Origin of the sequence: Pedobacter cryoconitis, from assembly GCF_003259615.1 — a bacterium.
GTDB classification, from domain to species: domain Bacteria; phylum Bacteroidota; class Bacteroidia; order Sphingobacteriales; family Sphingobacteriaceae; genus Pedobacter; species Pedobacter cryoconitis.
The window spans coordinates 1-57,671 of record NZ_QLLR01000006.1 but is presented as its reverse complement, the minus strand read 5'-3'; the positions used below and the strand labels follow the sequence as shown (position 1 = coordinate 57,671).

46 protein-coding genes (1 of these 46 running past the window's edge) are annotated in these 57,671 nt (G+C 38.8%); 28 read left to right on the top strand and 18 right to left on the bottom strand.

Annotation, left to right across the window (positions count from 1 at the left end; translation table 11 throughout):
• The 7 genes from LY11_RS09010 to LY11_RS08980 all read left to right on the top strand — a co-directional run.
• Positions 1-1,034, top strand: the 3' portion of a protein-coding gene (locus LY11_RS09010; RefSeq protein WP_111633390.1) for a hypothetical protein. The gene continues 52 nt to the left of window position 1, outside the view; only the last 1,034 of its 1,086 coding nucleotides appear in the window; its start codon lies off the left edge, out of view; it ends in the stop codon at positions 1,032-1,034.
• Positions 1,035-1,040: 6 nt separating this feature from the next.
• Positions 1,041-1,841 carry a hypothetical protein gene (locus LY11_RS09005; protein WP_111633389.1) on the top strand — a complete coding sequence of 267 codons (801 nt, stop codon included), beginning with the start codon at positions 1,041-1,043 and terminating at the stop codon, positions 1,839-1,841.
• Entirely contained in the window at positions 1,838-2,152 is a 315-nt protein-coding gene (locus LY11_RS09000; RefSeq protein WP_146610823.1) for a hypothetical protein, read from the top strand. The genes LY11_RS09005 and LY11_RS09000 overlap by 4 nt, the downstream gene beginning before the upstream one ends.
• Before the next feature lie 7 nt (positions 2,153-2,159).
• Positions 2,160-2,789 (top strand): hypothetical protein, encoded by a 630-nt coding sequence (locus tag LY11_RS08995; protein ID WP_111633387.1) that lies wholly within the window; start codon positions 2,160-2,162, stop codon positions 2,787-2,789.
• 57 nt (positions 2,790-2,846) lie between these two features.
• A complete protein-coding gene (locus tag LY11_RS08990; RefSeq protein ID WP_111633386.1) occupies positions 2,847-4,097 on the top strand; it encodes a cation:proton antiporter in 1,251 nt (416 codons plus the stop codon).
• 130 nt (positions 4,098-4,227) lie between these two features.
• Positions 4,228-5,154 (top strand): NAD(P)H-binding protein, encoded by a 927-nt coding sequence (locus tag LY11_RS08985; RefSeq protein ID WP_111633385.1) that lies wholly within the window; start codon positions 4,228-4,230, stop codon positions 5,152-5,154.
• Positions 5,155-5,170: 16 nt separating this feature from the next.
• Complete coding sequence (locus LY11_RS08980) at positions 5,171-6,094, top strand: helix-turn-helix domain-containing protein (RefSeq protein WP_111633384.1); 924 nt, start codon at positions 5,171-5,173, stop codon at positions 6,092-6,094.
• Positions 6,095-6,110: 16 nt separating this feature from the next.
• Here LY11_RS08980 and LY11_RS08975 read toward each other — a convergent pair whose 3' ends face one another.
• Complete coding sequence (locus tag LY11_RS08975) at positions 6,111-6,821, bottom strand: M15 family metallopeptidase (RefSeq protein WP_245952675.1); 711 nt, start codon at positions 6,819-6,821, stop codon at positions 6,111-6,113.
• A gap of 126 nt (positions 6,822-6,947) precedes the next feature.
• Between LY11_RS08975 and LY11_RS08970 the strand changes: the two genes are divergently transcribed.
• Complete coding sequence (locus tag LY11_RS08970; RefSeq protein ID WP_146610822.1) at positions 6,948-8,657, top strand: DUF6377 domain-containing protein; 1,710 nt, start codon at positions 6,948-6,950, stop codon at positions 8,655-8,657.
• Positions 8,658-8,663: 6 nt separating this feature from the next.
• On the opposite strand, the gene LY11_RS08965 is transcribed toward LY11_RS08970, so the two are convergent.
• Positions 8,664-10,010: an alpha-amylase family glycosyl hydrolase gene (locus LY11_RS08965; RefSeq protein ID WP_111633382.1), complete on the bottom strand. Its 1,347-nt coding sequence runs from the start codon at positions 10,008-10,010 to the stop codon at positions 8,664-8,666.
• A gap of 428 nt (positions 10,011-10,438) precedes the next feature.
• On the opposite strand from LY11_RS08965, the gene LY11_RS08960 reads away from it, so the two are divergent.
• The 4 genes from LY11_RS08960 to LY11_RS08945 are packed head-to-tail and all read left to right on the top strand — an operon-like array spanning position 10,439 to position 17,408.
• A complete protein-coding gene (locus LY11_RS08960; RefSeq protein ID WP_111633381.1) occupies positions 10,439-13,393 on the top strand; it encodes a SusC/RagA family TonB-linked outer membrane protein in 2,955 nt (984 codons plus the stop codon).
• A gap of 12 nt (positions 13,394-13,405) precedes the next feature.
• A complete protein-coding gene (locus LY11_RS08955) occupies positions 13,406-14,890 on the top strand; it encodes a RagB/SusD family nutrient uptake outer membrane protein (protein ID WP_211321515.1) in 1,485 nt (494 codons plus the stop codon).
• A gap of 8 nt (positions 14,891-14,898) precedes the next feature.
• Positions 14,899-15,978, top strand: coding sequence for a SusE domain-containing protein (locus tag LY11_RS08950; RefSeq protein WP_111633379.1), 1,080 nt, complete (start codon positions 14,899-14,901; stop codon positions 15,976-15,978).
• Between the two features lie 44 nt (positions 15,979-16,022).
• The gene (locus LY11_RS08945; protein ID WP_111633378.1) at positions 16,023-17,408 is read left to right on the top strand and encodes an alpha-amylase family glycosyl hydrolase; all 1,386 of its coding nucleotides are present in this window, start codon (positions 16,023-16,025) and stop codon (positions 17,406-17,408) included.
• 156 nt (positions 17,409-17,564) lie between these two features.
• Here the strand turns inward: LY11_RS08945 and LY11_RS08940 are convergent, their stop codons facing one another.
• The 3 genes from LY11_RS08940 to LY11_RS08930 all read right to left on the bottom strand — a co-directional run bounded on the left by LY11_RS08940 (position 17,565) and on the right by LY11_RS08930 (position 20,454).
• Complete coding sequence (locus LY11_RS08940; RefSeq protein WP_111633377.1) at positions 17,565-18,311, bottom strand: glucose 1-dehydrogenase; 747 nt, start codon at positions 18,309-18,311, stop codon at positions 17,565-17,567.
• Between the two features lie 79 nt (positions 18,312-18,390).
• Positions 18,391-19,293, bottom strand: a complete 903-nt coding sequence (locus LY11_RS08935; protein WP_111633376.1) for a helix-turn-helix domain-containing protein — start codon at positions 19,291-19,293, stop codon at positions 18,391-18,393.
• Between the two features lie 156 nt (positions 19,294-19,449).
• Positions 19,450-20,454 carry a hypothetical protein gene (locus LY11_RS08930; protein WP_111633375.1) on the bottom strand — a complete coding sequence of 335 codons (1,005 nt, stop codon included), beginning with the start codon at positions 20,452-20,454 and terminating at the stop codon, positions 19,450-19,452.
• Between the two features lie 108 nt (positions 20,455-20,562).
• Here LY11_RS08930 and LY11_RS08925 point away from each other — a divergent pair, with 108 nt between their 5' ends.
• Positions 20,563-21,123 carry a TetR/AcrR family transcriptional regulator gene (locus tag LY11_RS08925; protein WP_111633374.1) on the top strand — a complete coding sequence of 187 codons (561 nt, stop codon included), beginning with the start codon at positions 20,563-20,565 and terminating at the stop codon, positions 21,121-21,123.
• A gap of 167 nt (positions 21,124-21,290) precedes the next feature.
• Here LY11_RS08925 and LY11_RS08920 read toward each other — a convergent pair whose 3' ends face one another.
• Positions 21,291-21,554 (bottom strand): hypothetical protein, encoded by a 264-nt coding sequence (locus LY11_RS08920; RefSeq protein WP_111633373.1) that lies wholly within the window; start codon positions 21,552-21,554, stop codon positions 21,291-21,293.
• An 82-nt stretch (positions 21,555-21,636) separates the two neighbouring features.
• Complete coding sequence (locus LY11_RS08915) at positions 21,637-22,068, bottom strand: hypothetical protein (RefSeq protein WP_111633372.1); 432 nt, start codon at positions 22,066-22,068, stop codon at positions 21,637-21,639.
• A gap of 171 nt (positions 22,069-22,239) precedes the next feature.
• Between LY11_RS08915 and LY11_RS08910 the strand changes: the two genes are divergently transcribed.
• Positions 22,240-22,629, top strand: coding sequence for a tautomerase family protein (locus LY11_RS08910; protein WP_111633371.1), 390 nt, complete (start codon positions 22,240-22,242; stop codon positions 22,627-22,629).
• A 22-nt stretch (positions 22,630-22,651) separates the two neighbouring features.
• On the opposite strand, the gene LY11_RS08905 is transcribed toward LY11_RS08910, so the two are convergent.
• Positions 22,652-23,104 carry a VOC family protein gene (locus LY11_RS08905; RefSeq protein WP_111633370.1) on the bottom strand — a complete coding sequence of 151 codons (453 nt, stop codon included), beginning with the start codon at positions 23,102-23,104 and terminating at the stop codon, positions 22,652-22,654.
• A gap of 379 nt (positions 23,105-23,483) precedes the next feature.
• Between LY11_RS08905 and LY11_RS08900 the strand changes: the two genes are divergently transcribed.
• Positions 23,484-25,928: an outer membrane beta-barrel family protein gene (locus tag LY11_RS08900; protein ID WP_111633369.1), complete on the top strand. Its 2,445-nt coding sequence runs from the start codon at positions 23,484-23,486 to the stop codon at positions 25,926-25,928.
• Between the two features lie 75 nt (positions 25,929-26,003).
• On the opposite strand, the gene LY11_RS08895 is transcribed toward LY11_RS08900, so the two are convergent.
• Positions 26,004-27,347, bottom strand: a complete 1,344-nt coding sequence (locus tag LY11_RS08895) for a hypothetical protein (protein WP_111633368.1) — start codon at positions 27,345-27,347, stop codon at positions 26,004-26,006.
• Between the two features lie 219 nt (positions 27,348-27,566).
• Here LY11_RS08895 and LY11_RS08890 point away from each other — a divergent pair, with 219 nt between their 5' ends.
• Together LY11_RS08890 and LY11_RS08885 are read left to right on the top strand one after the other, a co-directional pair.
• Positions 27,567-28,178 (top strand): TetR/AcrR family transcriptional regulator, encoded by a 612-nt coding sequence (locus tag LY11_RS08890; RefSeq protein WP_111633367.1) that lies wholly within the window; start codon positions 27,567-27,569, stop codon positions 28,176-28,178.
• Positions 28,179-28,213: 35 nt separating this feature from the next.
• Positions 28,214-29,059, top strand: coding sequence for a sialate O-acetylesterase (locus tag LY11_RS08885; protein ID WP_111633366.1), 846 nt, complete (start codon positions 28,214-28,216; stop codon positions 29,057-29,059).
• A 57-nt stretch (positions 29,060-29,116) separates the two neighbouring features.
• Here LY11_RS08885 and LY11_RS08880 read toward each other — a convergent pair whose 3' ends face one another.
• On the bottom strand, positions 29,117-29,911 hold the full coding sequence (locus LY11_RS08880; protein WP_111633365.1) for an SDR family oxidoreductase: 795 nt from the start codon (positions 29,909-29,911) through the stop codon (positions 29,117-29,119).
• Positions 29,912-30,053: 142 nt separating this feature from the next.
• Between LY11_RS08880 and LY11_RS08875 the strand changes: the two genes are divergently transcribed.
• The 7 genes from LY11_RS08875 (at position 30,054) to porV (ending at position 34,618) form a co-directional block, all read left to right on the top strand.
• Positions 30,054-30,416 (top strand): winged helix-turn-helix transcriptional regulator, encoded by a 363-nt coding sequence (locus LY11_RS08875; protein ID WP_111633364.1) that lies wholly within the window; start codon positions 30,054-30,056, stop codon positions 30,414-30,416.
• A 114-nt stretch (positions 30,417-30,530) separates the two neighbouring features.
• On the top strand, positions 30,531-31,160 hold the full coding sequence (locus LY11_RS08870; protein ID WP_146610821.1) for a hypothetical protein: 630 nt from the start codon (positions 30,531-30,533) through the stop codon (positions 31,158-31,160).
• A 54-nt stretch (positions 31,161-31,214) separates the two neighbouring features.
• Positions 31,215-32,003 (top strand): carbon-nitrogen hydrolase family protein, encoded by a 789-nt coding sequence (locus tag LY11_RS08865; RefSeq protein WP_111633362.1) that lies wholly within the window; start codon positions 31,215-31,217, stop codon positions 32,001-32,003.
• Positions 32,004-32,179: 176 nt separating this feature from the next.
• Positions 32,180-32,704 (top strand): hypothetical protein, encoded by a 525-nt coding sequence (locus LY11_RS08860; RefSeq protein WP_146610820.1) that lies wholly within the window; start codon positions 32,180-32,182, stop codon positions 32,702-32,704.
• A 28-nt stretch (positions 32,705-32,732) separates the two neighbouring features.
• The gene (locus LY11_RS08855) at positions 32,733-32,921 is read left to right on the top strand and encodes a hypothetical protein (RefSeq protein ID WP_111633360.1); all 189 of its coding nucleotides are present in this window, start codon (positions 32,733-32,735) and stop codon (positions 32,919-32,921) included.
• Positions 32,922-32,978: 57 nt separating this feature from the next.
• Complete coding sequence (locus LY11_RS27275) at positions 32,979-33,194, top strand: histidine kinase dimerization/phospho-acceptor domain-containing protein (protein ID WP_394340910.1); 216 nt, start codon at positions 32,979-32,981, stop codon at positions 33,192-33,194.
• Between the two features lie 254 nt (positions 33,195-33,448).
• Positions 33,449-34,618, top strand: coding sequence for a type IX secretion system outer membrane channel protein PorV (porV, locus tag LY11_RS08850; protein WP_111633359.1), 1,170 nt, complete (start codon positions 33,449-33,451; stop codon positions 34,616-34,618).
• On the opposite strand, the gene LY11_RS08845 is transcribed toward porV, so the two are convergent.
• The 5 genes from LY11_RS08845 to LY11_RS08825 form a co-directional block, all read right to left on the bottom strand.
• Positions 34,605-37,193, bottom strand: a complete 2,589-nt coding sequence (locus LY11_RS08845; protein WP_111633358.1) for a hypothetical protein — start codon at positions 37,191-37,193, stop codon at positions 34,605-34,607. The two genes, porV and LY11_RS08845, sit on opposite strands and share 14 nt — an antisense overlap.
• A 13-nt stretch (positions 37,194-37,206) precedes the next feature.
• Positions 37,207-37,755 (bottom strand): DUF4402 domain-containing protein, encoded by a 549-nt coding sequence (locus tag LY11_RS08840; RefSeq protein WP_111633357.1) that lies wholly within the window; start codon positions 37,753-37,755, stop codon positions 37,207-37,209.
• Complete coding sequence (locus LY11_RS08835; RefSeq protein WP_111633356.1) at positions 37,752-48,299, bottom strand: hypothetical protein; 10,548 nt, start codon at positions 48,297-48,299, stop codon at positions 37,752-37,754. Before LY11_RS08835 ends, LY11_RS08840 begins: the two co-directional genes overlap by 4 nt.
• 52 nt (positions 48,300-48,351) lie before the next feature.
• A complete protein-coding gene (locus LY11_RS08830) occupies positions 48,352-49,215 on the bottom strand; it encodes a fimbrial biogenesis chaperone (protein ID WP_111633355.1) in 864 nt (287 codons plus the stop codon).
• 81 nt (positions 49,216-49,296) lie between these two features.
• Positions 49,297-49,803: a DUF4402 domain-containing protein gene (locus LY11_RS08825; RefSeq protein WP_111633354.1), complete on the bottom strand. Its 507-nt coding sequence runs from the start codon at positions 49,801-49,803 to the stop codon at positions 49,297-49,299.
• 1,361 nt (positions 49,804-51,164) lie between these two features.
• On the opposite strand from LY11_RS08825, the gene LY11_RS27270 reads away from it, so the two are divergent.
• Positions 51,165-51,740, top strand: a complete 576-nt coding sequence (locus LY11_RS27270; RefSeq protein ID WP_111633353.1) for an RNA polymerase sigma factor — start codon at positions 51,165-51,167, stop codon at positions 51,738-51,740.
• 344 nt (positions 51,741-52,084) lie between these two features.
• Here the strand turns inward: LY11_RS27270 and LY11_RS08815 are convergent, their stop codons facing one another.
• Positions 52,085-53,467, bottom strand: coding sequence for a PAS domain-containing protein (locus tag LY11_RS08815; protein ID WP_111633352.1), 1,383 nt, complete (start codon positions 53,465-53,467; stop codon positions 52,085-52,087).
• 649 nt (positions 53,468-54,116) lie between these two features.
• Between LY11_RS08815 and LY11_RS08810 the strand changes: the two genes are divergently transcribed.
• Both LY11_RS08810 and LY11_RS08805 read left to right on the top strand, forming a co-directional pair.
• The gene (locus LY11_RS08810) at positions 54,117-56,324 is read left to right on the top strand and encodes a PAS domain-containing sensor histidine kinase (protein ID WP_111633351.1); all 2,208 of its coding nucleotides are present in this window, start codon (positions 54,117-54,119) and stop codon (positions 56,322-56,324) included.
• Between the two features lie 113 nt (positions 56,325-56,437).
• Positions 56,438-56,812, top strand: a complete 375-nt coding sequence (locus LY11_RS08805; protein ID WP_146610819.1) for a hypothetical protein — start codon at positions 56,438-56,440, stop codon at positions 56,810-56,812.
• A 71-nt stretch (positions 56,813-56,883) separates the two neighbouring features.
• Here the strand turns inward: LY11_RS08805 and LY11_RS26510 are convergent, their stop codons facing one another.
• Positions 56,884-57,153, bottom strand: a complete 270-nt coding sequence (locus LY11_RS26510; RefSeq protein ID WP_146610818.1) for a hypothetical protein — start codon at positions 57,151-57,153, stop codon at positions 56,884-56,886.
• Complete coding sequence (locus tag LY11_RS27265; RefSeq protein WP_211321519.1) at positions 57,090-57,386, bottom strand: helicase-related protein; 297 nt, start codon at positions 57,384-57,386, stop codon at positions 57,090-57,092. The genes LY11_RS26510 and LY11_RS27265 overlap by 64 nt, the downstream gene beginning before the upstream one ends.
• A gap of 5 nt (positions 57,387-57,391) precedes the next feature.
• On the opposite strand from LY11_RS27265, the gene LY11_RS08795 reads away from it, so the two are divergent.
• Positions 57,392-57,671, top strand: a 280-nt coding sequence (locus LY11_RS08795; RefSeq protein WP_146610817.1) for a transposase, incomplete at its 3' end; no start/stop codon positions are given.

Sequence of the window (57,671 nt, the reverse complement as noted above, 5' to 3'; positions counted from 1 at the left end):
ATGCTTCTTTAAGTGATAAGACGGATACTTTGCATATAGACCTTGATAAAGATTCCATCAAAGACATCGTGATTTTTGATAGAAAGTATGCAACGTTGATTTGTAAGCTTTCTACACAGAAGTTTAAAACTATAACCAGTGAAGACTTTGAGTTTGAGCGGGTATCATCTGGTATTAATGCTACAAAAAGAGGGTTTGAGTTCGTGAATAATAATATGCGGGCGGGTTACCGCAGTGAATTTGCCTATGATAAAACCACCAAAAAAATACAGCTGATCAGCATGAAAAGATATGAATTAGGGCCTGCAAACAACGATGGTAGTGGAGAATCCTCTATTGATATGTTAATCAATACTTACCAGGGCAGCTGGAATTATTATGATGATCAAAAAGATAAGCTGATTAAAATGCCCTTAATCCGTCAAAAGATGGTTTTACCGATAACTTATTTATCAGCTTATAATGATGCTGTTTTCTTTAAATTTCAAGATTTATGTGTAAAGATTTTCGGGCAGCATAAGGCTGAATTGCTGAGGAAAAATAAAACGCAGACCTTTAAGAAAACATTTATTAATCCTGTAGGTAAAAACACATTAGAAGTTGAAGTCTTTAACCCTTGTCGCTTAAATGATCCGCCATTCGATGCAGAGTTATGTACCATAGCGGCCAGATTAATAAATGACAAAGGGGATGTTAAGTTTTTTTATGATTATCCTGACGCAAAAATGAGCTTAATTTATCTCGATCCAAAAGAAATTACAATGCAAAAAGTTAATGAATCTGGTACGGTTCTTATACCGTTTTATTATTGTGGCAATAGTGAAGACTATGAGAGAAAAGTATCCTATATTATTTTTTACAAAAACTTACCTTATCTATGTCATTTAGGTTATGATTGTCAGTATAGTGGTGATTGTAAACTTCAACCCGAACAAGTTTCAGGAGTAAATATTTTGCCTCTTGTTTTACAAAAATATTTTCTTCAATATGCAAACGCTAAGCACCGGCAAAAAGAGAGCTTTCATCAAGACTAAAATGACATGAACAAATCAATCTTATTTTTCCTATTGATCACTATAAGTTTTAACAATTTTGAAAAAGCCTTAGCTGGTGTTAAACATCCCGCTTTGGTTGATTTTAACAAAACTTTTATCGGCACTTTAAATAATAAAATTGATGTTGTTTTTAGTCTGAAAAATACGAATGGCAAAATAACAGGCTTTTATTATTATGGTAAAATTGGCGTAGAGATTAAGCTGACCGGGAGTATTATCGATGGAAATGTCTTACTATATGAATTAGATTACCAAAATATTAAAAAAGCAAAAATTACAGGGCAGGTGCTTAAAAGTACTTTTTCTGGTCAGTGGGAGGATTTATCGACCAGAAAACATTTTCCAATACAATTAAAAGAAACCAGTAATAGTATTCCGCCTTTACCAAGGGCAATCGCTGGAACCTATAAACTTAATAAAGAGACAGGTTGCAATTTAACGATAGAAATTTCAAAAAGTAAAGGAGCCTATTCTTATCATTTTAAAAGTAGTACCAGGACCTTGAAAGGTAAAGTTACGTTTATCAGAAGTTTAGAGGAGAAGGTCGTATATATCAATTTTAACGGAATTGAATGGGAAGATAACAGGGGTGATATAAGCAGGGACGGTCCTGACGATGAACCTAAAGAAACAGAATACTTGCCAACATCAGTTGAGGGGTTATTAAGTGATGATGAGATTATTATACAGAATTATGGTAATGCTATGAATTCTTATACCAAACTTGGTGAATGCAGTGATGAAAAATATATCCACCTCAAAAAGTATTCAGGATCGAAAAAATGAATAACAAATCAATCTCACGGCACCTTTACATCAGGCTTGGAATATTGTTTTTTCTGATTCTTACAGAAGTAACAGGTTTCGTGCTCATGGAAATGCCCGATATTAAAAATAAAGAAATTTATGTAGACCTCTATCTGTATGTCTCAGTTGCTTTTCCTGTATTTTTAGGATTTTGGTTTTTAGGCCTGTTAATAGATACGGTTGTGCTGAGCTTTCAGAAGAAATCTTATTTAAGAAACATCAATTTAATCATCATTTTATTTTTTATAGTTTTAGCGCTAATGGTCGTAGCTTTCTTTAGTAAGAAATAAAATTAATATGAAATATTATAGGTTATCAGTTTTTTTATGGGTGATAACTTCTCCGTTGTTTGCACAAAGCAATGTTGCTATCGTTCCAAAATCAAATACAAAATCATTTATTCAAAAAGGGAGGAAGATAGTCTCACAAAGTAAAGGTGATTTAAATAAAGATGGTTTGCCTGATTGGATTATCGTAACCCAAGATACAGTAGCTGATACAGCTCCTTACAGGTTACAAGTGTTTTTTACGCAGCCAGATGGTCAGCAAAAATTAATTGTATCCTCAGATAAGATCATTGCACCTCAGTTTCCCAATGGTAAAAACGGATTACGTTCTGATGCTGGTTTTGAGAGTGTGACGATCAATAACCAGGTAATTACCATTAAAAATCAATTAACCAGGGGGATGTTTTCACATAAATTCAGGTATCAACATGGAAATTTTGAGCTGATTGGCTTTAAACACTCAGGTTCTGATGGCTTAGGTAGTATGTATAACGATGATTTTAACCTGTCCTCAGGCATCCGTTTTTATAAAGAACAACGTTACGATACGGGTAAGATTATCACCAATAAAAAAGAGAAAAAGCTGATCAGGCCATTGCCCAAACTGCAGGATTATGTTCCTTTCGAAAAGGATTTATAACGTGTAAACCAACAATCCTTAAAATCCATTGTTGTAACTTCTAAATTATAAAGAAGAATGGATCAATACCTGATTATATTGACGATTATAGGAGTAGGAATTCTTGGGATGGCGTGGATGCCGTCCTTAACTGCCAAAACCAGGGTTTCATATTCCGTAGTTTACCTGCTGGTGGGCATGCTGCTTTACAGTGTTTTTGATTTTTTGCCTGCCCCGAACCCAAGGGTACATGGTGAATTTACGCTGCATCTGACAGAGCTGGTACTGATTGTCTCGCTCATGTGTACGGGCCTGAAAATCGATCAGAAATTTTCATTGAAGACATGGATAATTCCTTTCAGGCTGATCACGATTACCATGATTCTTTGCATAGCAGCAGTTACAGTAATAGGGGTTTATTATTTTAAAATGTCTATTCCCACTTCACTTTTACTTGCTGCTGCCCTGGCACCTACAGATCCGGTACTGGCCACTGATGTGCAGGTAGGCGACCCCAATGAGCCGGACCGTGACAATGCCAAGTTTTCCCTTACTGCCGAAGCTGGTTTTAATGATGGTATGGCTTTTCCTTTTGTATGGCTTGCAATAGCGCTGGCCATGACCTCGGGAGGTGATACTTCCTTTTTATTTACATGGGCACTGAAACATGTATTTTACCAGATTGCTGTCGGCTTACTTCTCGGGTTTTTACTGGGTAAATTATTAGGGTATGTACTTTTTACATTGGCTAAGAAATACGAAGCACTCGTTACTCAGGATGGCTTTGTGTCTGTTGCTGCAACGCTGATTGTATACGGTGCTACTGAAATTGTTCATGGATATGGGTTTATCGCTGTATTTATTGCAGCAATCACACTCAGGTCCTACGAGCGGGACCACAAATATTATAACCGCCTGCACGCATTTTCAGATCAGATTGAAAGGATCCTCGTGGCCATCATGCTTATTCTTTTCGGTGGAAGTCTTGTCCGTGGGGTCATGAACAGCTTAACCTGGCCAATGGCGGCATTCGGGATTGTCTTTATCTTTGTCATCAGACCAGTGTCCGGACTGATCGGACTAATCGGCACCAGGCTTAAAATACAGGAAAAACTCGTGATCAGCTTTTTTGGTATCCGCGGAATTGGCTCTATATATTACCTGGCCTTTGCATTTGGAACTACGTTTTTTAAAAATCAGGACGCACTTTGGTCGATAATAGCTTTTATTGTGCTCATTTCTATTGGTATACATGGTATTACCGCCGGGTTTACGTTTAAAAAATTAGAGCAGGTGTTGCCTGAGGATAACGAGATCATTGCGAAGTAATTCGTGGATGAGTAAAGGATAGCACAATTGTATGGCTTTTGTGGTTTTGGCTAAACCAAACACAGATTTGGATAAATCCAGGTGACCAAAGCAGCCCATCTTTGTGTAAACATCTATAGCCATTAAAGCGATGAAAATTATTGTAACCGGTTCCTTAGGGAATATCAGCCAGCCGCTGACGCAAATATTAGTTATACAAGGACATGCCGTGACCGTGGTTAGCAGTAACCCTGAAAAAAAGGCAGTTATTGAAAACTTAGGTGCAATACCGGCCATTGGTTCAATTTCTGATGTCAACTTTTTGACTCAGACTTTCAAAGGTGCAGACGCAGTTTATACGATGATCCCGCTGAGTTTTACTGAGCCCGATCTGGGTGATTATTTACGACGGATGGCGCAAAATTATGCACAGGCGCTCAAAGAAGCAGGTACCAAGCGGATTGTGGTCCTGAGTGGCTGGGCGGCAGACCTGGTTAAATCTGAAAATGTAGAACACCTGTTTGATGGTTTGGACGCTTCTGTTACAATCATGCGGCCTGGTTCATTTTACACCAATTTCTACCAATCCATAGACCTGATTAAAGGCAAGGGGGTTATTGGCAAATTCCTCACGTTGCGTTACTCCGGTCTGTGGTCTTTGCTAACTGGCAAAACAGGCCTTTTAATGGGGAACTATGGCGGTGATGACCGGATCGTTTTTGTTTCGCCAATAGATATTGCGGATGCGGTTGCTGAAGAACTGATATTGCTGCCTTCAGGGAAAAACATCCGTTATGTGGGCAGTGAGGAATTAACCTGTAACCAGGCGGCAAAGATCATTGGCACAGCCATAAGCAAACCCTGGCTGAAATGGGTGCTGCTTTCGGATAAGGAAATGCTGCAAGGATTGAAGATGGCTAAATTGCCTGAAAAACTCGCAGAAACACTGGTGGAAATGCAGGCGGCCATGCACAGCGGAAAAACACTGGAGAACTTTCACAAAAACCAGCCAAAAATGGGTAAGGTCAAACTTGCTGATTTTGCAGAAGAGTTCGCCGCAGTTTATCATAAAAAATAACGAAATTAGTAGAGCTATGAATCACAACCAGCTTTTTCGTTTCCACACGATCACCGAATATCATCGGGCTGCGGGTCTGCCTAATCCTGCGCATCCGCTGATTAGCCTGGTACATATGGAGGACATCAACAGGCCGTTGGCTGAAGGTTCTTTCAGCTTGATCTATGATTTTTATTCGATCTCCATGAAAAGAGTGAAGGATACTAAGTTTAAATACGGCCAGCAGACCAGTGATTTTGATGAGGGTGTCTTGTTCTTTATGTCGCCCGGTCAGGTATTTGGTATGGAGATTGAAAAGGGGAGTGTGATGCACCGTCCCCAGGGCTGGATGATTTTAATTCACCCTGATTTTCTGTGGAACACGCCGCTGGCCAAGTCCATTAAACACTACGAATTCTTTAATTACTCGGTCCATGAGGCACTTTACTTATCGGATAAGGAAGAAATGATGCTCACCACTATCGCGCAAAATATCGAGCAAGAGTACAATGCGAATATCGACCGTTTCAGTCAAAGCGTGATCATTGCACAATTAGAGCTTTTGCTAACCTATTCCGAAAGATTCTATCAGCGCCAGTTTATTACCAGAAAGATCACCAGTCATGAAATATTGACCAAACTGGAAGATTTACTGACCAATTATTTTAGCAGCGGCGAAATGGCTCAAAAAGGATTGCCCAGTGTGACTTATATTGCTGAAAACTTAAATATCTCACCAGGTTATCTAAGCAGCCTGCTTAAATCCCTTACCGGACAGAATACTCAGCAACATTTACATCATAAGTTAATTGAACTGGCTAAGGAAAAGCTCTCCACTACAAGTCTATCGGTCAGCGAGATCGCTTATGAGCTGGGTTTTGAACATTTGCAATCCTTCAGCAAGCTTTTCAAAACCAAGACCAGCCTCTCGCCGATGGAGTTCAGAAATTCCTTTAACTAAATGCAGGCTTGTCTGCTTAAAGACTTTTGAACGGAATGTCCATCAGTGCATAATTCTGCCACCCTATAAAATCATAGTGCCACCATTCGTTTTTAATAACCCTGAAACCATATGTCCGCATTGTTCGGATCAGAAAATCCCGGTTGCGGATAACGGCAGCTGGTAATTTTTGGTAAGCTGCGGCAGCCTCCGGAGCAAAACTGTCATAGGGGGTAGGCATCGGGATTTCTTTTTTCGTCTTGAAATCGATCAGGGTTAGATCTACCGCACAGCCCCGGTTGTGTTTGGAACCTTTTGCCGGGTTGGCTACAAAACTTTTATCAGCAGCCCTTTTATAAAAGGAAACCGTGATGGCATATGGACGGTAAGCATCATAAATTTTTAATCCATATCCTCTTTTGCGGAGTTCTGCCTGGACTTTTTTTAGCTGTTCTGCAACTGGTTTTCTGGCAAAAGCCCGTGCCTGGGGATACATAACCTGTTTCATAAAATTATTTGCCGTGGCGTACCGAATGTCCAAAACCAGGTCAGGTATCATTTTCCTGAGCTCTATCAACTCCTGGCTTGGGTCCCGCGCAAAGGAATTTTGATAGACTTTCAAGGAATTAATCACCTTTAGGGTATTCTTTTGCTGAGCAGACAGGGGATGTATAAATAAAGAAAACAGCAAAAATGCAGATATTTTCATCAGGCTATTGATTGGGGATGACAGGCTGTTCAATTTCATTTATAGTAAATTTAGTAATCATTTTTTAGTCATTTCATTATCACGGATATTATCTGGATATTGCATCTGCTGAATAATCCGGATTATCAAAATATTATTATTGGTTGTTTAGCAACAAACGTGAAAATGTATACCAAATATAAATTTCCTTTATTGATCTCTGTCCTTATTTGCTGGTGTCAGCTAGTGTTGGCACAACAAGCAAAGAGCTCAGCTAATATTGATAGCCTGCAATTGGTGCTGGTTAAAACGCTGGCTTATAAAGCACATTATGATCAAAATAAAGACATTTATATAAAAACGCTTAAAAAAGATCTTCACACAGATTACTCCTCCCTTAGCAAACGGTACACTAATTATCATAAACTATTTAATGCTTATAAATCCTATATTCATGATTCCGCTTACGTTTATTGTAAAAAGTTAAACGACTGTGCGCATTTACTCAAGGACCAGAACAAAATAAGTTATTCAAAAGTCAACATGGCTTTTGTACTGGTTTCTGCCGGCATGTTTAAAGAGGGCCTGGATACTTTGAAAAAAGTAAATACTTCCCATTTAGCTGAACATCAGCGGTACGAATATCTTTTTTTACAAGCAAGGAGCCATTTCGATCTTGCTGATTACGATAAACTTGATGATTATTATGCAAAATATAGTCAGATTGGCCTGAATTACTGTGATTCAATTATTAATAGCACTCCAGTTAATTCCTATGCGAACTTATCTGCTGTGGGTTTGCGGGCGATAAGAAAAGGAGATTATCAAACTTCTTTAAAAACATATGACAGAATTTTACAATTCAAGCAGACCTATCAGGATAGTGCAATTAACCTAAGTTGCTTAAGTTATACTTTTTTTGAGTTAAAGCAAACGCAGAAAGGCCTTTCAAACCTAATTAAGGCAGCAATAATTGATAATAAACATTCTACAAAGGAAGGAGTGGCGCTGACTAATCTGGCAAGTTATCTCTTTAAACAAGGCGATGTTAAAATGGCCTATGATTTTATTAATCAGGCAATAAATGATGCTAATTTCTACGGTGCTAAACACCGGGAAGCGACCATTAGTAATATAATGCCAATTATACAAACTGAACAGGTCAACAGAATTGAAAAACAGAAACATCTGCTCACTATGTACGCCTATGCTATTACTACTTTAATAGTTATGGTTTTCTTCTTCACTTATATTACCGTCAGACAACTAAAAAAACTGCGGATAGCAGATCAGGTTATTTTGAGTAAAAATGCCGATTTGAATAACGCAAACAATTCTTTGCTTTTGGTAAATAAAGCATTAGATAAAAGTAACCGGTCACTTTCCCATATCAATGCCAAGCTGGATGAAGCGAATATGATCAAAGACGAATACATTGGAAACTTCTTTAATATTCACTCAGATTACATTGAGAAAATTGACCGGCTTAAACGCGCCATTGAAACCAGGGTGAAAGAGAAAAGATTTGAAGAAATTACGCTGGTCTTAAGCCGGTTAAACACCGGTTTTGAAAGAGAAAATCTCTCTCATAGCTTTGATAAAGTGTTTTTAAGCCTGTTCCCAAATTTTGTTGCTGATTTTAATATGTTATTCACCACAGCCGATCAAATACAGCCTCGTGAAGAAAACCTGCTGAATACAGAACTCAGGATTTTTGCATTGATCAGACTGGGAATTGATGAAAATGAAACGATAGCTAAGATCCTGAATTACTCTGTTAACACAATTTACACCTACAAGACCAAAGCTAAAAACCGTTCATTCATTCCAAACGATGAATTTGAAGATCGGATCATGCAGATCAAAGCAGTCAAAGAGATTGTGGACCTTAGCTGATTACGTTTAGTTTTTCAACACCAGATAAGTATAAGGCGCTAAAGCTAATGTCGTATTCAATTTGTAAACGTTCCCGGTAAAAGCATCTTTCCAAACCATATTTAAAAGTTTTTTGGGTACGCTATAACTGATTTTTTTATTTCTCATGTTCGACAAAACCAAAACTTTTTCTGCATCTTTTTCCCTGGTAAAAGCGCAGATGTCATCTGTACTGTATGAAATTAATGAACCTCTTCTAATAGCTTTACTTCCATTCCTGAAGGCGATGACTTTTTTATAGACCGCAGTTTGCTCAGGATTGATAGTCCAGTCAATTTTTGTCGTGGTAAAAGGAAAAGTTAAACGGTAAGGTGTACCAACCTCCTGACCATTATAAATCATAGGGACACTTTTCATATAAGAAACAACTGCAAAAGCAGCCATAGAACCTTTAAATTGTCCAAACAACTCCAGGGGCGTGCCCTCAGAACCATTTACATCATGATTTGTAATATACCTGACCATACTTTGCCCATTTGCTGCATTTTTATAATCACTGCTATTCAACGTATCGATTGATTTCACAGACCTGTTCTTTTTATAAATATCAACCAGGTCCTCAAAAAAGGTGAAGCCAAAGTTATAGTCAAAACCAGCTTTATAATGATCACTTCGTTTGCCCTCAGCTAAAAATATCAATTTATGTTTTGGAATAGCTCTTAGGGTACTGATTGCCTCTTGCCAAAAATCAAAAGGTTGTCCATCCGCATAATCACACCTGAAGCCATCAATATTAGCTGTAAGTACCCAGTATTTCATAGATCGGACCATCTCTGCACGCATGTCCTCATTTTTATAATTTAATTGGGCCACATCATTCCAGCCAGTTCCAACAGGACTGATAATATTGCCTGTGCTGTCTTGCAAGTACCACGATTTATTCTTTGTCCAGGGATGATCAAAAGAAGTATGGTTAGGGACCCAGTCCAGGATCACCGCCATATCTTTGTCGTGGGCACCCTTCACCAGCGCTCTCAATTCATCAATTGTCCCAAACTCTTTATTAACCGCTTTATAATCACTTACACAATAAGGTGAATTGACTGATTTTAAGATCCCAACAGGGTAAATTGGCATCAGGTAGATCAAATTGACCCCTAGTGCTTTTATCGAATCCAGGCGGGAGCTTACGCCTTTGAAATTTCCATCCTTACTAAAGGTGCGCATATTTACCTGGTAGATCACCGCGTCAAGAGGATCTGGAACTCCATTAAATTGTTTTCCAAATTGTGTTGCCGTCTGGCCGATTGAACTCAGTGGAGAAAGCATGCAGGCAATCACCCAAAGAGATACTATAATTTTGATTTTTTTCATAAAAGGATTTATATAAGGTTATGATTCTGATCCATCTGAAAGCAAAATACAGGTTTGATTTCCCGGTAGCGATCAGCAGAAAAGCGTATATAGAAAAAAAAGGTTGTTATTTAATATAATAATTTGAAATTCAGTTGTTTAACTGTCTCTTGCTAAGACTGAAATATAAATAGTTTTTATAGGGTCAAAGCTTGTCTTTAATGATTGGTATACAAGATAAATACGATTTACTACCATAATTATCTATATATTTTAATAGAGGAAATTTTGTAATCAATTGATAGTCAAAATTATATAGGTTTGATTTTTCTTTTTTATTAATATCGGCTTTTTAAAGCATTGGTTTTAGCACATAACCTCTCTTACTTTGAGCTAGAGATGCCCCGGTTTATCAGAGGTTCTCATTAATCAAATTAAACCAAATCTATATGAACAAACTTTACTTGTATAAGTATGGCCTGACCATGCTTTTCTTCTTTTGCGTATTCACTTCTTTCGCCCAGACAAAAACATTTACGGGTAAAGTAGTTGATGAAACAAATCAACCACTGCCGGGTGCATCTATACGGATAAAGGAAACCGGGAGTTCCGTTTTATCAAGTGTAAGCGGGGAATTTCAAATACAAAACCCAACATTAAACTCGCTGACAATAACAGTTAGTTTTGTTGGTTATGACGCAGTAGAAAGAACTATTGATGCTGGACACCCACTCACCATATTATTAAACCCAAACTCAAGATCTCTATCAGATGTGGTCGTGATTGGTTATGGAACGGCTAAAAAGTCAGACCTGACCGGTTCAGTTGCTACAATTTCAAGCAAAGACCTGAATCCTGGTACAGTGACAAACCCATTGCAACTGCTGGCAGGAAAAGCTGCAGGTGTTAATATTACACAGTCCGGGAGTGAGCCAGGTACAACGCCCAGCGTAAGGATCAGGGGAATCACTTCATTGATTGGTGGTAATGACCCTTTAGTAGTGGTAGATGGTATCCAGGGAAATATGGATCTGTTAAACCAGGTTCCACCAAGTGAAATTGAATCAGTTGATGTCTTAAAAGATGCCTCTGCTACTGCAATATACGGATCACGCGGTGCACCAGGTGTCATCATTGTCACTACTAAGAGAAATAAGGCCGGCCAGTCAAGTATTGAGTACACAGCAGGCAGCTCATTAGATGTTATCGCCAAAAAACTAAAACAACTTAACGCAGACCAATGGTGGGAACAGGCACAACTCTACGGTGTGCCGGCCTCTGCTAATCATGGTTCCAGCACAGACTGGTATAACTTGCTTACTCAGAACGGGGTTACTCAAAACCATGCCTTAGCCTTTGGTGGCGGCTCAAATGGCTTTAACTACCGTGCTTCTGTTTCGGCAATTTTGCAAACAGGGATTGTGATCAAATCAAACTATAAAAACTATATCGGGCGTATTCAAGCTACACAGAAGGCATTAGATGATAAACTAACGCTGACTATGAATCTGAACAGTGGTATCAACAACACAAATTATAGTCCGACAGGGGTAGGCAGGGCAAGTTTTACCTCAAACCTGTTCAGTAATATCTATGTAACCAGGCCAACAGATCCGGTCTATAATGCAGATGGCAGTTATTATACCGATCCAAACGTGTTTCAGTATATCAATCCTTATGCAGTTGCCAACACGGTAGTAAATCAGAATCAGATCAATAACCTGTTTGGTAGTTTACGTGCAGATCTTCAGTTAACCAAAGGTTTAACTGCGGGCTGGTTTGGCAGCTGGAGAAAAATTGATGAAAATTCAGGTTATTACTTACCAGCAGAATCAACCATTGCCGCTGCAATTGATAATAAAGGTATCGCCAATATCAATAACAAACATACAGATGAAAAGTTAATGGACATTAGCCTTAACTATAAACAAGATTTTGGTGACCACCATTTTGATGCCATTGCAGTATTTGAACGTCAGGCGCAAACCTACAACGGGAATTTCGCACAGGCGAAAGGCTTTATAAACGACATTGCAACTTTTAATGCACTACAATTAGGAGATCTTTCTAAAGTAGCTCCCGGAGATATGAATTCCTACAAAAACGACAGGAACCTGGTTTCTTTTTTAGGCCGTATCAATTACGGTTACTTAAATAAGTACCTGTTTACTGCTACTTTCAGGAGAGACGGTTCTTCTGTTTTTGGCGCTAATCATAAATGGGGAAATTTCCCTTCTGCGTCGGTTGCCTGGCGTATAGATCAAGAGCCATTTATGAAAAACCAGCAAATTTTCAGCAGTTTAAAACTTAGAGGAGGATATGGAATTACGGGTAATCAGCAAGGTCTTAGTCCGCAGGGTTCACTCCAGCTGGTAGGTTACTCTGGTGTCACCTATTTTGGTGGCAGCCCGATAACCAATTTTGTAATCAGCCAGAATGCAAATCCGGATCTGCGCTGGGAAACCCGGAAACAAACAAATATTGGTATAGATTTCGGCTTATTTAATAATCGTTTAAATGGAACGGTTGATGTCTTTACAGCAACTACAGATAACCTTTTATTCAATTATACCGTTCCGCAACCGCCATATCCATATCCGAGTATTGCAGCAAACGTTGGTAGCCTGTTAAATAAAGGATTGGAAGTTACGCTTGGTTATCAATTGATTAAAACGCAGCATACGACAGTGACACTGGCAGGAAATGTTTCGCTGCTTAAAAATAAAGTACTCAACTTAAGCGGAAGTATTAACGGTGTTCCTTTAAATACTGATTATGTATCCTGGGGTACTAATGCTTACCTGATCAAAGGACAGCCTATTGGTACATTTAACATCTTACAACACTCGGGTAAAGATGCTGTAAACGCAGAAACGGTGGTTGACCGGAATAAAGATGAGATCATTGATCAGGGAAACCAAAGTCCTGACAGAATATTTGAAGGCTCTGCAATTCCAAAGTATACTTATGCTTTTACACCAGGCATGACTTACAAGAACTTTGATGCCTCTATGGTATGGCGAGGCTCTGGTGGCAATAAAATCTATAATACTATTAAATCAAACCTGAGTTATTTTGAAAACCTCGGTAAAGCAAATGTATTGGAAAGTGCTGTTCCATTGGGTCTTTACACCTCACAATACGGCTCCGATCTGTGGCTGGAAAACGGGTCTTTTTTAAGATGGGAGAATCTATCCTTTGGCTACCGTATAAAAACTGAGAAGATTAAATATATCAGTGCTATGCGTGTCTCCCTGACAGGGACAAATTTGCTGCTCATCACAAAATATACAGGTATAGACCCGGAATTGAATGTTAGTGGCGGCAACGGCTCGGGTAGCGATGGAGGAATCTACCCAAGAACAAGAACTTTTTCGATAGGATTGAATGTGGTATTAAAATAAAAAAGGATGAACATGAAAAAGATAATATTAAGCATTTTAATTGTTGCCCTGGGGATGCAAAACTGCAAAAAGGTAAATGAAAATGTATATGATAAATACCCCGCAGATCAATTTTATGGCGATGCAAAAGGTGCAGATGTTGCACTGGCCAACGTTTATTCGCAGGTATCAGGGAACTGGGGGACTGGCTATGCGGGAGCAGATAACTGCTGGTATGATTTAAACTCAATGTCTTCCGACGAGCAGGTTATCCCACACCGTAATACTGGTGACTGGCAGCTGGATTTTGCACAGCTCTATCAACGTCAATGGATTCCAAGCTCCACTATGGTTGGAAATACCTGGACCTGGCTTTATAAATCAGTTTATACCGCTAACCTGGCAGTTGATCAATTACAAAAAGCAAACGCTGATGCTTCAAAAATTGCAGAAGCCAAGGTTTTACGTGCATTCTTTTATTACCTGCTGATTGATGATTATGGTTCAGTACCTTTTTATACAGATAACAATATTACTGTCGATAAGATCCCTCAGACGAGCAGGGTTGAAGTTTACAACTTTATTGTTAAGGAACTTACGGCTAACGTAGAACTACTCTCTGAGGCAAAGGGGGGCGTTTATTATGGTAGATTTAATAAATGGGCGGGTTATGCTTTATTGGCCAAAGTTTATCTGAACGCAGAGGTCTATACCGGAACACCGCACTGGACAGAGTGTCTGGCTGCCTGCGCTAAAGTAACGCAGGGCGGATATACCTTACATCCGGGTGCAGCAAATGCAGCAAGTCCTCTGGGGAATCAATATTATGAGCTTTTTGGTGACAAATGTCCTGATGATGAAACTATCCTGGCCATTTTTGCAACGGAGAACATTGTGTCCCGTAATATTTATGCTTTAAGAAGCGTAAATGGGCCAAATGGAGTAGCTATGTTTGGCTTTAGCGGCTGGAATGGAACTATTGTTCCAAGACCTTTCTATGATCGGTACGCTGACAATGACATTCGGAAAAAACAATTTCTTGTCGGTGCTCAACCAGGTGGAGTGACTTATTCTCTGGACGTGACCTCTCTTGACAACCCAGGGGCGGGGCCAGCTGAAGGCATCAGAAACGTTAAGTTTTACCCTGTACCTCCGCAAGATGGCAGTGGAGAATCCAATGATTTTCCTATTTACCGTTATGCTGATATTCTGCTGATGCAGGCTGAATGTAATATCCGACTGGGAAACTCAGGGGCAGCCAAACCATTGATAGACCAGGTGAGGCAACGTGCAGGACTTGCTGCTTTAGCTGCAAGCCCTGCGCTGGATGATGTTTACAATGAAAGAGGATTTGAGCTGAACTGGGAAGGCCATCGCAGACAAGATATGATCAGGTTCAACAAATTCCTGCTGGCTCATGATTTCGCACCCGCAGTTCCCGCATTCCGGTTACTGTTCCCGATTCCTACCAGTGCCCTTGATGCAAACCCGGCTTTAAAACAAAATGCAGGCTACTAATCTCTCAAATGATGAAAAAATATATTTATCTGTTCGCCATATTTAGCAGCTGCTTTTTCTACGCCTGTAAAAAAGAGGCACAACTCACTGTTTTGAAAACAGTAGGTTTTGGCTCTTCTTTAACGGCTTCAAAAAATGCAGTCGTGCTCTCCCGATTAAATGATACAACCTCAGTGGTTACTTTCTCCTGGCCAGCTGTTGTATACCCAATTAAAGCTGCAGTTACTTATACGCTCCAAGTTGATTTACCTTCAGATACCTTAGGAGCAGCTGCATGGTCGAATGCAACCAGTGTAGCTGTTGGTAATGATGTTTTGAGTAAATCTTATAAGGGCAATGACCTGAATACACTGGCACTTGCTCTGGGGCTGAAAAGCGGTATTGCCGGCAACCTGGTTTTTCGCGTGAAAGCCTATCAGGATCAAAATGCTTATACAAAAGCCGTTACTGTAAACGTAACACCCTATATAGCGATGAGTGTTTATCCATTGTTATATATCCCTGGAGAGTATCAGGGCTGGTTACCTGCTACAGCGCCTGTTATGGCAGCACTTCAGCCTAAACTTTATGAAGGTTATATTAATGTGCCGGCAGGAGGTACTTATCATTTCAAATTTACTTCTGCGCCAGACTGGAACCACATAAATTATGGATCAGGTGCTAATGGTTTGTTAACTACTGATGGACTCGCAGGCGATCTGATAGGCCCAGGCCCGGGTTATATCCAGCTTTCTGCAAACCTGAACAACAATACCTGGACCGCAACAAAAACTACCTGGTCAATATTAGGTGACGCTTCACCAGGAGGATGGGATACAGATACCCAGCTGGCCTATGATGCTGCTAACCAGGTATGGACGGTAACTGCTGATATGGTTTCAACCGGGTCATTTAAGTTCAGGGCTAATAATGCCTGGGCTATTGACTTCGGCATAGATGCAAAAGGTAATCTTGCTTATGCAGACAGTCCGGTTTATGGATACAATGCTGCGGTAAATAATATTACTGTACCTGTCAGCGGGAATTATACGATCACATTAGATCTTCATAATCCGGCTAATTACAATTATAAGCTCAAGAAAAACTAATTCATCAGGCAATGGGAAACTGTTGCCTGATTAAATGATCAAAAATGAAATACAAATCAAATAAGATAATTGTGAAAGCCCTGCTTTTACTGTTCATATCTATTTTTAGTTTTTGCAAGAAAAGTGATAACGTTCTTGTTGCCGATAACTCTTATCCGCAATATGGCACACCCTATGCAAATGTTCCTGACCCTGCAGATGCGGTTATCTACCAGGTAAATATTCGCGCATTCAGTGCAGATGGAAATTTTAAAGGTGTATTGGCCAGGTTGGATTCAGTAAAAGCACTTGGAACAAATGTACTTTATCTGATGCCAATTCATCCGGTGGGAATTCTCAAAGCTGCTTATGGTTTAGGCTCACCCTATTCGGTCAAAGATTATAAAGACGTAAACCCGGATTTTGGTACGCTGGAAGATTTGAGAAACCTGGTGAATGCTGCGCATACCCGTAATATGGCTGTTATGCTGGACTGGGTGGCCAATGATACGTCCTGGGATAACGCCTGGATCAGTAATAAAAATTGGTACACAAAAGATAGCAATGGGAATATTATTTATCCTGAAGGAACTAATTGGACGGATGTGGCTGATCTTGATTATACCAATCAGGAAATGCGTGTTGCGATGATTGATGCCATGAAATATTGGGTATTTACAGCTAATATAGATGGTTACAGATGTGATGCAGCTGATTTTGTCCCTTTTGATTTCTGGGCACAAGCAAACAGCGCTTTAAAAGCTATCAGTACGCACAAACTATTAATGCTGGCCGAAGGGACACGGAATGACCATTTTAAGGCGGGTTTCCAATTGGTGTACGGCATGCGCTGGTATAATGGCCTGGAAAATAAGATTTTTGGTAACCGTGGTTCAGCTAGCTTACTGCAGGATCTGAATACCAGTGAATTTGCTCCGGCTTTTTCTGGTGCACAAGTGGTCAGATATACAACAAACCATGATGTTTACCTGACTGACGGTAGCCCTGTTAATGTTTATGGGGGTAAAACTGGTTCAATGGCTGCCTTTATGGTTACTGCTTTAATGAAAGGGGTACCTATGATTTACAACGGGCAGGAAGTAGGGGCAACTGCTGTAATTGACTTTTTCAACAAGACCCCGATTAATTGGAATACGAATCCGGAGATAACAGCTGAGTATAAAAAGATCCTCTCTTTCAGACAAGGCAGTGATGCGGTTAAAAATGGCCAGTTATTAGTGTATAGTAGTGATGATGTGGCTGTATTCACCAAAACAACGGACTCACAAAAGGTATTGGTGATTGCAAACTTAAGAGGTACGTCAAGCACCTATTCAGTTCCAGCAAATTTATTGACAACAGGCTGGAAAAATGCGTTTACCGGAGCTTCATTTACATTGGGGACGCAATTATTTCTACAACCCTATCAGCATATGGTGCTTATGCAATAGGATTTGTTATACCGTCTCTGTTAATATCACCCTTCTTGCTATCGTTTATCACGAATTAGATTTTGGCTACAAGTTGATGATGCTTAGCCGATGATATTGACAAAATGGAGTAGAAAATAATTTTTGTTTTCTACTCCATTATATAATAGTTTTAAATTATTGAGCTGTCATTCCGGCATCAATAACATGCTCTGTACCTGTAATGTAAGATGCCTCGTCAGAAGCAAGGAAAACAACAAGGTTAGAAACCTCTTTAGCTTCTGCAAGCCTGCCAAGCGGAATTTGAACCAGTGCATCACCACCGTCCTCATTTGTTGCTTCAACCATCATTGGGGTATTAATAAAGCCGGGGTGTACTGAGTTGACCCTGATGTTTTTACTTCCGTACTCGATTGCAGTTGCTTTTGTCATTCCTCTTACAGCAAACTTACTTGCAACATAAGCAAGGTTTGGAAAGCCATAATTTGCTACGATACCAGCAATAGAAGAAATGTTGACTATGGAGCCCTTACCTGCTTTCAGCATTGATGGAATAACATACTTCATTCCGAAAAAGACAGCATGCTGATTAATTGTACAAACTTTTAAATAATCTTCTTCCTTCAAATTTGCGGTTTGTGCTATTGGACCTAAAACACCAGCATTGTTAACCATTACATTAACCGGACCGAATTTCTGTTCTGCCTGTTCCACCACTTTTACCCATTCTTCAGGCTTAGTTACATCATGCTTAATGAAAAAAGCATTTTCTCCAAGTTCTTCAGCAAGGGCTCTACCAGCATCTTCTGACAAATCTGTTAATATAACTTTAGCACCATGGGCAACAAATTCACGGGCATGAGATTCACCCATTCCTCTTGCTGCACCTGTAATAATTGCTATTTTATCTTTTAAACGTTCCATAACTCATGATTTAAAATCAAAGGTATAGCGGAACATTAAGCCAAACCATGTCAGAATCGTGATATTACATGTCCAATTCTTAATCAGGCCAGGAAATGGAAGCTTTTTTATATAAGGTAGGAGCGTAGCCGGTGTGTTTCTTGAAAAACTTGCTGAATGAGAACGCATCACTGAAATTAAGTTGTTCAGCAATTTCAGCTAAGGTTTGGTGGGTATATAATACTTTGTTTTTAGCCGTATTTATAAGAGAGGTATTGATAATTTCAGTCGGAGTCTTTTGGCTGGCTAGTTTTACAGTCGTATACAAATGATGCGTACTTACCAATAGTTTAGCTGCATAAAAAGACAGTGCTCTTTTTTCTATTGCATGAATCGTGACCAGGCTTTTAAACCTTTGAAACAAATCCTCGTTTTTGTTGAGCAATACCGTCGAAGGATCAATGTATTTTTTAAGAATACTATCAGTTTCGTAGATCAATGCCGAAGTCAGGTTTCTTGCAATCAGTTCCCAGTTAGTTTTTGACAGATATTGCAGGAGTGTAAAGATTTTATGGAAAGTGTTTAGAGTCTTGGCTTTATCCTTGCCTGATAATTCAAATACTGATTTTATACCCGCGCTTAAAAAGGAAGAACGCTGTACAGAGAAAATATTTTCGTTAAGATTGTCGAGGAATTTTTTTGTAAATAGTATAAATACCCCCCTGGTCTGTTCTTCCAGATCAGTAACCTTAAAGACTTGTCCGGGTCTGTATACCATCAAGGAATTAGCGCAAAGCTGGTATGGTTCCTCATCTATCTCAATTTCAAGTTTTCCTTTAGTAATCATCCCAAAACAGTAATAAGTAGGGGTAATTAAAAAGGGTTCAAATTTAACTGGTATTTGTGTCAAGAATAAGAACTCTTCAGATTCTGGCCATGATAAGGCACGATAATCAATAATATCTTTTATACTATAACCGGCAACATGATGCTGAAACTTCATATGCTTATAATTGGTCAAATGGAGTGCCAATATTATTTTCGGATAATTAAAATGTCTTTTTTCCAATTCTCCGATCCTATGTGTCAGTATTTTCTTAAAAATCCCCTTTACATAAAGTAAAGAGGATTTTAATCGCCATTATTTGGCTGATTTTTATTAACTATTCTCTTCAGTAATATTGATGCCAAATTCTTCCAGACGGCTGATTATATGATCTGTTGAGACAATAGTTTCAGGAAGATACAGGCCGCCTTGCTGTGGAGCAGACTGATCACCAAAACCAAATATCCCTTCCACGATTAGAAATACACCAACGGCTGTTAAATGAGATACCCCTTTTGGATCAGAAATCAGGGTACGCAGTTTAGTTGTTTCCCCAGATAATAATACCCCTTCAATATCAATATATAGATCATGAGAGGCCGCTAACCCATTTTTGCTTCCTAGAGATTTCCCTGTAATGAAATCAAAGCGAATATTTGGAGCACCAGTAAAGGCGGCAATACTTGGTACATCAAGCGTACTCATAGGGTAACCTGTAATCGATGTATTATCATGTAAACGAATTGTTCTTGCCTCTTCTTTCGCGTCTGCAAACTGCCAATTCCCATTTTGACGCAACAATGCCCGGCCAACGAAACTATCGACCTGGCTCGCTACCAGGGGGCCAACAGGGTCCTGATCATCATATAATCCGGCAGTCTCCACGCTCGTTATTTGGCTGAACCTGGCTGCTAGTTGTTTGGTAACGAGGGTTATTATTCCTGCCTGCCAATGTGCAGCCAAAACAACAGGGGCGGAAAGGGTTTGATGCAGCGAAAGAAATACTGTTGGGGAAATTTCTTCCGCCAGTTCAGTAATAGTTATGCACGCAATTCCATTGGAAATCGCAGCTTCCCGCAAAACATTCTTATGATCCTCCAATGCTATAATAATAAGGTCTACTGCCCCATAAAGCCCCAGCTCAAAACCCTCTTCCAAATTAAGATAAGCGGTTTCTGCATGGGTCAGTTCCCTGGCAAGCACTTCTCCATGCTGAGGGTTTCTACCCGCTAGAATTAGTTCGGTGGATTTATAGTCTTTCCTGATCAGACGTGCGATATTGGTTCCTACAAGTCCATAACCGCCAACAATTAAAATACGTTTTTTGTGTAATTCCATGAGATTATTTTAAAATATGAAATAGGTCACGCGACCTACAAAAGTAAATATAGGTCATATGACCTATATGATGTAGAGTAATATTTTTTCTTTATTTTTGAATGACAAATGGATAAAAAAGAGGAGAGGTTAAATCAAATTATATCAGCAACCATAAATATTCTTAGTAAAGAAGGGGCAGAGCAACTCTCTATGAGGAAGGTAGCGAAAGCAGCAAATCTCTCTTTAAGTAATCTTCAGTATTATTACAGAGATAAGAATTTGCTGCTAATAGCCACAGTAGAACAATATTTTCAGTCCTGCAAAGTAGAAGTAACACATACTTTGAATGCGTTAAAAGCCGAAAGCACTCCTTCAATTGAAGTGTTTTTAGAGAAACTGTTGAATTTACTGTTATTAAATGGCAAGTCTAATGACCAGACTATGATGTTTCAGGAAATATGGGCCTTGTCATCAAGAAATGAAGAACTTAAACAAGCTGTAGAAACCTATTATAAAAATTACTGTACGTGGATGGTAGATCTCATCGCCGCATTCTCTAAGCAACCTGAGGAAGTAGTAAGTTTGCTTGTACCGTATGCGGAAGGTTATACCATTGTAGGTTCCGTACTTCCTTTGAATAAAGATAGTGTTATTAAGCTGTTGGTGAAACTAGTTTTGAAGCTGTAAACATTAACAGGATTAATTGAAACATAATGCGTAAAAAAGCAATTTCCATTCCTATAAATACTTCCTGAACCCTTTAATTCACCTTTGAAGTTCCTTCAAATAAAAATGGGATCTAAGTTTACCTTAAATCCCATTTCAATGTTCCGTTATTTAGCAGTATGCCTTGATTAAAGATTTTTATCTTTTGTGGCTGTAGCTATTTCAGAAGTATGGGAAAAGGTGCCCTTGTGCCATCCATTATCAGTAGCATAAGGATTGATAATATATGCACCTGTTTTCGTATCTAAAATAACAACTCCCTTTTCTCCTACAGTTGTTTGATACCTTCCAACTGTTTCTGACCCTTCCTGCTTGAAACTAAAAACGCCGAATAATAGCGTTGCCATAAAAAGACCAAGCATAACTGATTTAATGTCAACTGAATACTTCATAAGATTTAAGTTTAATTTGTGCGATAAAACCAATATACAATAATTGACAGGAAATTAATTGCAATTATTATTAGTTATTTGCCTAATTTAAAGTGGCTGTGCCAGCCCATGCTTGATTACTTTCAATATCTGTTATAGAAATTACAATCGTCTTGTTAACAGGCTGCCCGCTTGTCAAGGTTACCAGCAGGCTGCTTTGTCCTCCCAGATCCAATATAGTATTCTTAGGAACAGTAATATTGATCTGATCACCAATGTTCAAATCCAATATGGACTGACCACCATTATTTGTAACAGCACTTTGTCCGGTAGTCAAATTCTTAATCGTTGCCCTTTCAACTGGTACAACTGTTCCTGAAAATGCCAGTTTTCTTGTCAGTGTAGCGGACGTACTTACTCTTGCCAGACTTTGAACCGTCATTTTTGGAGTTTCGTGAATTTTTTCTCTTTTCGTAGTGGCACTTGTTAATAGTACTGCCAGTGCTATAAAGCAAAAATAAAAATGTGTTTTCATGTGAGATTGTTTTTAGGTTTAAAATGTTCACTACAAGTTATTTAAAAATAATTTTATTCTTGTATTTATTTCATTGCGCATGCAGGCTGTTGTTAGGATTGCACTAAGTGTATAGCTGCATTCCTATTTTTCCAGTTTTTATTGTTAACTTATTTATCAATATTTGAAATTATGCCGTACATACAAATCGAAGTCACCAAAAATTACCCTGCAGAGACTAAAAAACAGCTGGCAAAAGCCATAGGAGAAGTTTATTCAAAGATCATGCAGGCGAGTGTGAAAAGAATAACAGTAACCATCAGGGAGCTGGGAGAGGGGGGTATTTGGAGGTGCGGTGAGGGAGATCCGACACCCGCAGCGATCATGATGTGCGATATTCGTGAAGGACGTACAAAAGAAACCAGGGAAATCCTATCAGAGAAACTGGTTGAAATCTGCAATGAGATTTTGGAACTGGAAGTAAATCAATTAAATATTGAATTCACTCAGCATTCCGGGGATGAAATGTACCATCAATGGATGGGCCGTCTAAGTACAGACTGGTCCGCAGATGAGCAGTAATTATTGTTACCAGCGAATTGTTTTATTGATTACTGAGTTGTTCCGCCAAACCGATCAGAAGTCCATCCTTTGCCCGAATGTAGCAGAGTTTATAAGAGTTCTCGTATTGAACCACTTCGCCAACAAGCTGAGCACCATGTTTGAGGAGCCTGGATACCAATTCGTCAATATCCCCGACGGTGAACATAGCGCGTAGATAACCCAGAGAATTTACTGGAGCATTCCTGTGATCTGAGATAGCAGCCGGCGTTATAAATTTTGAAAGCTCAAGCCGGCTATGGCCATCGGGCGTAATCATCATTGCAATCTCTACGCACTGAGAGTCCAGTCCGGTAACCCGGCCAGCCCATTCTCCTTCAATTGTAGCCCGTCCTTCAAGCTTTAATCCTATTTCTGTAAAAAAAGAGATAGCGTCATCGAGCGATTCCACAGCGATCCCGACATTGTCCATGCGCAATAATTTATTTTTTGCCATTGTTTTATGTATTCGTAAAAATCATAATTACCTATCTAAATTTAATACTATGTAAGCACTTTTTGTAATCATAAATGATTTCCCGGTTATTAACGTTCAATTGCCGCATGAAATTGATTATATGATCAATATTAATATCAACTGGTTACATTAAAAATTGCTCCTGTTTTCAATATTAATTTCACATTTTAATAATTCAGTATTTTATTTTTAAATAAAGTATTGAATTATTATCTGTTAAAACATAATTTAGGAATATTATAATATCTATATTTAAAATAATATCGTTGTAAAGATATTGATGATAACTTTTGTTAAATAAAATATTCAAGTGTATGAAAAACACGCTAATTAAGTCGATAAAGCATAAACCATCTGTATGAGAAAAGAATTCTACTATTTATTTGTTCTGATATTTTATTTAAGCATCTCCGCCAATCAAAGTTTTTCTCAGGAAAAGCCCGGTTTTTTTGAATTAAAAGGAAAACTAATCAGTGATCAAAATCAAAAACTTGATGAAGTTATCCTTCATTTACTCAATACAAATGATAAAAAATTAGTTAAAATAGAATACGTTACAGCATCCGGACAGTTTACTTTTGATAAAATCCCAAATGGGAATTATATACTTGTTACGCAAAGTATGGCCTATACAAAGTACGAATCGGCTTCCATTGAACTTAATAAGAATACAGATCTGGGCACTATAACGCTCAGTGCGGTAAGTAATAACTTAAAAGAAGTCTCTATTTCAGCAATCAAACCATTTATCCAGCAGCAATATGATAAAACAGTAATCAATGTATCCAGCTCTATAGCAGCAGTTGGAAGTACAGCTTTAGAAGTACTGGAGAAAGCACCTGGTATTACCATTGACCAGAATGATAATATAGCCATGCGGGGTCGTCAGGGCGTATTGATTATGATTGACGGAAAACTAGTTCCGATGTCGGGACAAGATCTCGCCAATATGTTAAAGGGGATGTCGGCCAATCAGATAGAGAAAATAGATTTGATCACTAATCCTTCCTCAAAGTATGACGCTTCAGGTAATTCGGGGATTATTGACATCAAATTGAAAAAAGGGAAAAATGATGGGCTGAATGGTAATATCACGATGAGTTATGGCCAGGGAATTTATCCGAAATTAAGTCCGTCGATCAACATCAATCACAAGGTTAAAAACCTGAATATATTCGCTTCCTACAATTACTCTTTCCGAGAGGACATGGTCAATCTTAAGATTTTCAGGAATTTTTATAATGCGTCTGACCAGGTAACTGGTGGTAATGACTTCGATAACTTTTTTAAGTTTACATCTAATAGCCATAACGGCCGTATAGGTGCCGATTATAATCTGGGGAAAAATACGATTATTGGCTTTGCTGCAAATGGACTATTTACTAGTGGAGGTGTCAAATCGGCTAGTAATACCAAGGATTTTAATGCAAACCATGAGCTTAACGGATCTTTCTCCACAAATGGTAATACTGATCCTGTACGTAATAATGGAAGTATCAATTTTAACTTTAAGCAGGTTTTGGATACTATGGGAAGAGAGCTGACAGCAGATTTTGATTATGCACGTTACATCAACAACGATAATCAAAATTATCATACTGAGTATTTTGATGTGAATGGTGTGCAGAATAAAGATGCTTATACACTTTTTGGTGATCTGAAAGGTAAATTAAATATTAAATCTTTTAAAGTTGATTATACGCATCCTGTAAAAAGTATCGGTGCTAATCTTGAGGCAGGTATAAAAGCCAGCTGGGTAGAAGCTGATAATAATGTCGCATTTTTTGATAGAAGTAATGGCGGAAACATTCCGGATCTGGGAAAAAGTAATCGGTTTCTTTATGATGAGCAGATTAATGCGGCTTATATTAACGCATCCAGGAAATGGAATAAATTACACCTTCAACTGGGTTTAAGGTTAGAAAACACGATTGCGAAAGGTACACAGGTAACCAATAATGATAGTTTTGATAAAAATTACACTCAGTTATTCCCAAGTGGTTATTTAGGGTATCAATTTAACAAGGAGAATGATCTTGGGATTACTGTAAGCAGAAGAATTGACAGACCTTCCTACAGACAATTGAATCCTTTTAAAATATTTCTGAATCCATTAACTTATGCAGCAGGAAATCCATTTTTAACCCCTGAACTCACAACTTCAGCGGAATTGACTTATACGTTTCTTCAAAAATTCACCACCAAACTGGGGTATAGCAGAACAACAGATAATATTCTCAATGTTTTGTCTCCGGACACAGAACCAGGCACCATAATTCAAACCTTTAGGAACCTGGCCAAATTTGACTATTATAATTTGAGTTTCAGTTTTCCAGTTACCATTGGCAAATGGTTGAATAGCAGCAATACAGCTTTAATGTATTATGGTGAATACAAAGGAAATCTGGTGAATACCAATTTAAATGCCAGCAGGCTTGCGTTCAATTTTAACTCCAGTAATTCGATTGTGATCGATAATAATACGAGCCTGGAGGTTCTTGGAAGTTACCAGTCTAAGTCTGTTAATGGGTTTTTGGAAATTGGAAAATACTGGTCTGTTGGTGTTGGTGCCCAAAGACAGTTATGGAATAAAAAGGCTTCTGTTAAATTGAATGTAAGTGATATATTTTATACCACTAAAGTGGAAGGCATTACGAAATTAACAGGATACGGAGAACATTTCTTCCAGAAAAGAGATTCCAGAGTGGCAACTATCAGCTTTAATTATAGATTTGGTGGTCAGGGTAATGGTCCCAAAAGAAAAACAGGGGGGGCTGAGGAAGAGAAACGCAGGGCAAATTAAAAGGTTAAAAAAGCACATCTTATCCTGCACAAAATAGAAAGACACAGGGCCGGTACAGCTATTACCGGCTCTGGTTTACCTGATCGGATCGGTCATTTTAAAAATCACATTTCCTTTCCGCCCATTATAGCCATCGGAACCATTGCGGCCATCCCGGCCATTTGAACCACTATTCCCGTTCGGGTTTCCAACGCCTCCAGATCCGCCTGTACCACCTTTGCCAGCCCTGCCGCCAGATCCACCTCTGCCCGGGATGCTGGATGCCTGAATCAGGTTTAGATAGGGAGTAACACCGGGAGAATAATGAATAATAATGTTTCCGCCGTTACCACCTGCATCACCATCCCGCCCGTCTCCTCCATGCTGGCCATCCTGCCCATTTCCACCCGGACCAGTTACCGTATTGGTCGTAGTGGTCGTTGTTCCATCGGCATTGATTTTAGTTTCTGTATTAGTGGAAACTGTGCCAGGAGATCCCGATGTACCCCCGGCACCATCCGAACCATTAAAACCATCACTTCCATTTGCACTTTTACTTGAAATAGCAATCGAACCTCCATCTGTATTCACCCAATAATTATAGATTTGATGCGTAGTCTGGTTTTGTATCCTGATTTTTAACAATTGAGCATTGATAACCGGATCATGATAAATATCTGCTGTGACATTTAAATCATAGCCTGTTCCGCTTGATCGTGTATTGAACTGATAGTTTGCAACATAATCGAGTAAAACATTAAGCGTATCAGTTATAGCTGTGTTTCTAGCTAATAAAGTGATCAACTGTATTTTATTGTTTTTAATTTTAGTTGGGTCGTTATCAATTTTTAAATCACCTTTTGATTTAGAAATATGAACGCCATTAAACAGGAAAACAAAATCTTTTAGATTTTTCTTAACCGGGGCCCATTTGTCAATAAACATTTTGTTATCAAAATGTTTTCGCACACCAAACTGAACGTGGTCGCCAGGTGCTTTCGAAAAATTCCCGGCGGTTAAGATATTTATGCTTGTTTCATAATTGTATGGTATTTTCTGCATAAATAACCACTTATCTTTTCCGCCTAAAAATGATTTTTTTGTGTACACATTCACGGTGAGTGAATCTCCCTTTTTATATACTTTTCCGCTTCCTTTTATTTTAATCTTTCCATTTGAGTAACTGCCGCTATCTATTTCTACTTTATATTTCGACCAATTATCAAGGCCATTCAAAAATCCTTTAGTTTGTGATTTTTGCCCTTGATCAGATAGGGCTACAATACCTATAGGCAACGAATTGCCTTCTATACGTAATACATTCGGGTCATATTCAAGAAGATATTTTTGCGGGCCTGTTTTTGTATTGCTAAGAGGCGGCTGAGCAATTGCTGGCAAACACCAAATTAAAGAGATAACAACTGTAATAAATAATTTCATAGCAATTAATTGGCTAACTGGTTTGCGTTAAAACTAAGATAAACAAATGACGAAATAGTTTAATAGGCTGTTTAAATTTTATTTGATAAGTATACTGTTAAACTTGAACATATACCAGATCTGGGGAAACAAAAGTATTAAACTTATCAATTTTTAAATAAAATCAGAAGAATTTGTTATTAAATGAATAATCATTTAGTTTTGCGTGATTATTAAATTATGCGGATCAAGGATATTAACAAACAACAATTAGTAAAAGAAAAAGCTATAGAAATCATCGTAAAACACGGTTTAGAAGGCTTTACGATTAATAAACTTGCGAAAGCCTGCGGGGTTTCGGTAGGGACACCTTACGTCTATTACAAAGATAAGGACGATCTTATTTTAAAGATTGTGTTAGAAGAAGGGGCAAGAATGGAAGATGCGATCAATAAGGCTTTCGATCCGGAGGCTTCATTAGAAGACGGTTTGCGGATTCAGTGGCGCAACCGTTTCGACTACATGGTGGAGAACCCATTACTGGGACAGTTTTTCGATCAGATCAGCAGTTCAACGTACCAACAGCAATTTCTTGAAATGTTCACAAGCAGTACAGGTGCGTTCTTAAGTAAGTTCAAAGAAAACATGGGGCGTTTCATAAGTAATACTGTAATGCGTGGAGAAATGGATGATTTGCCTATTGATGTTTACTGGTCGGTCGCATTTGGCCCGTTATATACTTTAATGCGCTTTCACCAACAAGGGCGCAGTATAACAGGTGCTTCGTTTCAGATCAGCGAAGAACTGATATGGACCACCTTTAAATTGGCACTGAAGGCTTTGAAAAAATAGCCATTCTGATAACAGTTAGTATAAATATAAAAAATATGATAAATTCCTTTTTGATGGCAGGCCAGTCAAATATGGCGGGGCGGGGATATGTGACTGATGTTAAGCAGATCTATGATGAAAAGATCAAAATGCTGGTGAATGGCCGCTGGCAGACGATGACAGAACCAATTAATTTTGACAGGCCCACATCCGGTATAGGACTTGCCGCATCATTTGCGGGGGCCTGGAGATTAAAAAATGATCAGGAAGAAATCGGTTTGATACCGTGTGCTGACGGTGGTACGAGCCTGGATGATTGGGCTGTTGGGGGCGTACTTTTTGAAAACGCGGTGTTCCAGGCAAAGCTTGCCCAAAGGAACAGTAAGTTAAGCGGGATCTTGTGGCATCAGGGGGAAAATGATAGTTTTGGCGGGCTTTCTGCTCTTTATTATGATAAGCTGAGTATTATCGTTGATACCTTACGCCGTGAGCTTGACGCACCGGATATTCCTTTTATTACAGGCGGCCTTGGCGATTTCTTAAGCGGGGGCAGGTACGGTAAATATTTTACTGAATATAGCCAGGTTAATGATGCCCTTCAAAAATTCGCTGAAACAAAGCCGAACTGCTATTTTGTAACGGCAAATGGATTAACAGCAAACGCAGATGGACTTCATTTTGACGCGGTATCGCAGCGCAGGTTTGGAACCCGGTATTTCGAATCATTTTTCGAAAGGAAAAATATTCTGGCACCACTTGCCGGGGAGAATGAGTTAATCGGGATTATACAGGACAGGGCTTTAACCAAAAAAGAACAGGGAGCACTGTTAGAGATTGATTTTGCCTTTGGTAAAATATCCTTAGGTGATCTGGAGGAAAAGTTAGGCCTGCTGAACGAGTAATTAAATTAATAACCTGCAACTGCAGGTTATTAATTTAAGGATTTTAAAAATCAATTTTTATACAACTGGCAGATTGCCTCCGTCAATGATATAATTTGCACCTGTTATATAAGAAGCTTTTGGTGAAACAAGGAAATAAACCAGTTCTGCCGTTTCTTCTGGCTCTGCCATTCTCCCCAGAGGAACCCCGCCAAGCCTTGCCATTAAGTTTTGGGTCATCTCTTCTACAGTAATACCTGCATTTTGAGATAATTCCTCTAAAAAAGTAGCCATTGCCTGTGTCTTATTCAATCCAGGGGATACTGTGATTACTCTTACTCCCTGATTGGCAACTTCACCGGACAGCGTTTTACTATAGGCATTTAATGCGGCCTTAGCCGAGCTGTAAGCCATGGTAGACTCCCAAATCGGAAGCATACCGCTGGTAGAAGAAATATGAATAATAACGCCGCTTTTTTGTGCTAACATCTGGGGTAACAAAGCCCTGTCTAAACGTACTGAGGATAACAAGTTTATCTGTAGTGCCTGGTTCCAATGCTCATCTGTAAGCGTGCTAAACCCACCACCAGGAAATGTATTTGCGCCCATATTATTAATGAGTATATCAACTCCGCCGAATAGTTCAGCAATCTCCTCCGCTACTTTAGCAACCCCTTCCGGACCGGATAAATCTGCTGCAATAAAGTGATGATCCGATTCAGTCTGACCCGGGTGATTTCTTGCCGTAACGATAACTTTAGCTCCTGCTATGGCTAATCTATCAGCAATAGCTTTTCCGATGCCCTTTGTGCCACCTGTTACCAAGGCAACTTTGCCTTCCAGTTCTTTGGTATGGTCCTGTATGTTTTCCATTTTATAGGTTTCTATGAGTGTTTTTATTTACTTTTGTTTCACAAAGAAACTAAAGCAATTCAAGATAATTTAAGTGCTTGTCTATATATGTAGTTACAATAGTGTAACTAAAGGCAAAAAAGTAGTAACATTTAAGTAACCAATGAGAAAATATCAGAACAATCCTTTCAATTGTGCAGTAGTAAGAACTGTAAATTATATCGGGGGTAAATGGAAACCAATTTTATTGATCAGACTGTTGCCTGGTAGTGTCCGTTTTGGCAAGCTTGCTAGTCAAATTCCTGACATTTCACGTAAAATATTGACTCAACAACTTAAGGAACTGGAAGAAGATGGTTTGATTATAAGAACTGAATATAAGGAGAAGCCTCCGAGGGTGGAATATGAATTGAGCGAAAGGGGAAAGACACTTATGCCTATATTAAAGGCTATGTATGATTGGGGTGTCCAGATGGAAGATCCTGAAACCCGGGGAACATGGGACCCTGTAATCCCGGAAAAATAAAGAAATTCTTTTACTGGTTAGTCGGGAAGTCAGGCGGATATAGAGGAAATTACGCAAATTAAATAGGGTCATATATTTATGAGCGGGTTGTCGGTTTCAAAAAAACTTAAAATTATGAAAAACATTTATTTGTACTTAGTATTCATTTTGATTTCATCCCAAATGAATTTATTCGCTCAAAATATTAAAAATAAAGGCAATTACAATTATCAGGTAAGAGAAGAAAATGGCGACTTAAATAATGATGGTAAAGCGGACAAAATAACAGTAAAGATGGATACAACAGATGAATCAAGGCCATTAATGTTACGAATTTTCCTGTCTCAACCAAATGGAAAATTAACTTTAGCTGTATCTTCCACCAAAATAATTGAACCACAATATCCCGTTGAAAACCAAGGAAAACATAATGAATACCAAATTCCGGATTTTTTTATTGAAAAAGGGATTTTAACAATGCGGAGTGAAATTAAAGGAGGAAATATTACTTACGATTTCAAATATCACAATGGAAATTTTGAATTAATCAATGTGAAAAAGTTAACTAATAATGCAACCAAAGGATATGTTGACGAATACACAATATTTACAGAAACCAGATTTAACTTAATTACGGGGCTTCGGACCGAAACTGACGATAAGTTGGGGTCTAAGAAAATATTAAATAAAAGAAAAAAAATAGTTTTAATCAGACCCTTACCGAAAATACAGGATTTCAAATTTTCCGATAAAAAACTATATTAAAAAATCCGCCTGCTTAGGTATAAGTTCAATTACTATTTAGATTATCTTTATTTTATGAAAATAGCTTTAGCTTCTCCTCCATTTCCGAAAAATATGAATGAGGGTTTACAGACACTTGAGAAGATGGCGGTAGAGGCTGCTGATATGAACGCTGAAATTATCTGTTTTCCAGAATCTTATCTTCCAGGGTATCCAGGAATGGGTTATCCAAAATCAGACCAGACAAGCGAAAACCTGAAGATAGCGTTAAATGAAGTGTGCAGAATTGCTGCTGAGAACTCAATTGCAATAATTGTCCCTATGGATTGGTATATCAATAAACAACTTGTCAACCTGGCTTATGTTGTTTCCCAAGAGGGTGAAATATTAGGTTATCAAACTAAAAACCAACTAGATCCTTCTGAGGACACTATCTGGGTGCCAGGTACAGAGAGATCTATATTTGAGATTAAAGATGTCAAATTTGGTATAACTATATGCCATGAAGGATTTCGCTATCCTGAATCAGTAAGGTGGGCGGCACAACATGGTGCCCGGATCGTTTTTCATCCTCACTTTACTGGAAGTAACACGAACGGAGTACAGCTAACGGAATGGGGCAATAAAAGCAATCCATACTATGAGAAAGCAATGATGATGAGAGCTTTGGAAAACACTATTTATTTTGCCAGCGTTAATTATTCATCCCTTTATCCTGAATCGGCCAGTTCATTAATCGACCCTTCCGGACATTGTGTTTTAAATGAAGTTTATGGGAGGGCTGGTATAATTGTTGGAGAAATTGATCCTGATCAGGCAACTGGCATACTAGCCAAAAGATTTAAAAATTCCTTGTATAGTTAATAATTGGGGCAAGTTTTTTTACTCAAACATGCAGTTGCTTCATACCGTGATCCTATTTATTTTTTTTGTTATAATGCCTTTTATTTCTTCTTCTTTTTCGCAGCAATATTGATCCTATTCGGTACTGCCATTTACTGCTGGACACTAACCTGCGTATGCTTTCCTTTAACAACACCATGGTCGATTTACTTAAGAACAACTATCAGCTAACAATTGCAGAAGGGATGGAGGTGAATGATTATATGGAACCTGGATTTGTTGAGGAGTTTATCAGGAATTGTAAACGCGCATTATTGGGAGAAAATGTCAATATTGAAACCATCATCAACTCGCCAAAAGGGAGTAACCCATGGCATCTTATTTTCGAGCCTGCTTTTGATTCGATAGGGGCTATTATAGGTGTTACTTACAGTGCAACTGACATTACACAAATGGTAAGGGATGAAAAAACGGTAGTAGAACAAGGAGAATCTCTTCGTCAGATTGATCGTATTCTCTCAGCCGACTTACATCATCCTCTTGAAGTTATCAAAGGTACAATGGCTACTATGAAACAGCAAGGTTATCCAGATGGTGCCATAGAGTTTAACCTGCTGGAAAAGGCTTGTGATGAACTTTTGGACAAAGGGAGTCTAATCATTTTATCAGAGGAACGAAATGTTGGGAATGTACCTTCATCAGTAAGCTCTTTCATATATTAAGTTATCATTAGCTAAACTAGATTTTTCTATGCCATATAATGATGATGTTGAAATGCACCCAGGCATGAATATTATGCAGTTCATTGATGCTAATTATGTGGCAGACTTTATTAATAATTGTAGTATTACGTTATCAGGAGAAAGTATCAGACTGGAACTTTTACACAATTATGGAGTGTCCTCCAGTTGGTTTATAGAAAGTTATGATCCGGCTTAAAACAACGATGGTGAAATTATCGGTATATCTTATAATTCCATCGACATTTCCAAATGAATAGCTTCTCAGCAGACCGCTTTAGCTCAGCAACGTAAACTCAACCATATTGCATTTATACAGTCTCACGAATTTCGCAGACCGGTAGCAACAATTAAAGGCATGCTTAATCTGATGGAAATGGATGGATACGATGAGAATTATCCATTGTTAAAAGTGATCAGAAATAGCGTAAACGAGATAGACGATAGTATAGTTGAAATTGTAAACAGTTAAAATTGGTGAATAATAAGCCTTATAAAGGCAGCTAATAGGGTTTTTATTAGTCAGGATTTGAAGCTAAAACCTGGATGTCAATAAGGTCTGATACCTAACCCCAAATTTTATTTACACAGTTTATTGGATATTGCCAGGCGAGTATTTCTAAACTTTTTATGTGGAGAATTTAATAGTGAAAATATTTGTATAACGTTTAAGTGAAAAGCGGTATTTTTTTTGTAAATTACTGATATTCTGTAAAATAAACAGCCATGAACCTAAGATTTTTTTCAGTAGCTGTTCTTGGCTTTCTTGCCCTGACAGGGATTTGCTCCGACCTATTGGCGCAATTGGTGCAGCCCGGTACTCAAGCAAACGGCAGTGAAACCAACAACATCATTATCGCTGTACCTTTTTTACTGATTACCCCAGATGCCAGGGCAGGGGCAATGGGTGAAGCAGGAGTTGCTGTGCTTCCTGACGGAAATACAATGAGCATAAATCCTTCAAAAGTAGCTTTCTTAGATCAACCTTATGGATTTTCTGTTTCGTATAGTCCATGGCTAAGGCACGTAGTTTCGGGTATTAACCTGGCTTATCTTAGCGGATATTATAAGGTGGGCGATAAAAATACGATTGGGGCTTCTCTAAGATACTTCTCAGTGAACCAGGTTCAGCTTTTTGATCTCAATAAGCAGGACCTGGGTATTTACAGTCCGAATGAATTTGCTGTTGACGGAACTTTTGCCAGGAAGTTTGGCGATAACTTCTCCTTAGGTACTGCGGTAAGGTACATCCGGTCAAACTTGTATTCTGATCTATTTGCCTCTGGACAGAATACCAAACCGGCTCATGCAATAGCTGCTGATGTATCTGCTTATTTTAAGAAATCTACAGTTTTTCTAGGTAAAGATGCTATCCTGGCCCTTGGGATATACATATCCAATATAGGAACTAAAATGAGCTATGAAGATACAGGGCCTAAATATTTCCTTCCTACGAACTTAAAGATTGGCGGCGCTTCTACATTTATACTGAACGATCTAAACCAGTTTACCATTGCATTAGACCTTAATAAATTATTAGTACCCACCCAGCCAATCTACGGTACAAATGGTGAGATTTTAAAGGGACGAGATCCGGATAAATCTGTTCCGGCAGGTATTTTTGGATCCTTCAATGATGCACCAGGAGGTTTTAAAGAAGAAGTTCAAGAAGTTAGTATTGCAACTGGATTGGAATATATGTACGATAAAAAGTTTGCGCTCAGGTCCGGATATTTCTATGAAAGCCCGAAAAAAGGTAACCGTCGTTATTTTACAGTAGGTACAGGCTTTAAATATCAGGAATTTAATATAGATCTGGCTTATCTGATTGCAGGTGTCCAGAATAGTCCGCTTGCCAATACACTCCGTTTTTCACTGCTCTTTAATTTTTTATAGGTGGAACACTATTTTCCGGTTTTGGCTTAATCACAAATGTCAGGCCTTCAACAAGGTCGCCTTCCATATTCCGGATAATAGAGAACGGTAATGCAAGAGGAGAAGAGACCAATTCTAATTTATTCAATTGGGCGGCATCTATACTGACTGAATAATTGCCAGGCATTAACCCCATATAGGTGAAATAACCATCCGCTTCAGAAACGGTATGTGCAACTAGTTTAGCTTTATCGTTATACAAATTAATAAGGATACGTCCTATGCCTTTTTCTTCTTCCTTATTTTTAAAAATTACCTGTCCGGATACCTGGCCTAATACCAGTACTGGTACTTCTATTCTTTTTACAGAATTCGGATCAATAATAACGCTGTAATTTTTCCTATGCAGATGCCAGGCCACAATATCAAAGCTGGCAGAATCCAGTTCAATTACATAGTTGGTATAGGCTTCCAAATCCGTTATGCGGATAGTAGAATCTTTTACACTTTGTTCAACGCGTCCACCATTTACATGGATCCTTAAACCTAAAACTTTAGGTTCGTCCGCATCGCGCCGGCCATTACCGTTCATATCCAGATATGGAGCCAGGATAACTGCACCCCGGCCAACACTGGTATGGTTATTAAATGATGTATAGTTAGATTTGCTGTCATGTATTAAACTCCCGTTGGCAGACTGAAGATAGGTTAGGACCTCATTGCTTTTTCGTAAAGTAGCACGCGTTTGGGCAAAAGAAAAGTCGTACCTGATGCCTAGTTCCATGTTGCGGATGTTGCTACTGAAATTTTGCTCATAAGACACATTCAAATACCCGTTTCTAAATACCCTTTTTTCCAATTCGGTTTTGATGCCAATGATCTTACCCGCCCCATATTCATATTGTAACTGCTGGGTGACCAAAATACTCTTTAACGCCCTCATAGAAATTGAAAAAAGACTATATATATAAGGATTATTTTGATCCATAAACAAGGCATACGTATTTATGCTGGTACTGTAACTGCCAAATGAAGAAGAAACGAGCCATTCAACATTGGTGTATTTGGTATTTGGTAAGATAAACTGCTCTAACAATATCCTGGTATAGGCGGAAATCTTGCTACCCCTGATGGGAAAAGAAACCGTGACTTTTCGGTCTTCCAAAAAAGTATTATTAATGGCAGTTTGCCCTTTTTTATACCAGGTGTCGTTCAGTTCAATCTGAAGTCCGGAGGACAAATTGTAGCTTAAAAGTGCTTTTGAACGAACATTATAATCGTATTCTGCAGAAAAAAGCAAATTGGACATTAAACGTACAGAAGTATTTATAAAAGGAATGGTGGTACCGGAACCTACCGAAGAGAGGTATTCTGTTCCACCACCAATACTGATGTTTTTGTTTAAACCATAGTTGCCACTGAAACGGGAAAACCGGCTATGTAAACTATCTTCTACGATACCGGCCGAGGCTGTATATTCAAATTCGCCCTTTGGCAAAAAATTAAATGGAATGGCTATATTTTGTTCACTGACACGCTCTTCACCATATGGTCCATAAAAGCGGAGCTTAACCAAAGAATTTCCATAAGTAAGCGGTACATTGAAGGTATAGAATCCCGCAGCATCTGCTTTAACATAGTTGATGAGTACACCGTTCACATAAAGCTCCACTGTCCAGTTGGGTTCGGTATGGTTGCTTAAGGTGTAAGTTCCAAAAGACCGTCTATAGGTTGTTGGGGTATTCGTGACTTGTATGCCAACTACTGGCGCATAAATGGACGCAATAGATTGCCCCTGTATTTTTCCAGCTGAAATCTGTTTCACAACGGTATTGTCGTTGTTTACCAATCGCCATAAATAATATTGCTGGCGCCAGGAGAGCGGTTCCAAATTGTGATAATTAAATATAATGTTCGTTTCTCCTCCTGCAATTACTCCTCCAAGTCCGAGGTTTAGACGCACATCTGACGGGCCTCTTTGATTGCCTGTCGAGGTAACAACAGCATAATCGGCTGTGCCAAAATGAAAGAGAGGGTAAGTACGGCTAACAATGGTATCGGCTTTAGCTGTTCCGCGAAGCTGATTTGCATTGGCCCGCATTTGTGCCTGTCTCATTTCAATCATGATGGGTAGCTCAATTTCTGTACTCAGTACCACAGAAAGACTGCGAAAGTTAAAACTGCACTCGAGACCGAAGACCTTACCGAAATAATCAGATCGTAAATAGAGGTTAGTTGTTGTGCGGACCAGATCACCTGGTTGCAGTTGATAAACCTTGTCCAGATACAGGATACGGGTTTTGTCTATGATAAACTTTGCCTGTGGATTGATCATCGAACCACTTATGGAGTCCATTTTTGCAGAAAGAGTATTTTTGATATGTAAAAAATCAAAGATATCGGCAACCGGTAAATAGATGGTTTGATCACTGATCAAGGCCGGTATTTCTGTCCCCCCAATGCGTTGTACATTTAAAAAAACAGAAACTTCATCGTATGTGGTAGTGGATTGGGCCCTACCGCTATTACAGAAGAAAAAAAAAGCCAGGATAATAAAAAGACCCGAAATTCTAAGAGGGCGATGTAGCTTTTCCATGTTGAATATCGGGTTAAGGCTGTATGAATGTCACACTAAAGGTTCCGCTATAATTACCTGGAGGACTGGCAAGCGGGCTAGTCAGGGTTAATGTGCCACCTATCCTAATTTGTGTACGGGCAGGTGATACTGCGGTGGTAGTGAATGGACTGCCCAAATCAGAACCTCCAATATGGAGGCTTAAAGTACCTCCGGTACTGCCGGTTAGGTTAACATCTGGTCCGTTACTAATGGTAACCACAGTACCGGGTTCTGCGTCTACTTCAAAGATGGCCGGTGAAAAAGAAACACCCTGACTGGTCTGGATCACACTGCCGGTTGTTGATCTTGATCCGTTCGGGTAGATAATTACTGTGCCACCCGAACTGCCCTGGTAAAAAGCACCGAAACTTAACCCTTGTGCTGGGTTAACATATATAGTGATCGGCCGAGGCGGGTTTTCAGGCCCCAATGCGGAAAATTTATGTTGGGCAAGACCCTGGTAACTCATAAAAAGGAAGGGCAGAATTAGAAGCCCTTTGATCCGTCCTGATTTTAGACTATGATTGATATCTGCTTTCATCTTCCTGTCATTAATATTTTTTGTGAATGGATACCTGTTGCTGTTCTAAAACTGACAATGTAAAGAACATTAGCGGCCATGCCGTCGAGCTCATAATCGCCGTTCCCGCCAATTGCTCTGCTAGATGTGATCTGGCCCAATAGATTGCTGATCATTAAGGTTCCTTTTTGCTCATTAACCAGTTTAATCTTTATAAATAAAATTCCTTCTGATCCATATATTTTATAGATATCATCTTTATTATCGGTTTGACCGGTTATATTGAGTGGAACACACCGCAATGAAAAGCGATTTTCGTTAGGACCTTTCTTTAAACTAGCTGTGTAGATCGGGTTTTGCTGCAAATCCTGGCTTATTCCTTTTTCCGAATCGACTAAGTATAAATGCAGATTAGAAGGCCATTGCTGCAAGTCTCGTAAATTTAAAGTCACCGTGCCATCTTTATCAGTTTGCAGGCCTAATGGTACAATGGTAAGTGTGTTAACCTCTGGTAATGCATTAATGACTAGTTTTGTGGCATCTACACCCAGCGAGTATAAGTTAGGCAGCAGCTCATTTATATTCATGAGTTTGATGGCGTCAAATTGCCGGTCAAATGCCGGAGTTGCGCTATAGTTAAAATAAACAACGAGTGGGTCTGATGACGAACTGTTGTCCGTGAAGTTTGCACTTAATCTAATTAGGGTGGGTGGGGTAACATGTTCAGATACTGAACTCAGTGTTGCTTTATGGAAAATTGGGGAAAGATAGTTTACCCTTGCATTATTGTTAATGGCTAAAGTACCGTTTACAGGATAGGTCCCACTGCTTACATGGACAAAAAAACCTTGCATGGAGGCAATGGTATTTCCCGCAATGCCATCACTTGAAATGCCATTGATATAAGTACTATAAGCACCTGTATACTGACTGGTAGTGCTGGAATCAAAATAATAGATGGCATTATCAATATTTGTTTTGGTCCAACCACTTGAAGCATCCCAATTAATAGGGGATGGAAATGGGTTACCCACCAGGTTAAAACCTTGAGTGTAGGTTTGATTGTGGTTATAAAGTGTAGATGAAACTGTCCCGTTAGTTACAATACCTATAATACTTACGGTTTTCTGGCCTGTAGCTGATCCGAAATCTACAGCATAACCCTCTAGTGGGTTCAAAATATTTGTTGCCGTAGTATACGTTGTAAACCCGGTAGTTGGCTTATTTTCAATATAACTATAGAAATTAGGAAAAGTAGCATTTAAATCTACCGTACTGGCGAAATTGCTAACTGTAGCACCCTGGAAAGGAGAACTAAAATATTTATATCCATAACCTGCGGTAAGATAGCGCTGCATAGTCACATTGCCCATGATGTTTCCAGCCCCACTGCCATCAATCAACGCAGTTTGTGTCGCAGTGGAAAGAAGTGTGAGATAGCCCCCGGCATTAAGCGTACCGCCAGTGGCCAGAAGGATATCGGTCAGATTTAAAGTGCCGGCTAAGGTTACCCCGGCGTTATTATTAATGGTAAGGTTCTTGATTAGATTTGCCGCGAACGCAGATGCGGGAATAGTCTGTGCTGCTGTACCGTTCATGAGGATGGTTCCACTACTTACAGTAAATGTTCCGCTATTGCTGATACCTCCGCCAATGGTCAGGATTTTGTTGTTGATATTAAAAGATCCTGCCGAAACAGACACATTATTACTTACAGTTAAATTTGTGGATTGTAGCAGCGCAGCTACATTAGAACTATTGATGGTCAGATTGTAAACAGGATTAGTAGAATTAAGCTGCATGGTTTGTGCAGCACCAGTAGAGGTATTTCCCAGTTGTAGGGTGCCTCCGGTAAAACCGGAACCTGAAGTGGAAAGATTGTTGTATCCCAGATTCTGTCCTGCACTTCCGCCGGCATTCTGAATCACAATTGCACCACCAGACATATTGAGCGCGCCGCCCACGGCATCCATATTGAATGGGGCAATACCCGGCGTTGTGCTGCCCTGGGTATTTACGGTCATTGTTCCTCCTTGTATAGTCAATGCCCATAGTGAGCCGGGATTACTGATAGCTGAGGCCAGGTTCAGGCTTCCTGAAGTAACCATCAAATTCGCACTGCTTTGAGGAATAACCAAGTTGTCTGCTGTATTGCCCATGTTCAGTGTGCCACCTGTTACTTTTGCCAGGCCTGCCACTGTCCAATTCATATTAGGAGAGTTTATAGTTCCCGCATTTACCCATAAACCGGCTGTAGCAGGAATTAAAAAAATGCCCATAGGAATATCTGCTATAAATGGCGTAATGCTCAGGCCCGGGTTATTAAGGTTAAAAGATCCATTCAGGAGTGTCAGGAACCCATTAGGTGCAGAGAAATTAGTTGCGGTAACATCCAGATGGTTGGTGTTAGCTGTCCCCATATTGGTCGTAATGTTGTTGAAACTCGTTGTGGAACCAGATCCGGCGATGCTTTGTACCCCATTTTGATTAAAGATAGTGTTGCATAAATTACTTGCACCTGTCCTCAGGTTCAGTATTCCATTGTTTGTGATATTACCACCTACGGTAAGCTGGTGTGTTGCATTGGAAGTACTGGCTACATTAAAAGAAGCCCCATTAGCTATGGTAATATTATTGTTGACTATAATTTTTTGTCCTGTTGTATTTGTACCAATACTCATTGCCCCGGCGGTAACGCTAAGATTATTGCCTATTGTTAGACTAAGTAATGTTACTATTTCACCAGAACTTGCAGCATCCAGGTTATAATAAGGAATTGAAGTAACAGTTTGATTGGCTGATCCATTATAACTGATGGTAGAAGAATTTGTGATGGCATCCGTTGTTGCGCTCCCGGCAGTAATTAAGGTTCCTGCAATTCCAGATGTGCCGGCACCGAAGGTTTTTACTCCTGCGTTATCCAGAATGAGGTTATTATAATTAAAGGCGGGAACAATTTGTGTTCCACTGCCATTGAAGTCAATGGTACTGCCGGAAATGGTATAGGCATTTGTCCCCGGGGTAAATGAACCGGAAATACCGATAGTACCACTGTTGGCAAGTGTCCGGTTGCCAGTTGAGCTGCTTATCAAGTTATTATAATTATAAACAGGAATGGTTTGGGTGCCGGTGCCAGTAAATCCAATGTTGCCTCCAGAAAGGTCTACTGTTCCGGATACAGTTGGAAATGCTGCTGCTGTATTAAAGGTGCCTGAAGTGAGGGTAAGGTTTCCAGATACGTTAAGCGTATTTCCGGCAAGTACCGTTAGCGTAAGTCCCGCATTGTTCAATAATAAATTCTTTGTCACTGCTGCTACATTAATATTGATAGTGAAGGTTCCTGTCAGTTCTACATTATCACTTGCAGCAGGTACTCCGGCTACATTCCAGTTCGCTGCATCTCCCCAATTGTTTGTGCCCGCACCTCCAGTCCAGGTTTTGGTGTAAACATTCATATCCCCGATTTGAAAATCACCGAATACGGTAATCCCCGTTGCTGTGGAACTGGTAGAAGTGAGGGTGCCAACTGTGGGATAAATCCAGGATCCTGCGCTATAATTTCCTATAATAAATGCACCTGTTATAGCCCCTGCATCAACATCAGCGCCTAAAAAATTGAAGGTTACACCATAATTGGTTAATACGATCCCACTATTTGTTAATGTCCAGAACCGGTTTATACTTTTAGTGGCATTGATGGTGGAACTGCTGATATTGGGGTGATCACCTATGGTGGTTGATGCAATAAGATCTCCGGTAGTGGTAACGCTTACAAAAGTAAGTGAAAGCGGGGTGTAATTTGCTACATCACCAATCTCGAAAGTTTTTGCGGTTGCCCCGGTAGCTACATTTTTCTGTAACTTTCCATTTACCCAGCCTGTAATTTGGGCTGCACCGGTAATACTACCTGTGGAAGATTGGGTAAGTATATTACTGCCTGTCTGAATTTTTCCGGCAATAAAATTCAATACACCATTCACGCCCACGTTTGAAGATAAAGTAACCACACCAGCGGTATTATTAACCGTTAGATTATTAAAAGGGGAAATGCTATTAATATCTTGTGAGGTGGTACCATTTAGGATAAAGGTAGAAGTGTTTCCATTCAGGGTGCCACCATTTGATATATTGCCCGCCACAGAATGGGTATAACTACCTGCATTTAGAATGGACCCGCTATTTATAGAGAAATTATTGGTGATGGTCCATGCCGAGGAAGGTGTAATCCCTGCTGCATTGGTATTAGAAATTACCAGATTACGAAAGGAGGCCGGACTACCTGCCAGGGTCATTGCACCCACGCCTCCAAAAACAACATTACCCGTACTGGAAAAAGTAGTTCCGAGATTTACCGTAGCTGTTGAAGTAGGACTGAAATTTAAAGTACCTGAGCTGGTCATGGTTCCATTATTGGTTACTGCACCCAATATATTATGGGTAGAGATTCCACCATTAAATGAAGCGCCGCTTCCTACGGTTAGCGCATACAATACGGTCCATCCTACACTCGGATTTATACCAGCGGTATTGTTGATATTCAAAAAACCAAATTGAGGAACGGAGGTAGAATTAAGAACCGGTGAAACCGTACCATTGAAATTGACAGTAATGGCAACCGTTGTTACCGCATTGATTAAACTGATGGTTTGCAATATATTCCCGGTAAAGGTAGAAGTTCCAAGAGTATATAGCGTACCGCTGTTTGTTAAATCGCCATTTACAGTAGTGGTAATAGTTGAACCGCCACTTAAAGACCCCGTGCTGGTGATATTTAGCAGTCCGTTAAAAGTAACATTATTCAAAATGGCATAACTGCCTGTAATAGTCATCTTATTAAATATGGTATTTCCTGTTATATTTTTAGAAGCACCGGTACAGATCACGGTACTTGTGGATGGTGTATAAGTACCATTGTTGGTCCAGTTTCCACCCAGTGTTATGGTATTGGAACTACCATCCAGCGTAGCTCCGCTTTCGATGGTCAGATCTCCGTTTGCGAGCAGGGGAGTGGCCAATGTTTTAAGTCCTGCATTTCTTAATATAACATTACCGAAAGTGGTAGGAGGAAATAGTAAGGTTTGCGCAGAAGTCCCATCAAGAATAACCGTACTTGAATTAGATACTACATAGTTGGCATAGTTAGCAGGGGGATTACTTGCACTAACAATGAGGGTAGATGAATTGCCCAATGTAGCAGTTCCTCCAGTTACATTCCTGTTGCAGTTAAATGATCCGATATTCAGTGTGCCGGAGATACCGTTCAGATCACCAGTTAACACGATATTTCCAGATAGTATAGCGATGGAACCTATAGGTTTGTTGAAGGTAAGGTTGTTGAATGTAGTAGCCGAAATCGTTTGCGTCCCAGAACCATTAAAAAGAACAATTGCTGCTACATCGATATAAGTACCATTATTGGCCCAGTTCCCGCCAACCTGAAGTGCAGTGGTGTTTTTTAAGGTTGCACCGGCAGAAATGGTGATATTTCCCATAACAGTTGTGGTGGAAATATTATCCAGTTCTCCAGCAGTTACCAATAGGTTACCACCAATACTAAGTGTGTTATTGATCGTCGCTATAGCAGCCGTTTTGTTGATAGTTAAGTTATTATAACTAACAGCACCAATTACCTGGTTGGTGACACCACTGTAAGTAACCGTACCGGTACCCGGCGTAAATGTTCCGTTAACGTAATTATGGTTCAGGGCAATAGTTAGGTTTCCTGCGCCGCTAAAAACAACGTTTGCATTGCCAGATTGCGTTATTGAGCCTCCAATTGTTACAGTTCCTGTACCAATGTTTAGATTGATGGCATGGCCGCTCGTTCCATCGCTCAGGGTTAGGTTACCGTTAACAGTAATGGATTGATTATTTGCATTGATAGTATGGGTTACATTGCTGCTCCAGGTTCCATAGATATCTCCTGAAGTTAGCGAACCACCACTGGCCGTGGTAAGGGTCACGGCCTGTGCGCTTCCAAAATTTATATTCTTAACATTTACCGTACTGCTGATGGTTGGCTGATTGGTAAAGGCCATAGTTCCTAAATTTACAATATCTGTAGCAGCCGGAGGTCTTGAAGCTGAACCCTGGACTGTTGTCCAGTTAGCGGCTGTATTCCAATCCGTGCTTACGCTGCCGTTCCATTGTACAACGTTTGAATTGTCTGAAAGGGTCCAGCGGTTGGTAATGCTGGTTAATCCACTTTGTTCTACATAATTGGCGGTTGCATCATTTGCTGTTTTACCAATAGCAGCCCAGGCAGACCCATTGTAATTCCATAGTCCCATAGTTGCCTCGTTGCTGCCGTTTAACTCGGCATCTTGATAATGCAGGCGAAGGGTTGCACTGGCATATGTCCCAGAAGGAATGGCAATGGTGTAGAACCTGCTAATCGAACCTCCAAAAGGGAAATCACTCACAGGACCAACCACAACAGATACAGTTACACTGTTTATACCTGAAGGCCCTGAAAAAGTGACCAGATTGTTTGGACTTTCAAAAGCATAGGACACTCCGGTACTAAAAGCATGGTTTCGTTGAATGTTGCCTAAAATAATTCCATTGCCAGTCCTGGTGGTGGCAATGGTCAATGTATTTGTGCCCGTAAGCAGAGTACCCAGCGTCATATTTACAGTTGCTGCAGATACATTACTTTGCAAAACTACCGCTGTTATTGCAGTTGAATTATTGATGGTAAGCATATTGAAAGTTGTAACACCTGTAATATTAGAAGTTAGATTTCCAAGAAATTGTATCGTGCTGGTTCCTGCTGTAAAAGTGCCCGAATTATTCCAATTGCCATAAATGGAATGTGTAAAACTACCAGGTATAAATGTAGTCCCGGTTCCGATAGTCAGATTGTTATTTATAGTTAAGCCCGCTAGTGCAGTTTTACTATTTCCATTAGAAAGGGTAAGGTTATTATAGGTGATGGAATTGATGTTTTGCGCACCGCTGCCATTAAAATTAACGGTATTGGGAGCCGATGTAGTGACGTCTAAGAGGCCAGCAGTTATGGTCAATACCCCGGCTATACCCAGATTGGAGTTGGCAGATAACTGCAAAGAGGTTCCATTAATAGTGGTATTGAAAAGGTTAGCGATTCCACTCAAACTAGATGTACCAGTAAAAGTTGCAGTTCCTGCCGTTGCAGACAGACTTCCGTTAACTGCGAGGCTGGAGGAAATAGAAAAATTGGCATTCGTAGTCACAGAACCAGGAACAGAGAGGATGCTGAAGCTTATGGTTCCTGCTCCGGATATTGTTTTTGATGTCCCGGTCATGGTAAAAGTAGCTGCGCTTGAAGTAAAGCTATTAGTTACAGATAGATTACCTGTAATGATTAAAGTTGAAGATGTGCTTACCGTTCCACTAATGCTGAGGTTATCCGGTGAAATTCCAGTGCCGCTGATGGTGCTGCCAGTACCGGACATGGATACTGTTCCACCAGATAACTGAGTGAATGAACCAGAGCCGGTTGTGGCCAGGTTTCCTGTTAAACTAATGCTGTTGGCAGAAAAGCTGATCAATGAAGCAGCTATGGTTAGGTTATTGAAATTTTGAGTGCCCGGTCCGCTTACTGTGCTGCCAGAACCCGTAAAAGTGACAGTGCCGGCATTGCCATTAAATGTTCCATTGTTGACCCAGTTGCTGCCTATACTATGTGCAAAACTACCCCCATTAAATATAGTAGAAGCGCCTATGGTCACATTTCCATTGACGGTTATATTTGCAGCGGCAGTATACGACACTGAAGTGCCTGCAGCTAAATTGCTGCTCAGGTTACCCACTACGGTTAATGCTGTTGCAGGTAAAGTTTTTACAGCGGCACCACTTGAACTGCTTAAGGTAAGGTTTCCATATAACTGGTTCACCACCGTTTGGTTGGTGCCCGAATATTCTACAGTACTAGCCACTACCAATGTATTGGTCGTATAATTAGTTGGGTAAGTATTGGTTCCGCCAATTTTCAGCGTTGCATTATTGGCTACTGTAAGTGTGCCACCTGTAGTGGCGCGGTTGGCAGTAAAGGAGGTGAGGTCAAATATCCCGCTGGATACAGAAAGGTTACTGCCAATGCTGGCATTTATATTTAAAGTAATGGTATTCGCTGTACCTGCGACCGTGAAATTATTAAATGAAGTAGCGAAAGTGCCGCCAACGGATTGAGCCGTTGTGCCGTTGAAAGTTACTGTAGCTGTTCCCGCTGTAAAAGCAGTTATTGAAACATTGTTTGTCCAATTACCTGCAATAGCGATATTAAAATTATTTGCAACGAGTGTGCCGGCAGAAATGGTTAGGCTACCAGTAAGGTTTATAGCCGCGGGTAAAAGAAGGCCTGCGCTGTTACTAAGTGTTAAATTAAAAAAGGAAAATACGCCAGAAAAGGTTTGTTGTCCACTGGTGCCATTAAAATTTACTGTACCTGTGTTTATAAAGGTTCCACTGTTGGCAAGAGTACCAGCAATATTTAAAGTTCCGGCATTGCCCAGTATTAATGTACTACCTGCGTTTAAGGTCAGGTTTCTGCAACTTACGCTGGTGGTTATGGTGGGCATCCTTGTGGCTGTCGAAGTTATGGTAACATCTGTAGTAGAAGTTGGGAGTACACCATTACACCAGTTAGCAGCATTGCCCCAATCTGTACTTACATTACCTGTCCATTGACCTGCAGCAGTAGTTGAGGTGACATTTACATAAGCAATAGCAGGGGTGATGCAACCCGCAGCGGTTACTTGTACAGTATAAATACCAGCAGCAGCAGCCGAGTAGCTGACAACTGGATTTTGCAGAGCAGAAGTAAAACCATTAGGCCCCGTCCAGGAATAAGCTGCGCCAGCTATTGTTGTTGCCGTAAGATTAAGTGAGCCTCCGGCACATACAGGTGAGTTACTTCCAGCCCCATCAGGGGAATTATACAAAATGGTAACTTCCGCAGCGGTTAACTCTCTATTATAGATGATTACATCATCCAATGCTCCGGGGAAATAATAACTTGCCGGCTCGTTTGGCCAGGTAGACAAATCACTGTATCCTATTCGCCAATAACCGTTATAACTCTCGCCGCTGGTAACCGTTGCATCACTGATGACCAAATTACCGTCAACATATAGTTTTAGACCACTTGCCCCAACGGTGCCCGTAGCCAGATGCCAGTTTCCATCATTATAAGCAGTTGTTGTACTAATGTACTTTTTTGTTGAACCAGGTGCTACACCAAAGTACAGAACACCTGTGCTGGTCATATAAATAAACCGGTCACGGCTGCCGCCACCACCAGTTAGTACGCTTGAAAAACCGAGTAGGGCACCTCCAATGGTAGTTGTAGTTTTAAACCATGCGGAAACACTCACTGAAGGCGGATTTACATACGCAATGGCTGTCGAAATGTAATTACTCGTTCCGTTAAATAGATAAGTGCCATTTGTAATGTTAAAACGATCAGTGGTTTGTGCAGGAGTACCTCCTTGAAACGTACCATTATTGTTGCCTGTAGCATCATTTGCATTCCCTGCAAAAATATAGTTAGCAACTAAATTATTCTGAGGGATTTGGGAAATTACAGGCCCGTTACAGAGTGTTGCCTGGCTGGCACTGAGAGCCGTGCTCAATCCACCTTCAGTAACAGCATATACTTTCCAATAATAGGTAGTACCTATCGTTAATCCAGATTGCACAGAAGAAGTAGCTGCGGCTGCTGTTTGATTTACAAAAGAATAGTTGATTGCATCAGTTGAACGGTAAATAGCAAATCCAACTTCATTAGCAGATAAATCTGCCCAATTTAATGTCATTGCTGTATTACTTATGCTTGTAAAGGACAGGCTACCGGGGGCAATTGGTACTGGAGGCGTAAATCCATATTTTTTACCTGACACGGGCTTAGTAGTTACGTTGGCTTCAACTGTAGAACTTATGCCCGTTCCAGCATTGTTTACGGATAAAAAAGTTCCAGATCCAATTGCTGTAGCCGTAATGCCAACAGATGCAGATGAAGAATAGACTGCGATGGCTTCTGGTCTATATACGTACTCAATTTTCCCTGTGCTTTCATAAAGATTTGTCTGAAAAGAAATTACGGCTCCTGTAGCCTGATAGCTCCACTTCGTACTCAAGTATTGAAGCGTAAATACCCGGTTGCCCACGGTACCTGTGGTTTGATAAGTTACATTTGTGGTGGCAACAACGTCAAGGTCATCCCATAAAGGGGCTATCACGGGGCGAGGTGCACCTCCGGAAGTTAAATTATTAGCATATAGATTGTCTGTTAGAATAGTGCCAAAGGAGAACCAGCCATTTGTACTGGTGGATATATTAGTATAACGGACACCCATATACCAAAAGTCGAACCCGATAGGAATCAGTCCGGAAATGCCATCATCGGTACTCCCTGTCCATCCAGTCGTATTGACAGGACTAGTTATAGGCGTAAAAGTACCAGTTGCCGTTGTAAAGCTATAATTTGTCAGGGTTTGTGCACTTAACTGGGTACTTATGAAAATAAGCAGAAAACCTGTCAGGATACTTCGATAAAGTGTAACAGATCTGGTTTTTATTTTCATAGTTTTTAACGCTTATATTATCATTTCTTAACCCATAGGTGATCATCTGCTGTTAAAGTAAGATCAATTCTGTTTCTGCTATTTTGATAAACTTATCCTCTGGAGAAGTTGTATATATGATTTGTAATTTACCTTTGTGGTAATCTGCATTTGTATTTTTATCTAAGCCAAGAGTGAAATACCGATTAGTATTAGGCGTATAAATAGCAAAACCCCTTGCCAAGCCGACCTGGGTTGTTTTACCTTGAGGTGAAATATAATTTACTGTGATATCTCCATATACTGACATATTTCCCGTTCGCTTAAAAATTAATTTTAACTGATTAGCTCCCTGTGAGGTATTTTCTGTAAACATTGCAGAGACTGTAACTTTGCTGGTTGAAGTACCCCGACGGATAATTACAGGAATTGCAATGCCGAATGTTGGAATTAACCGTACAGAGATGGCATTTCCAGGTTTTTCATTTGCTTTGTCTATAAGGGGTTTGTCATTTGGTACCCCCCTGAAGTATAGGTGGGACCGGTATTCACCAGGCTGCAAATCACTGGTGTTGACCAGCTGAACTTTTATCGTTTGTGCCTCATTGGGTGCAAGTATCACGCTTCTGGGAAAGAAACGGAAATTTTTGTCTGCAAAATTCTGAGCGGTGTCAGGTATAGTTATTTCCTGAAAATTGCCATCTTCCAGCATTCGATACTGAATAACAGAAATCAAATACTTAGCTGTATCTGTACCTGTATTCGCTAAATTGAGATCTTGTGTCCTTTTTGTACCATCAAAAACCACTCTTCGGGGTATAATGATTAGATTTCCTTGTGCGTTTGCTTCCTGTGCACAGATCAGGAATCCTGAAGAGGCTAAAATAAAAATGAGCCGCCATTTTATTTTAAGTGGTTCAATTCGCATGCTTTTCATAGTAAATAGGGTGATATTATAAATTATATAGCAATAACCTGGTTAGTATATGACTAACCGGGTTATAACATTATTAATGTGTTAATTGTAATTTACAGTGACAGAAAATGGGGTAGCAGACGTGTAGGTTCCTGCAACCTGTGCAGCTATTAAATTTAAGGTGGCACCTATAGTCAGCGTTTGTGCGCCAGTAGTCAGGGTTCCTGTAGTTGCAGGTGTGCTGGTAAAGGTATTAACGGTCATCACATTCGCACCGCTTGCTATCACTACAGAAGTAGGAAGTGTAATGGCATAGGTATAAGAACCAGATCCTGCAACAGCAAAGGAAGCAGCAGTTACTGTACCTGCCGTTGCCGGTAATGTTACGCCACCTGTTGAAGTGCGCGTGCCGGCTGGAGTAAGAATAACTGTACCAACAGTTCCATTTGTTGCAACATTACCAAAATTCATATCCGTGTTTTTCGTGATACTGATCGGGGTAACAATGGTTGCTGAAGCATTTGCAGTAGCAGTAGCTTGTGCAAATGTGGCAGTAGTAAAAGCTACAATAGAAAGGGCAATGCCCATGGAGATGATTAATTTTTTCATGATGAGGATGATTAATGGTGTGTATATGAGTTAAAAAAAGATTGTATGCTCATTGTTTGCCAATAAAGGCAAGTGCATAAAAGAGTAGGAACTGAAGATGGCATCCAAAAATGGAATACCTTTAACGAAGGATAGGGGAAAATAGATTTAACAACATCATAAAGTGTTGTCTGGCTGTTTCAGTCTTTTGATAAGATACTTAAAGAGGTATTTATCTGAAAGAGAATATTGTACTTTAGAGAACGATAAAACCAACTTGATTTACAGGTTTTAATATGGAATTATGCTTTTTTAGAGCTTGATAATGTAAACATACATAATAATTATCCTATTATATTTTTTTTAATTTATTTTTTTTTACTCTTGATGATAAGTGTAGACAATAGCTTTTATAATGACATAATTAAAGTTTCTTTTTGTGATAGTAAATTACATTATTTATGTCGTAAGTCTAAGAAAATGTGATAGTAAGGCCAAAAAAAACCTTGCCAAATGGTTAATGCAGGCAACGAAGTTTATTATCATATTATTTCTTAATTCCGATCTTAATATTAACTATTAATTATTTTATGTTGATGTTTAATCTACTATACCTTGTAAAATGCGTAATGAATTGTTTAATTGTATATCAAAATAAAAAGGTGTGAGATAAAGATCCAATCCTTGCCGCGAAACTAAATTCATGCCGCTGAATTCATAATTGTCAATTGTGCCAGATCTTAATATATCTCCATTTTCCTCTTATATCTTTGGAATCAATATGTTATAAGTCCATGGCCCATTTATGCTTCAGGCAGGAAATAGTTTAAGAGGCACCCAGTTAGTGGCCAAAAGTTGTATTCATTCGATAATAGCTAAGACAAATCCTCAGTTTTAAATTTCTCTTATTTGTCCAAAATAACACAATTGAATCATGCTCTTTAGAATATTCAGGCTTAACGTTGCTATATGTGTGAAAATAATTATATTTTAATGAGATAATTTTTATTTAATTCTAATGAGCGGGTTTGTTAGCTGTAGATTTTGTAGCAAATTACGTTTGAAAGAAGATGTGTATAAGGTAATATCATTTGCTGATATAAATGTATTAAAATTATTGTTATAAATAATAATAAATTTGAATTTATTTTTTACAATAAATTTTATTATGTAATAATTAAGAATCAAAATGTTATATTGTATAGATTGCACCAACCGTTTCTGAGATCTCTATTTCTATTTTTATTGAGCTATAAAGGCATAAAAAACCTAAACAACACCGAATAAAAATCTTTTTTTTGTTCAACTTTCTTCGTTGAAAATTTCACAAAATTTTAATCTAAAATTAATTGCTATATAAATTTAATTATAAATAACTGACTATGCTTTCCAAATTACCGGCACTTCCGAAAAATAAACCAATTGATTTATACATTGGTTCTAACTTGTATATATATCTTAAACACAGAGATGGCTGGGCGTTCACGGTTCTATATAATAATTATTCTTCCATATTGCGCGTCATTATACGAAAAATCGTCAAATGCGAATATATAACTGAAGATATTTTACAAGAGACATTTTTTAAGATCTCACGATTTATTGATAATTACGATCCGAAGATAGGTCAGTTATCAACATGGGTTTCTTGTGTAGCGAGAAATTGTGCCATTGATGAATTAAGATCGCGTGCTTACATAAATAATTTAAAAAATATTAGGATTGATGATCATTTTGACGAGGTCGAGTATAAATGTAATACTGTCGTTAATGTCGATGCAATCGGTCTAAAAGAACTATTAAGATTCCTTCCTCTTGCCCAGGCCGAAATAATAATCCTTATATATTTCAGAGGTTATACCCAATGTGAAATTGCAGATAAGTTTCATTTGCCTTTAAGTACTATCAAATCAAGAGTAAGAATGTCAATGATAAAACTTAGAAAATTATTTCTATAAGGAAACCTGTAAATTCCATTTTCCTCTCTCATGACCTTAGTTTGCAACTACCGGATTTACATCGTAAATAGCTTAAGGTGTTGTATGTAAGGTGTAAATATGAAACATGTATATCTAAGGATGAGTATATCCTGGTCATTAATAAATTTTAAAAATGAATGAAAATAATACTTATTAAGTTTATTGGGTTCCTATACAACTATAATTATTTTTATCAGGGCTGTTAGACATAGATCAATGTATCTGCATTATTGATAGAAAGAAAATTGTTTCCAGGGATAGCGTTCCTTATCAAATTAAGACAGGAATGTTTCCTGTAGCTGGTCTTGGTAAATAAACAGGTGTTAAGATTTGTTTAAAGTATGTGTGATATTGACTATTTCTCTGATTCCTTTATCCAGATCAGTTGCTGATTTATTTAAAAAAGTTAAAATCTCTTTTTGAGAATCAGTGATAAAATCTTCATATTTCAGTAAATCAACCAATCCAATTATTTTCGCGAGAGAGTCCCTGATTTTATGGGATTGAGTCCATGCAATTTCCTGCAATTGGATCGCCTGCCTTTGGACCTGAGAAATGTTCTCTTTATAAGCTGTGATATCTCTGTAAGAACCAATTGCACGAATTGCTTTTCCGTCTTTATCTCTAAGAAATATACCTCTATAATGGATGGTAGCAACTTCTCTATTCGCTTTAAAAAATCGGTATTCAGAATGTAACACTTCTGTTTCTGGATTTTTTACCGCATCATTTAAATCTTTTAATGCTTGTTCCTTATCATCAGGGAAGATATTATCAGACCATAATGTATTATTATATACGTCCAGATCATAACCGAAAATTTCATTGAAACCCACACTCCAATTAGTTATATCATTTTCAATATCCCAATCGCAGATCGCTTCGTCTGCTGCCTTAAGCATTAACTTATATCTGTCATTACTTAGCCCTAGTTCTTGATTTTTATTGATTAGTTCAGTTACATCAGCAGAATTTGCCACAATGCCGAAAATAGCAGGGTCTCCAAGCATATTTCTTGCGGTAGTAGTTAACCATCGCCATTCATTGTCACCATTCAAGAACCTAAAAGGTTGTATGTGAATTATTTCAACTTCAAGTAATGAATTTATCTGTTCTATAACTCTTTCCCGGTCTTCAGGATGTATGTAGTCATAAGCAATTTTACCTATCATTTTTTCAGGATATATGTTAAGCAAACTGATGCAGCTCTCACTTAAAAACTGATATTTTCCGTCTATATCAATTATAGCTGTTAAATCTAATCCTGCCTGTACAAGTGCTTTAAATCTTTTTTCACTCAGGAGCAGCGTTTCTTCTAATCTTTTTGCTGCTTGTTCATGTTGTAACTGTAAAGTTATGTCTGTTGCTATGATAAGTTCAGCGAGACTCCCATTTAATTCAAATAGATTGCTCTTGATCTCGACAGAAATAATATCTCCGTTTTTCTTTAGGTGTTTATAGCGTTTGTTAGTGAAACATTGTTTGTGGTTATGAACATTCTCCATAGCCAGCTCAAATTGAGACACAGTATCTTCTGGCCTTATTTCCTTAATTGTCATACTTAGAAAATTTTCTCTGGAATACCCATAATGGAGTATAGCAGCTTCATTGACTTCAAGAAAACATAATGTGTTGATATCGTAAATCCACATTGGTTGTGGACTAAGCTGGAAGATATCTTTATATAAGTTATTTCGAAAATCCATAAATTATTGAATAGTGTTTTTGTAAATAAACTAACAGGTACAAGGAATTACACTTGAATACGCTTTGAATATTAAATGTATGTCTGTACTATAATAATAAAATTTGTATAGGAAAAACTGATTATTTTATGGTTTTTTCTGAGGGAAAATAACTTTTCTACTAAGAAAATTTGATTATTTTAATAAAAATAAAATTGGTGTGATATTTGGTTATAGTAATATGATTTAGCTTATGAATAAGATTGCTGATTTGTTTAAGTTATTTGGTAATGTTAATATATAAAAATTTTTAAATATTAATAACAATGCGCAGCCTATTATTTACATAAATTTCTATAATGTAATAATAAGGAATTAAAACGTTATATTGTATATTATATATTTTTATCTCTAGAATGTTATTTTTTCGGTATTGAATGACTTATTGACCGCTTGAAATCATAAACAATATTAAATAGTTATAAGTTTTTGTTTACCTTTTTCACATTATTACATATACATTTATTTAATTATAAATTAATTTATTGTGAGTCAAGATAAAAATGAGATAAGCATCCCTGTGACAGAATTAAATATAGTTTGTCTTTTAGTCAAATTTGACCTGTTGTTATTCTATAATAAATGAACCTTTAATCTTTGACTTGAAATTATGCTTTCCTTTACTGATTTAAATAATATTCTAAGCAGCAGCCCGGTGTCGATGGCTATTTTAGACTTAGATAGGAGATTTCAGGCTGTATCTGATCAATGGCTCGTAATTAATGGGCTTGAAAGAGTACAAGTAGTTGGTAAGCTACATAGTGAGCTATTCACTGTGGATAGCCACATGTGGCAGGAGATTTTTGATAATTGTCTGCTAGGTATTGATTACCACGGAGAGACCAATAGAATCGATCCTATTGGTCAAACCAAGATATTTATCAAATGGCAAATTAATCAGTGGATGGCAAGCACATCAGGCTATGGAGGACTTGTTTTATATTGTGAAGATATTACAGCAATTAAAAGTAGTAAGCGTCAAGAGGCACAATTCCGTGTGTTTATGGACTACATACCTGGTCTTTGCTGGATCACTAACTCAGCTAATATTTTAACCTATGCAAATAAACATTTTCTAGATATTCATCAGCTTCCATCTACAGTGATCGGTAAAAATAAAAAGGACATTTTCGGTTATGATGTGGCAAAAGACGCGTTCCTGAATAACTCAGAAGTCCTGAAAACAAAACAGAGTCAAGAATTCCAGCAGACTATTCGTGACCAGGAAGGTTTTCCTCAATACTTTATGACGTTCAAATTTCCTTTTTTAGATTCTTCGGGGAATATGAGTCTGGTAGGTGCTGTTGGTTTTAATATAACAAAGCATAAACAGCTTGAAGAGAATTTGTACCAGAGCGAAGAACAATTTCGCCAGGCATTTGAACACTCTTTGGTTGGGATGGCTTTGATCTCTCCTGAAGGATGCTGGAAGCGTGTTAATGCTAGTTTATGTCAAATAACGGGTTACACTGAGCAAGAATTGCAGTCTATGTGTATGCAGGATATTACCCATCCGGATGATTTACCGGAAAGTATTGCAAAACTTATTGATCTTGCTGATAACGTTACCGAAAGTGTTAAAATTGAAAAGCGGTATATTCATAAAAACGGCGATATCATCTGGGTCGTAATTGCGGCGACGATGTTAAAAGATAGCCAGGGTAGGGCACTTCATTATGTATCACAAATTGAAGACATTACCAAAAGAAAAGAAATTGAAGTTGACCTGAAGCAAAGCGAAAAGAAATACCGCTCTATATTTGAAAATGTACAAGACGTATTTTATCAAGCTGATCAATCTGGTTTAGTGACTGAAATCAGCCCTTCAATTCTTCAATATTCAGGTTTTTCCAGGGAAGCTATTATTGGTCAGCCTGTTTCTGATTTTTACTATTATCCACAAGACAGAGAAAGGATTATCAATAGTTTGAAGAATGATGGAACAGTAATTGATTTTGAAGTTAGATTAATCACAGCAGATAAGGAATTAAGATATGTATCTGTGAATGCCAGGTTAATCTTTGAAGATGGCCGGATTGTAGGCACCGAAGGGAATATGAGAGATGTGACAGCCAGGAAGTTTCAGGAGAATGCATTGAAAGCATTAAATTTGGAGTTAACTGCATCAAATGAGCAGAAGAACACGCTGCTTTCCATTATAGGTCATGATCTCAGGAACCCAATTTCAGGGAGCCTGGAGCTTTTAGAAATGACGCTGGCTGACCTTTATTTAATTTCAGTTGATGAAATTCACCTGCATCTCTCTATGATCCGGCAGGAGTTATCAAATGCAAATGAACTTTTAGAGAGATTGCTGCTCTGGGCAAAGTCGCAATTTAATGCCATTGGTTTTCATCCTGTGGAAATCACTGATGTTTCAAATCTTATAGAAAGATCAGTGCATAATGTTTTGCCAATGGCCAATAAGAAATCTATTCGGATAGCACACCATATAGAGCCAGGGATAGGCATCTATGCTGATAAAGAAATGCTGGAAACTATAGTAAGAAATTTACTCTCCAATGCTATCAAATTTTCACATACAGGAGGCGAAATAACTATCAATGTATTGAAAAAAGGAAGTGATATGCTCTTTTCTGTAGCTGACAAGGGGATTGGGGTGCCGCAAGAGAAAGTTTTGGAGCTACTTAACAGCAAATCAAATTATACCACTTATGGTACAAACGGAGAAAAGGGCACAGGGCTTGGATTAAATCTTGTTGTTGATTTTGTATTGAGGCATGAAGGGAAAATCTGGGTAAACAGTGATTTAGGGGTAGGAAGCGTGTTTTATTTTACTATACCTTTTAGAGAATGATTAAAGTTAAGAATTTATAAATTATGGTTAATACTAATATCGATACCCGTTTATCTATACTAATTCAGAAGTACGATTTACATACAGTACTTCTCTCTAGAATCATAAATGGAATGGCAAAAGTTAGTCTCGGCTTTTTCGGAAATGACACCAAGAGAATTCCATGGTTAGTAGGTAGTCAAGTTCAATTGAGATTTGACGTTGCAAACCTATTAGGGATAGATGAGATTCAGAATGCAGACATACTTTTCCGATTTAATAAAGACATCCAATTTAATATGATATATCCATCTTTAGATTCTTTCAACTTTGATTGGGAAAAAATTAGTCCCATTTTAAGGACTGAAATTCTCGAATTAGACAATGACGATCTATTCAGTTACTCTGAAGACGACCCAGAAATGAAAGGTACTTTTTTTGATCTGTTATCAGGTATTATTGAAAGAGAAGCTAACAATATATCAGCATTAACTATATTGTTAATATAATAAGCCCGGTAAAGACCCATTTTTTACAATTCGATTTTATGGTGCAGAATGAATAACAATCAAACTTAACCTTAAATTGGAGCTGGCAAAATGAAAACGGCCGTATCCGGTACGTCTTTTGAAGCCCCCATTACTGCTCCATTCAAAAATGGAATATCCATTGGCAGCAATAATTTGTCAATGTACAAAGCCAAAGAAGCCGTGTTAGAGTTCAAGTCTGCATACAGTGGACGGTTCGAAGAATTCTGTAGACATATCACGATATTTTCTGCAAGTTCTACACTGTTTTTCGGGCTTGTAAGGGAAAATATAATATCCGCACTTTCAACCGTATTCTGCAATCGGTTGCATAAAAAAGCAAGCTGCTGCTTTCCCCATCTTTACGACCACTTCTTCCTACTCTTTGAATCAGGGAAGCTATGGAATGTGCGGCATCAATCTGTACTACTTTTTCTACTGATCCTATGTCTATACCGAGCTCAAGTGTTGAGGTACAGCAAATAGCGAAAGGAAAGCGTTTGGACTTGCTATATTTGAGTAGACACGGAGTTAAGGGATTTACATACCTTAACAGAAATTATGTCACGAGAGAGAAAAGCATACCCGAAGGAGTTCAAACTGATGAGTGTTGAACTGAGTTACACCCGCCCAGATCTAACGACCCTTGCGAAGGAATTGGATATCAACGTCACGTTATTATATAGATGGCGGAAGGAATTTTCAAGTAAGCAAGGCAGTAGTTTCCCTGGTAATGGGAATGTTATCCTCAGCGCAGCCGAGCAAGAAGTGGCTAATTTGAAAAAAGAACTGCGTGAAACGCAAATGGAGCGTGATATCCTAAAAAAGGCTATCAGCATTT

Coding starts and splice junctions, on each gene's coding strand:
- LY11_RS08950 (WP_111633379.1), top strand. CDS start 14,899: ATGATGAAAAAATATATTTATCTGTTCGCCATATTTAGCAGCTGCTTT.
- LY11_RS08930 (WP_111633375.1), bottom strand. CDS start 20,454: ATGGAATTACACAAAAAACGTATTTTAATTGTTGGCGGTTATGGACTT.
- LY11_RS08840 (WP_111633357.1), bottom strand. CDS start 37,755: ATGAAAGCAGATATCAATCATAGTCTAAAATCAGGACGGATCAAAGGG.
- LY11_RS08915 (WP_111633372.1), bottom strand. CDS start 22,068: ATGAAAACACATTTTTATTTTTGCTTTATAGCACTGGCAGTACTATTA.
- LY11_RS08980 (WP_111633384.1), top strand. CDS start 5,171: ATGAATCACAACCAGCTTTTTCGTTTCCACACGATCACCGAATATCAT.
- LY11_RS08965 (WP_111633382.1), bottom strand. CDS start 10,010: ATGAAAAAAATCAAAATTATAGTATCTCTTTGGGTGATTGCCTGCATG.
- LY11_RS08885 (WP_111633366.1), top strand. CDS start 28,214: ATGATAAATTCCTTTTTGATGGCAGGCCAGTCAAATATGGCGGGGCGG.
- LY11_RS09005 (WP_111633389.1), top strand. CDS start 1,041: ATGAACAAATCAATCTTATTTTTCCTATTGATCACTATAAGTTTTAAC.
- LY11_RS08905 (WP_111633370.1), bottom strand. CDS start 23,104: ATGGCAAAAAATAAATTATTGCGCATGGACAATGTCGGGATCGCTGTG.
- LY11_RS08890 (WP_111633367.1), top strand. CDS start 27,567: ATGCGGATCAAGGATATTAACAAACAACAATTAGTAAAAGAAAAAGCT.
- LY11_RS08900 (WP_111633369.1), top strand. CDS start 23,484: ATGAGAAAAGAATTCTACTATTTATTTGTTCTGATATTTTATTTAAGC.
- LY11_RS08960 (WP_111633381.1), top strand. CDS start 10,439: ATGAACAAACTTTACTTGTATAAGTATGGCCTGACCATGCTTTTCTTC.
- LY11_RS08805 (WP_146610819.1), top strand. CDS start 56,438: ATGGCAAAAGTTAGTCTCGGCTTTTTCGGAAATGACACCAAGAGAATT.
- LY11_RS09000 (WP_146610823.1), top strand. CDS start 1,838: ATGAATAACAAATCAATCTCACGGCACCTTTACATCAGGCTTGGAATA.
- LY11_RS08940 (WP_111633377.1), bottom strand. CDS start 18,311: ATGGAACGTTTAAAAGATAAAATAGCAATTATTACAGGTGCAGCAAGA.
- LY11_RS08860 (WP_146610820.1), top strand. CDS start 32,180: ATGGTCGATTTACTTAAGAACAACTATCAGCTAACAATTGCAGAAGGG.
- LY11_RS08925 (WP_111633374.1), top strand. CDS start 20,563: ATGGATAAAAAAGAGGAGAGGTTAAATCAAATTATATCAGCAACCATA.
- LY11_RS08920 (WP_111633373.1), bottom strand. CDS start 21,554: ATGAAGTATTCAGTTGACATTAAATCAGTTATGCTTGGTCTTTTTATG.
- LY11_RS08835 (WP_111633356.1), bottom strand. CDS start 48,299: ATGAAAATAAAAACCAGATCTGTTACACTTTATCGAAGTATCCTGACA.
- LY11_RS08845 (WP_111633358.1), bottom strand. CDS start 37,193: ATGGAAAAGCTACATCGCCCTCTTAGAATTTCGGGTCTTTTTATTATC.
- LY11_RS08815 (WP_111633352.1), bottom strand. CDS start 53,467: ATGGATTTTCGAAATAACTTATATAAAGATATCTTCCAGCTTAGTCCA.
- LY11_RS08830 (WP_111633355.1), bottom strand. CDS start 49,215: ATGAAAAGCATGCGAATTGAACCACTTAAAATAAAATGGCGGCTCATT.
- LY11_RS08945 (WP_111633378.1), top strand. CDS start 16,023: ATGAAATACAAATCAAATAAGATAATTGTGAAAGCCCTGCTTTTACTG.
- LY11_RS08810 (WP_111633351.1), top strand. CDS start 54,117: ATGCTTTCCTTTACTGATTTAAATAATATTCTAAGCAGCAGCCCGGTG.
- LY11_RS08825 (WP_111633354.1), bottom strand. CDS start 49,803: ATGAAAAAATTAATCATCTCCATGGGCATTGCCCTTTCTATTGTAGCT.
- LY11_RS08875 (WP_111633364.1), top strand. CDS start 30,054: ATGAGAAAATATCAGAACAATCCTTTCAATTGTGCAGTAGTAAGAACT.
- LY11_RS08985 (WP_111633385.1), top strand. CDS start 4,228: ATGAAAATTATTGTAACCGGTTCCTTAGGGAATATCAGCCAGCCGCTG.
- LY11_RS08990 (WP_111633386.1), top strand. CDS start 2,847: ATGGATCAATACCTGATTATATTGACGATTATAGGAGTAGGAATTCTT.
- LY11_RS08880 (WP_111633365.1), bottom strand. CDS start 29,911: ATGGAAAACATACAGGACCATACCAAAGAACTGGAAGGCAAAGTTGCC.
- LY11_RS08935 (WP_111633376.1), bottom strand. CDS start 19,293: ATGAAGTTTCAGCATCATGTTGCCGGTTATAGTATAAAAGATATTATT.
- LY11_RS08970 (WP_146610822.1), top strand. CDS start 6,948: ATGTATACCAAATATAAATTTCCTTTATTGATCTCTGTCCTTATTTGC.
- LY11_RS08955 (WP_211321515.1), top strand. CDS start 13,406: ATGAAAAAGATAATATTAAGCATTTTAATTGTTGCCCTGGGGATGCAA.
- LY11_RS08910 (WP_111633371.1), top strand. CDS start 22,240: ATGCCGTACATACAAATCGAAGTCACCAAAAATTACCCTGCAGAGACT.
- LY11_RS08995 (WP_111633387.1), top strand. CDS start 2,160: ATGAAATATTATAGGTTATCAGTTTTTTTATGGGTGATAACTTCTCCG.
- LY11_RS08855 (WP_111633360.1), top strand. CDS start 32,733: ATGCCATATAATGATGATGTTGAAATGCACCCAGGCATGAATATTATG.
- LY11_RS08895 (WP_111633368.1), bottom strand. CDS start 27,347: ATGAAATTATTTATTACAGTTGTTATCTCTTTAATTTGGTGTTTGCCA.
- LY11_RS08865 (WP_111633362.1), top strand. CDS start 31,215: ATGAAAATAGCTTTAGCTTCTCCTCCATTTCCGAAAAATATGAATGAG.
- porV (WP_111633359.1), top strand. CDS start 33,449: ATGAACCTAAGATTTTTTTCAGTAGCTGTTCTTGGCTTTCTTGCCCTG.
- LY11_RS27270 (WP_111633353.1), top strand. CDS start 51,165: ATGCTTTCCAAATTACCGGCACTTCCGAAAAATAAACCAATTGATTTA.
- LY11_RS08975 (WP_245952675.1), bottom strand. CDS start 6,821: ATGAAATTGAACAGCCTGTCATCCCCAATCAATAGCCTGATGAAAATA.
- LY11_RS08870 (WP_146610821.1), top strand. CDS start 30,531: ATGAAAAACATTTATTTGTACTTAGTATTCATTTTGATTTCATCCCAA.